Below are 52,711 nucleotides of genomic sequence, written 5' to 3' on the forward strand. Positions count from 1 at the left end.
GGCCCCCTGCCCACCCCCGAGGGGCAGCCGGGGGTGGGTGCCCTTCAGCTTCCCCCGTCGTCACACGCGTCCGGCCATGTCTCCCGGTCCCGGGCGACGCGCCGAGCCTGCTCTGCCCGAGCCATGGCTTGACCAGCCTTCCCCCGGGCCTTCGACAGCGCCCGCTCTGCCTCGTCCAAATCGCCACGCCGTTCCGTAAGGTCGGCCCGAAGTCGATTCAAGTCGGGGTGGGGTTTCTTCCGCCGTCCGGCGTACACCGCCCGATACTGTGCCTCGCCGTCCTCTTGCTCGGCAGCCCGTACTGCCAATTCGGCGTCCGCCCAGGATTTCGAAGCGGCTGCGTACGATGCCTCAGCCTCCGCCTCTGCCTTCTGGGCAGCGTCGATGAGCGGGGCGTGTTCCACTATGGCCGCCGCCTCCGCCTTGCTCACCGGGTCCGGCGAGGGACGGACGACAACCAGCTCGTTTCTGCCATGCGTTGGGCAGTACCACGCGATGACTGCGCCAGCATGGGCGCCCTTTCCTTCTATCGGCCAGCCATCGCCGCACGGGCCTGGCTTCGGGCACTGCGCGGCGCCGACGGGGGTGCCGGCCCTGGCCCTGCCCGCCTTATTCTGCTGGGGTGTGCGCATGTTCAGCCCCCTTCGCGTGCCGGACGATAGTCAACAGGTGGTCAGTTTCCTCGATGTCGCGCCTCAGTAGCACATTGCGGGCCAGCGCTGCCGCGTTTGGGTGGAGTTCGCTCAGGTCTTCGCTCAGCCCGAGTTCTTCACGGAGTTCGGCCTGCTTCAACTCGGTAGGGCTGGGTGTGGCGTTGATGTCGTCGCGGTGGCTCATATTCAGTAACCCATCCTTCGCAGTCGTACCCAACTCTCGTAAAGGCGGACGTCTTCTTCTGATTCCTCGGGGTGACTAATGTGTCGCAGCTCGTGGGGGACGACATTCCAGCAGTCGTCTTCCGTCAGGCTGGAGTTGAGTTCGATGACATCGGATGCCATCTTTGGGCGGCACCTGCCCAGCAACGGCCGTTCTGACCAGAAGTCGACGAACTCGTCCTTCACGGACGCCCCGGTGTCATCCTCAGCCGAAAACCAGTTGAGGCGGATCCGGTCTCGATCGAGACCCAATTCGGGTGCGTAGACCCCGACGGCGGCACGGGCAGCGTCGCGGACCGTCTGCGGCACGATCGATTCCCGGTCGTAGCTGTAGCCAACACCCACGGCCTTGACGTAGTTGGCATACAGGCGCTCCACTTCGCACCGAAGTGCCTCGCGGCGGCATTCGTCGTCCAGGCGTGCCTTCGACTCCATCAGAATGTCGCGGTAAAGGTCGTCCCGGATCCGCCGCAGTTCAGCGCGAGTGGCATCCGTGCTCTTTATGGCCAGCGTCCTCGTATTATCGTTCGCACCGCGAAGAACGGGACTAACTTCGTAGAGCCGCACCTTCTTTATAAACCTCACGCGCTGACCGTTGAACGCGCCGCGCTCACTGTCGACCACGTCGAAACCCCAACTCCAACGCGCCAAAGGCCCAAGCTGCTTAAGCGTCTCGTAAGTGTCTTTTCCGCCCGTTGTATCGAAGAAGGTCGCGGTGAACGTCGCCCGTCGGCCGTCGACGCTGACAACGCCCTTCCCGACGGGAAGTTGGTCTTCCCAGCTCTTGTGGTTAAAAGCCGACATCGGCACTTCAACGCCGTGCGGGATAGCCTCCGGCAGCACGACGTCGAGGTCACTGTCGACTTCGTTGAAGATGCTGAACGCCGCCACTACGCCCTTGCCGGTCGATTTAAGCTCGACGTCCGCCGGTTCGTACGATTTCCTCTCCATGCCGTTAACCCTCCTCCCTTACTTTAAGGATGCGGCCCTTGTCGAAAACCCATCGGCCGCCAATCTGAGTGCCGCCCAGTTGAACCGCCCTCCGCGTAACTGTGCGCGCCGACACCCCGAGGATTTCGGCGGCAGCCGATGCGCTTATCCATTGTCGCCCAGTGTCCGAGGTCGGCCGTGTTTCTGGCCGCGGGTGGACAAGTTCGTCGGCGATACGCCGTAGTTCCTGCCTTTGCGCCAGGTTCAGCCCTCGCGTAAATCGGGCGGGGTCGCTCGAGAGGGTAGCCATCACGGCGAAATGCACCAGGTTGGCCTCTCGCGAGCCTGGAAGAAGGGCCGTGACCATCACGTCGATCACCGCCCGCCTTTGGTCTCAGGGCGCCCAGAGCGAGCCTTGAAGCGCCAGTGGCGATCCTCGGCCAACTGGACAAAGCCGGGGAGCGACCGCGCTTCGACCAACTGGCCGGTGGCATCGTCGACAACCAGGGGATTCCCGTCTTCGGTCCAGCGGATGACGGGACGGAATTTGAGATCGCCGTCGATCTTGTAGACGGCGTCGTATACGGGCTGGGTCATGAACTGATCCTCTTCGGAGTCATGGAACTTTCCGTCAAACGCCGTTCCCGTTCCCGTCCCTAGAAAGGGGAACGGGGGAACGGAACGCGGCAGGGTTTGATCCCGTTCCTGGGAACGGTTCCCGAGCGGGAACGGGGAATCTTGAAAACCATCCGAGTTACCCCTGTCTCTCCTGGTCAAAGGGCTTATCGGTGGCGACGTACTGGACGTTCTTTCCGTTCCCGCGCCGTTCCAAGAAGCCTTTTTCGGCGAGCCAGTCCACACACCGGCCGATCATGGCCGCCCTTCCCCGTACCGCGTCCCGAATGTCGGTCTTACCGGACGACTCGGGGTGAGCCCCCACGTACTCCAGGACGGCCCGGCAAACCTTCTCGGGCGGTGCCTCATACCCCTTGTCACCGGACTCGACTTTCGAGGTGGGGAACAGGGCGATGTCGGGCCGGACGCGTCCTGTCGTCCAGTCGATGACGAGGTCCCCGCGCCACTGGGGACGCTTTCCAGGCGCGGCCTCGCGTCGCACACTGCCCGGCCGGTCTTTGTCGACGCTGAGTCGGAGAACACCGCGCTGGCCGGTGCCAACCTGATGAACTTGCTCGACCAGATACGACACACCCCCGATGGCGGCCCTCTTGTGCTGACTCCCCAGCGTCCGGGTTGCGTCGTGCGGTGTGTGGTCGATAGCCGCGACGCACCAGCCGTTATGAGTGAGCCACTTTGTGGTCTTCGCATGCCATCGCGCCACGTCCTTTTCGAGTCGCCCGTCGAGTCCTTCGAGAGACATGCCTTCGGTGACGCCGTCGAATACAGCCATTGAGCCGCCCAAACCGACGGACTTCATGAACTGCGCCTGTTCGATGGGCGTCATCGGGCCGTTCGGTCGGTGATAGCGGAACAGGTCGCCGGCCAGGACGTTTTGCTCGACGCCCATGAGGTTCTGCAAACGCGCGTACACGTCACCCTCATCGGACTCATAATCGACGTAGACGACACCGTGGCCTGCGATTAGCTCCTGGGCGACGACATGCAGAACGAACAACGACTTTCCCGACTCGCTCTCGCCGTGTACCTCGTTAAGACAGCCGAGATAGAAAACACCATGGTCGGGTTCGTCTCCGCATCGAGTGAACCGCCCTACTTCCGGGATGCGCAGACTGGACGCGGCCTCCAATGCCTTCAGCGGATCGATTCGGCCCCATGTACCGGTTACGCCGTTGCGTAGCGCTTCTTCCTGCTGGAACCGATCCTCGGCTTCCTTCTTGGCCTTGAGTTGTGCCAGGCGAAAGTTCGCTTCGGCATGGACGCTTCCCCGGAAGTCGTTGCACTGCGCTTCGAAACTGACCCGCTGACTTTCGGGGACCAGCCCCAAGACCGCCGCCCGCTTGAACTGGTCGGCGGCAAACAGGTCGTACGCCTCCACAAGGAGGCCGAGTTGGGCAGCGGGCAACTCCCGCGCGTCACCGGGCAGCGTCGGCGCCGTCTCGGTGTACAATCGTTCACTGGGTTCGAGGCCGCCCTTGTCGTCGGGGGCGGCCTCGGTGCTGTTCTGGTACATGATCGGCGTGCCCGGGGTTGCGGGTCCGGTGGCGTGGCCGGGCCCTCCTCTCTCGTCGGTTGGATCAACGGGTCATGTCTGTTGGGCGGTCCTTGTCCGCCGCTAGCGCGGCCAGCGCCTCGGCCAGCTGTTGCGCCTCGAACCACGGGCTCGGTGGTGGGGTTCCGTACGGCGCACGCTCTCGCCACCAGTCCCTCCGAGCCCGGCGCCAAGCGGCGTACGCGGCCAGGACCCCATCCCGAGTCGTCGGCTCGCGTCCGCCGAGCCACGCGGCGGGGTCGAAGGTGGCGAGACGGCGGCGAGTCATGCAGCTCCTTGCTCGTGTTCATCGAGCCAGCGCTCTACGTCGGCCCAGCGGTAGCGAATGTGTCGACCGACCTTGATCGACCTCGGGCCCCTGTGCAGATACCGCCACTGCGCCAGCGTTGTCGTCGGAACACCCAGGAACGTGCTGACCTCGTCTGGCGTGCCCAGTGGGTTGTTCGCCATGATGACGATCCTTTCGTGAAAATTTTGTTTACAGTCGCGAAGGTATGCGAGGCTTGACTGAGTCGTCAAGAAGGGTTGAGAATCGTCATCATGGCGACTAGATCCGTAGAGATTGGCCCGGCGGGCAGGCGCGTGGCCGAGAACCTCGCAACCCACAGGAAGCGCCTCGGCCTCGACCAGCGGGAGCTGGCCCGGCGGGTCACGGACGAGTTCGGGCGGCCTATGACCGCTTCGATCATCAGCAAGATCGAGAAGGGGGACCGCAGGGTCGACGTCGATGATCTGGTCGCTCTGGCGGCGGCGCTGGGCGTGTCTCCAGTGACGCTGATGCTTCCGGATAGGGATTCCGGCGAACCGGTTCTGATCACTTCAGAGCGCTCAGTCCCCTGGGAACAGGCATGGCGATGGGCGACCGGTGAGAGCCCGCTGCCAGGCAGTGACCTGTCTGCTCAGGCCTTCCTCGGAGCCAACCGGCCCTATGAGGAGTCGGTTTCCAGGGAAGCGAAGCGATTCGTTGCACTCCGCGTCCCGGAACGGCCGTACCGCCTCACCGTGAGGGGTTTCACGGATCGGCCGGACAGTGTTGATCTTCGGATTGGGGACATCCCGGTCCGGCTTGATGAGGGAGAGGAACCGCCATGGCCCAGGTAGTTGATCGCTGGCACATCTCTCGGCCGGACAAGGACGCCCGGCCGTGCAAGGAGCACAGTACGAAGACCAAGACGCTCGTGCCCAGCGCCGACCACGGCAAGGGCATGCGCTGGCAGGTGCGCTACCGCGATCCCAACCGGAAGCAGGTGAAGGAGAACTTCGCCACCAAGCCCCAGGCGGAGAGCAGGGCGGCCGAGATCGCCATGGACCTGGACAAGGGCCAGTACGTCCATCCCAGCGAGCTGCGGATCACCTTCCGCGAGTACGCCGAGCAATGGCGCAAGGCGCAGCCGCATCGGGCAACCACCGCGCGGGACGTCGAGGCCGTTCTGCGGTTGTACGTCTACCCGACGTTCGGTGACAGGCGGCTGACATCTATCCGGCAGAGTGAGCTGCAAGCGTGGCTGACCGGCTTGGTCAGGGTGAACGGCCTGGCTCCCCGTACCGCCAGGAAGGTCCAGCAGAAGGTCTCTGCCGTGTTCAACGCGGCCGTGCGCGACCGGCTGACACCGGTGTCACCCTGCGCCGGACTGAAGGCCGTGGAGGTCCCTCACGCCGAGGTCACCCCGCTCACCTCAGCGGAGGTCCACAAGCTCGCCGACGCCATGCCGGAGCGGTACCGGGTGCTGGTCATCCTCGCAGCCGGAAGCGGGCTGCGGGCGGGAGAGCTCTTCGGCCTCCAGGTCAAGCACATCGACTTCCTTCGTCGCACCGTTAAGGTCGAACAGCAGGTTCAGAGGGCGTATCCCGGCGTGGTCGTATGCCCGCCCAAAACGAAGCATTCGTATCGGACTGTGCCCGTGCCGCAGCGCGTGATCGACGCCCTGGCCGCTCACCTGAAGGCGTACCCGGCGGAGCAGGATGACTTCGTGTTCGCGGGCCCCGTCAACGCGGATCACTTCGCCGACACTGTTTGGCGTCCGGCGGTCAAGGCAGCCGGGCTCCCGAAGGGCACTCGGCTGCACGCTCTGAGGCACACCTACGCAAGCGTCCTGATCAAGCACGGTAAGGGGCCGAAGACCGTGGCCGCGAGGCTGGGCGACACGGTGGCCGTGGCGATGGCGATCTACGCGCACCTGTTCCCGGACGAGGATGAGGACACTCGCGAGGCGGTTGAGGAGTTCCTGCACGAGGCTGCCTAGTGTGCCCTCGATGTGCCCTCGGATCATGGCCGAACAGCTGAGCGCCTGGTAGCCCGGATGGCAGCGCCGCACAGGTGAGTTCGCCCACAACGGCCCTTGGCGGAGGAGCGACCGGACGTTTTGCGCCTTACGCTCGACGGACCGCACGACCCCCGTCGCCCCCCATCCGGATTTCCCGCCAGCGGAGGTTTCTGCTTCATGAAGCTCACCGTCGTCGGCTGCTCGGGGTCGTTCCCGTCCGCGGAATCGGCCTGTTCGAGCTACCTCGTCGAGGCCGACGGCTTCCGGCTGCTCCTCGACATGGGCAACGGCGCCCTTGGCGAGCTGCAGCGCCACTGCGGTCTCTACGACCTCGACGCGATCTTCCTGAGCCATCTGCACGCCGACCACTGCATCGACATGTGCGCCTACTTCGTCGCACGCTACTACCGGCACGACGGCGGCCGCTGCGCCCCGATCCCGGTCTACGGACCCGAGGGCACGGAGCACCGGCTGACCACGGCCTACGGCGACACCCCCTCGGCCTCCTCGATGAGCGAGGTCTTCGACTTCCATACCGTCAAGCCGTCCACCTTCGAGATCGGCCCGCTCACAGTGCACACGGAGCGCGTGGCCCACCCGGTGGAGGCGTACGGCATCCGCGTCGAGCACGGCGGGCGGTCCCTGACGTACTCCGGCGACACCGGCGTCACCCCCACGCTCGACGAACTCGCCCGCGACACCGATCTGTTCCTGTGCGAGGCGGCCTTCACGCACGGCAAGGAGAACATCCCCGACCTGCACCTCAACGGCCGCGAGGCGGGAGAGACGGCGGCCCGGGCGGGCGCCCGCCGCCTGGTCCTGACCCACATCCCCCCGTGGACCGACCCCCAGGCCAACCTGGCCGACGCGCGCGCGGTCTACGACGGTCCGGTGGAGCTGGCGGCGCCGAGGCAGACGTACGAGCTCTGAAGTCCCCGACGACATGACGAGGCCCCCCGGAGTGCTGTCCGGGGGGCCTCGTCGTTGTTGAGGGGGACTCATGCCTTCGTGAGGTCCTCGACCTCCTCCTCGGGCTCGCGGCCCGGGGTGGGGAGATTGAACTTGGCGATCGCGAAGCGGAAGACCGTGTAGTAGACCGCGGCGAAGACCAGGCCGATCGGGATCAGCAGCCAGGGCTTGGTGGAGATGCCCCAGTTGATGAAGACGTCGATGAAGCCGGCCGAGAAGCTGAAGCCCATGTGCATCCCCAGGGCCCAGGTCACGGCCATCGCGATCGCGGTGAGGACCGCGTGGATGGCATACAGCACCGGCGCGATGAACATGAACGTGAACTCGATCGGTTCGGTCACGCCCGTGAAGAACGAGGTCAGCGCCATCGACATCATCATGCCGAGCACGACCTTGCGGCGCTCGGGGCGGGCAGAGTGCGCGATCGCGAGGGCGGCGGCTGGCAGACCGAACATCATGATCGGGAAGAAGCCGGACATGAACAGACCCGCATCCGGGTCACCGGCGAAGAAGCGGGGCAGGTCGCCGTGGACGACGCTGCCGGCGGCGTCGGTGAAGTCGCCGATCTGGAACCAGGCCACCGAGTTCACGAACTGGTGCATGCCGATCGGGATGAGCGCGCGGTTGATGAGACCGAAGAGGGCCGCACCGAAGGAGCCCAGGCCGGTCATCCACTCGCCGAAGTCCGAGATGACGCCACCGATGGGCTCCCAGCCCAGGACGACCAGAACACCCAGGGCGGTACCGAGAGCGGCGGTGATGATCGGGACGAGCCGACGGCCGTTGAAGAAGCCAAGCCAGTCGACGAGCTTCGTGCGGTGGAAGCGCTGCCACAGTACGGCCGTCAGCAGCCCGAGGATGATGCCACCGAGCACACCCGGGTTCTGGAAGGTCGCGGCCTGGGCGGCCTCGTTGCCCTTCTGCCAGAAGCCGCCGCCGAGGCCGGTCGCCGTATAGGTTGCGCCCTCGTGGCCGTCCGTGATCGGGTACTGGTGGATCACGGCGTAGTAGGTCAGAAAGCCGACCACGGCGGCCAGCGCCGTCGAGCCGTCGGCCTTCTTCGCGAAGCCGATGGCCACGCCTATGCAGAACAGCAGGGGCAGGCCGAAGGAGCTGTCCAGCAGCGCGCCGCCCGCTCCGGCGAACACCTTCGCCACGTCGGCCGGGATGTGGAATCGCTCCTGCGAGTCCGCCTGGCCCAGCCGCAGCAGGATGCCCGCCGCCGGCAGTACGGCGATCGGAAGCTGCAGGCTGCGGCCGACCTTCTGCAGACCCTGGAACAGGCCGGATCCCCACTTCTTCGTGGGGGCCGCCGATGCGGTGGCGGTGCTCATAGACTTCCTCCATCGGGTGGTGGTCTACACCACTCAGTGGTGTAGACCTGTTGTAGCACGATGAAGGGCGCATAAGGAACCCGCGATTCCATTACCGGAACCGCGGGTTGCCCAACCGTTATTCGTGGCTGAAAGTCAGACCTTTGTGACGTCCTCCACCTCCTCCTCCGGCTCCCGGCCCGGCGTCTTCAGATCGAACTTGGTGATCGCGAACCGGAAGATCGCGTAATACACGGCTGCGAAGGCCAGACCGATCGGAATGATCGCCCACGGCCTGGTCGCCAGGTTCCAGTTGATGATGTAGTCGATGAGACCGGCGGAGAAGCTGAAGCCGTCGTGCACCCCGAGCGCCCAGGTCACCGCCATCGACACACCCGTCAGCACCGCGTGCACCGCGTACAGCAGCGGCGCGATGAACAAGAACGAGTACTCGATCGGCTCGGTGATGCCCGTGACGAACGACGTCAGCGCGACCGAGAGCATCAGACCGCCGACCTCCTTGCGGCGGTGCGGCTTCGCGCAGTGCGTGATGGCGAGCGCCGCGGCCGGCAGCGCGAACATCATGATCGGGAAGAAGCCCGAGGTGAACTGGCCCGCGTCCGGGTCGCCCGCCAGGAACATATTGATGTCGCCGTGCACCTCGGTGCCGTCCGGCTTGGTGTACGTGCCGAACTGGAACCAGATGGGCACGTTCAGGAACTGGTGCAGACCGATCACCAGCAGTGCCCGGTTGGCGATGCCGAAGATGCCCGCGCCCCAGGAGCCCGCGTCGCTCAGCCAGTCGCTGAAGTCCTCCAGAGCGTCACCGATCGGCGGCCAGACCCACAGACACAGCGCCGCGAAGAAGATCGCGACGAACGCCATCATGATCGGCACAAGACGGCGCCCGTTGAAGAAGCCGAGCCAGTCCACCAGCTTGGTGCGGTGGTAGCGGGCCCAGAAGAAGGCCGCCATCAGACCGATGACGATGCCGCCGAAGACCCCGGGGTTCTGGTACGTGAACGCCACCACCGTCCCGTCGACGGTCCCCTGGCAGCCGATGTTGGGGACGGCCTTCGTGCCGTCCGGGCAGTCCTCCGGGAACTGGAGCAGCACGTTGTAGTAGACGAGGAACCCGGCCACCGCCGCGAGCGCCGTCGAGCCGTCCGCCTTCTTCGCCATGCCGATCGCGACACCGACACAGAACAGCAGCGGCAGACCCAGCGAACCGTCCAGCAGCGCGCCACCCGCGCCGGCCATCACCTTGGAGACGTTGTCCCAGCCGAGCCCGTCGTCGCCGAACACATCGGGCTGGCCAAGCCGGTTGAGGATGCCCGCGGCAGGCAGTACGGCGATCGGGAGCTGAAGGCTGCGGCCCATCTTCTGAAGGCCCTGGAACGCCGACTGCCACCGCCGACGTGCTGGAGAGGGCTCGGAGGGGGCGTTCATCAGTTGGCGACCGCCTGTCGGGTGGTGTAGACCAGTTATCGACGATTGGGTTGCTGTGACGTCATCTTTCGGTACGTACGGCGCAATCGCTCGTAAAGTTGGGCCAACTGTGCGTGAGGAGACCGAAATGGCCACCAAGGCTGAGAAGATCGTTGCCGGGCTCGGCGGCATCGACAACATCGAAGAGGTCGAGGGCTGCATCACGCGCCTGCGCACCGAGGTCAGCGACGCCTCCCTCGTCGACGAGGCGGCCCTGAAGGCGGCCGGCGCCCATGGAGTCGTCAAGATGGGCACGGCGATCCAGGTCGTCATCGGCACCGACGCCGACCCGATCGCGGCGGAGATCGAAGACATGATGTGAGCCCCGGGCTCCCTCTGACCCCGGTTCACGCGAAGGGGCCCCTTCCCACCGGGGGAGGGGCCCCTTCCATATGTACGGCTAGGCTCAGCGGCATGTCTCGAATCGACGGCCGCACCCCCGAACAGCTCCGCCCCGTCACCCTCGAACGCGGCTGGAGCAAGCACGCCGAGGGCTCCGTCCTCGTCTCCTTCGGTGACACGAAGGTCTTCTGCACCGCCTCCGTCACCGAAGGCGTCCCCCGCTGGCGCAAGGGCAGCGGCGAGGGCTGGGTCACCGCGGAGTACTCCATGCTGCCCCGCGCCACCAACACCCGCGGCGACCGTGAGTCCGTCAAGGGCAAGATCGGCGGCCGTACGCACGAGATCAGCCGCCTCATCGGCCGCTCCCTGCGCGCGGTGATCGACTACAAGGCGCTCGGCGAGAACACGATCGTCCTCGACTGCGATGTACTCCAGGCCGACGGCGGCACCCGCACCGCGGCCATCACCGGCGCGTACGTCGCACTGGCCGACGCGATCTCCTGGGCCCAGGGCAAGAAGCTGATCAAGGCCGGCCGCCAGCCCCTCACGGGAACCGTGTCCGCGGTGTCGGTGGGCATCGTGGGCGGAGTCCCGCTGCTGGACCTCTGCTACGAGGAGGACGTGAAGGCCGAGACCGACATGAACGTCGTCTGCACCGGCGACGGCCGCTTCGTCGAGGTCCAGGGCACCGCCGAGGCGGAGCCCTTCGCCCGCGAGGAGCTCAACGCCCTGCTGGACCTCGCGGTTTCCGGCTGCACGGAATTGGCTGCCCTCCAGCGCAAGGCACTTGATACCGTCCTCGAAAAGTAAAGGACGCACCAAGCAGGGCGTCCGGCACGGGCAACCACGCCGACCGCCCCCGCGTCACTAGGGGTACGGGCGTACGGCACACCGTCGTACGCCCGGCCAGGCACGGGGGCCTGTGGAAGGCCTGAGCACGGGAGGGACACCAGCATGGGCGCGAGCCGACGCCGTCGGAGCCGTATCGCCATTGTCGCCGCAGTGGCGGCCGCAGGGCTGACCGCCGGACTGACCACCGGCTGTGACGCCGTCAGCAAGGCACTGGACTGCGTCCAGACCGCCGAAGCCGTCGCCGACAGCGTGACCGAACTCCAGCAGGCCGTGGAGAACGCCGCGAACGACCCGACGCAGATCGAGGAATCCCTCGACACGATCGACAAGAACCTCGACGAGGTCGGCGACAAGACCGACAACGCCGACGTCAACAAGGCGGTCGACGACCTCTCCACGGCGGTCGACAACGTCCGTACGGCCATCAACAACGGCGACGAGACGCCCGACCTCACTCCGGTCACCGACGCGGCCGGCGAACTCACAAAGGTCTGCACCCCCTGATACTGGGGGCATGACCCGCCTGATCCTCGCGACACGCAACGCCGGAAAGATCACCGAGCTGAAGGCCATCCTCGCCGACGCAGGTCTGCCCCACGACCTCGTCGGCGCGGACGCCTACCCCGACATCCCGGACGTCAAGGAAACCGGAGTGACGTTCGCGGAAAACGCCCTGCTCAAGGCCCACGCCCTGGCCCAGGCAACGGGCCTGCCCGCAGTAGCCGACGACTCGGGACTGTGCGTGGACGTCCTGAACGGCGCCCCCGGCATCTTCTCGGCCCGCTGGGCAGGAACCCACGGCGACGACAAGGCCAACCTGAACCTGCTACTGGCCCAGCTGTCGGACATCACGGACGAACACAGGGGCGCCCACTTCGCATGCGCGGCAGCCCTGGCCCTGCCGGACGGCCGAGAGCGAGTGGTCGAGGGCCAACTGAGGGGAGTCCTGCGCCACACCCCGGCCGGCACGAACGGCTTCGGCTACGACCCCATCCTCCAGCCGGACGGCGACACCCGAACCTGCGCCGAACTGACCCCGGAAGAGAAAAACGCGATCAGCCATCGCGGGAAGGCGTTCCGGGCGTTGGTGCCGGTGGTGCGGGAGTTGTTGGGCTGACAATTGACGAAGGTCCACCCGAAGTCGGATGGACCCTTCGAATCAAAGGTGTGCGGCCGGAGGGACTCGAACCCTCAAGGGATTTCTCCCACAGCATCCTAAGTGCTGCGCGTAGGCCAGTTCCGCCACGGCCGCCCGCGCGCTCATGCTACCCGGCTGGGCGGCTGCGTAGTCGAGCGCCTAGCGGGCTCTGCGACCGCCTCGGCACCAGGTGCTCGTGATCGCGTGGCAGTTGGGGCACAGCAACCGCAGGTTCTCCCGCCGGTCGTCGCTCCAATCCCCGTTGATGTGATCGACCTCCAGTGTCATGGGCTTGCCGAGCCACTCGGGGCCTGTTCCGCACTCGGTGCATTCCTCGGGCACCCCCACTTCCAAGAGCGCCCGGCGGAGCAGGTGGGTTCTGGTCCGACGGGTGCCGTCGTGCCGGACCAGGGTGTCCTTCGCCCGCCGGAGCGGCGTGGTGCCCGGCCCGCCGCGTTGATGCGCCTGCCCCAGGAAGTGAGAGGTGTCGAGACTGTCCTCGGTCACCCAGCAGTGGAGCCGGGCGCGCAGTCTGCTGTTGTAGGGCTCCATTCCCAGAGCGCGGAGTGTGCCCGCGATGGAGGTCGCTCCCTCGACCGCTCGGTGCAACTCGTCGGCGGCTGGTTTGGCAGGCAATGCCCTGGCTCGCTTCTCACGGGGCATGTGCGAGACGTCAATCCCGAAGTGGTCGAAGCGCCGGAAGAGATAGCGGCGCAGTTGGCCGTATGGCCGGGTGCCGAAGAAGGCGATGACTTCGTCGATGTCGGAACACTGCGAGGCGGCTTCGGCCAGCCGTTCCCGGGTGTACTGCACGCCGATGCTCATGAAGCCCGATCTTTGCCGCGTCCCCGGTAACCGTCCGTCGTCGAATGGCAGTTGGGGCACAGGAACCGCAGGTTTTCGATCCGGTTGTCCCGCCAGTTGCCGTCGATGTGGTCGACCTCCAGGGGGAGCGGGTGCCCTCGCCACACCGGTTCCGTGCCGCACATCGCACACCTCTCTGGCATGCCCGTGGTCGTCATCGCCCACCGGAGTCGATCGCTCGGAATGCGCCGAGCCTGGCCGCTCGGCTGCTCGACCAGCAGGACCTCCGGCGTTCGAGGCCGCCAGACCTTGCCTCGTTGGGTCGGCACCTGGAAGTGCGACGTGTCGATCCCGTATGCCTTGATCCGGCGGCTGATGTGCGTGTGGTGACCGCCGACCACGTCAAGCCCAAGGCGCCGCAGCACCTCGCACATGTTCGTCGACGCCGAAACCGCCTTCTGGAGGATATCTCGTGTCCACTTCACACCCTCCCGTTCGAAGTGCGAGACATCGACCCCCAGCTTCTTCATCCGTTCGAAGACGTACCGCCGTGTCGAACTCTTCGGATTCACCCCCAACCTCCCCAACGCCTCCGACAACGTCCGCGCCCCCCGAGCCGCCTCCTCCAGCCGCTCCTTGCTGTACGCACTGGCCCCCATCGCACCCCTCCGTTTCGGTCGCACGTTCATGCCCCGCACGGAGCAACGAAACGCTTATCGGACGGTCACGGCACGGCTGATATGGTCTGGACCACCAGGCAAGCCTTCCGGGCCCGGACAACCGGGCACCCCGGGAGGCTTTTTTCATGACCATCGGCGGGCAACTACCCAACCCGGACGGGACGTTTCGGAAGGAGCGGCTGGAGGCGGCTTTCACCGACGCCGCCGACTGGGCGCCGTATCTCTTCAGCAGGGGTGAGCATCCCGTCGGGTTCGCCTTCGTGCGGGCGACCCGCGGCCCCATCCGTGTGCTCAACAGCTTCTTCGTCGTGCGGGCAGCGCGACAGGCCGGAGTCGGGTTGTGGGCCGTGCGGGAGGTGGTGCGGAGGCACCCCGGGGAGTGGGAGGTCGCCTTTCAGGACGACAACCCGGGCGCCGTGCGGTTTTGGCGGCGGGCCGCTGAGGAGCTTGGCCCGGGGGCCTGGAGGGAGGAGCGCAGGCCGGTGCCCGACAGGCCCGACCTGGCTCCTGACGCCTGGATCTCGTTCAGATACCCAGATCCTTGATGATCTTGGCCACGTGGCCCGTCGCTCGGACGTTGTACAGGGCCCGTTCGACCTTGCCCTGTTCGTCGACGACGATCGTGGAGCGGATCACGCCCATGTAGGTCTTGCCGTAGTTCTTCTTCTCGCCGTAGGCGGCGTAGGACTCCGTGACCTTCTTTTCCGGGTCTGCCAGGAGCTTTACCTTCAGGGACTCCTTGTCGCGGAACTTCGCCAGCTTCTCCGGGGAGTCGGGGGAGATGCCGATGACGTCGTAGCCGGCGTCGGCCAGCACGTCCAAGTTGTCCGTGAAGTCGCAGGCCTGCTTCGTGCAGCCCGGAGTCAGGGCCGCCGGGTAGAAGTAGACGATCACCTTGCGGCCCTTGTGGTCCGACAAGGAGATCTCGTTGCCGTCGGCGTCGGGGAGGGTGAAGGCGGGGGCCACGTCCCCGGGCTGGAGTCGCTCGCTCATCTGGCTAGCGTAACCGGGGGTCCTGACAGTGCGGCGGCGCGGAGAGCTGACAGACTGTTCGGAACAGTATCAGCGGACTTCGGAGGCCGAACGGTGGCGGAAACGTCGGACACCAGAACCCCGGCGCAGATCGAGGCGGACATCAGGCGCCGCCGCGAAGTGCTGGCCGAGACACTCGACGAGATCGGGGCTCGGGTCCACCCGAAGACCATCGTCGGTGATGTGAAGGCCAAGGTCGTCTCCAATGTCGATCACACCCTGGGACGCGCCTATGTCCAGGTCAACCGGGCTGTGAGCGATGTCAAGGCGCAGTTCGTCGACGATGAGGGCGCGCCCCGTCTTGAGCGGGTCGTGCCGGTCGCGCTGCTCGTCGTCGGCGTCGTGGGGCTGTTCGCCGTCGGCACCTGGCGCCGTAAGCGCTGACCCGGCGGCGTACGGACGCGGCAAAGGCAGGTAGGTTCGAGGCGTGAGCGCCAAGAGAAACGACACCCCCCATCACGACAAGCTGCCCATCCGGATGCTGCACGACCGTGTTCTCGTGCGGCAGGACACCAGTGAGGGCGAGCGGCGTTCCGGTGGCGGGATCCTGATTCCGGCCACCGCGGCGGTCGGCCGTCGGCTGGCCTGGGCCGAGGTCGTCGCGGTGGGGCAGAACGTACGGACGGTGGAGCCGGGTGACCGGGTCCTGTTCGACCCGGAGGACCGGGCCGAGGTGGAGGTGCGGGGCATCGCCTATGTGCTGATGCGCGAGCGCGATCTGCACGCCGTGGCCGCCGACCGGTTCGAGGGCTCCGAGGACTCGACCGGCCTGTACCTCTGAAACAGCGGCTCAAAGGGGCTGGTGACCATCGTCACCGGCCCCTTTTGCCGTCGGTGCCGGACCAGCGGGCGGTGACTAGTCGCTTCTGCGGGCGGTGGACAGCGGGCCCGCCGTCGTGCCGCCGGTGGTGCCTCCCGTCGTGTCGCCGCCTCCCGTCGTGTCGCCGCCGGTGGTTCCGCCGTCGGCCGTCCCGCCCCCGGTCGTCGTCGTGTCGCCGCCAGTGGTGCCGTCCGTCGTCGTTCCGCCGTCGGTGGTGGTGCCGCCGTCCGTCGTGCCGCCGTCGGTCGTCGGAGTGCCACCGGTGGTCGGGTCACCGCCCGTGGTCGTGTCGCCGGTGGTGCCGCCCGTGGTCGGGGTCTCGCCGCCCGTGGTCGTGCCGTCGTCGTCCTGGCCGTCGGTGGTCGGGTCGGTCGACGGCTCGGTGGGCGGGGGCAGGACGACGTCGGCGCCCTCCTGGAGCCGGAGGTCGAAGTCGGTGACCGGCTTGCCCTGGAGGGCGTCCTCGGTGAACTGCGCCCAGATCTCCGCGGGCGCCCCGCCGCCGTTGATGCGCGGCAGGCCCATCACGTCGTACAGCGACTTGTGCTCGGCCGTGACCGGGTCCTGGCCCATCACGGCGACGACGGTGGCGAGCTCGGGGGTGTATCCGGCGAACCAGGCCGCCATGTCCTCCTCCGCGGTGCCGGTCTTTCCGGCGGCAGGCCGGCCCGCGGCCTGGGCGGCGGTGGCGGTGCCGGACTCGACGACGCTCTGCAGCACCGAGGTGGTGGTGTCGGCGGCCTCCCGGCTGACGGCCTGCGAGGTCTTGCGCTCGGGCAGGTCGATGACGTCGGCGCCGTCCTTGGTGATCCGCTCGATCATCGTGTACGTGCCGTGCTTGCCGTGGTTGGCGAGCGTGGCGTAGGCCTCGGCCATGTCGAGGACGCTGGCGGTGGCGGTGCCGAGCGCGATGGACGGGTACGGCTCCAGGTCCGGGGTGCCGGTCGGCAGGCCGAGGTCGATCGCCGTCTGCTCGACCTTCTCGGGGCCGACGTCCACGGCCATCTGCGCGTACACCGAGTTCACCGACTTGTCGGTGGCCTCGCGGACGGTGATGTCGCCGTAGGAGTACTGGTCCTCGTTCTCCGGGGCGTAGGTCTCGCCGGTCCAGCCCTCGACGGGGCGTTCGTTGGTGCCGTCGTAGATCGTGTTGGGGGTGATGGTGCGGCCGTCCTGGGTGGTGGAGGCGTTCTCGACGGCCGAGGTGAAGACGAACGGCTTGAAGGTGGAGCCGACCTGGAAGTCGCGGCGGGTGGCGTTGGGCGTGTACTGCTTGACGTAGTCGATGCCGTTGTACAGCGCGACGACCTTGCCGGTCTTCGGGTCGACGGAGGCGCCGCCCGCGCGGACGTAGGAGTCGACCTTGCGGGCCTTGGGGTCGAGCTTGTCCATCAGCTGGTCGTTCACGGCCTTGACGAAGGCGTCCTGCTTGGACTTCTCCAGGGTGGTGGTGATGCGGTAGCCGCCCGCTTCCAGCTCCTCCTCGCTGACGATCTTGTTGGCGATCAGATAGTCCTTGACGATCCGCACGATGTAGCCGCGCTGCCCGGACAGGTTGGTGGAGACCGTCGCCTCCTTCGGCATCGGGAACTTCAGGCCCGCCCGCTTCGACGGGCTGAGCCAGTCCTCCTTGACCATGCCGTCCAGGACGTAGCTCCAACGGGCCTGCGCCGCCGCCTTGTTCTCCGGGTGGGCGACGACGTCGTACTCGCTGGGCGCGTTGAGCAGGGCGGCGAGGTAGGCGCCCTGGGCGGCGGTGAGTTCGGCGGCGTCGATGCCGTAGTAGGCCTGGGCTGCGGCCTGGATGCCGTAGGCGTTGCGGCCGAAGTAGCTGGTGTTGAGGTAGCCCTCAAGGATCTGGTCCTTGGACTCCGTGCGGTCCAGCTTGATCGAGATGAAGAACTCCTTCACCTTGCGGGTGACGGTCTGCTCCTGCGCCAGGTAGTAGTTCTTCACATACTGCTGGGTGATCGTGGATCCGGACTGCTTGCCCTTGCCGGTGGCGGTGTTCCAGGCCGCGCGCAGCATCGCCTTGGGGTCGATCGCGGACTCGCTGTAGAAGTCCCGGTCCTCGGCGGCCAGTACGGCGTTGCGGGCGTCCTTCGAGATCTGCGCGAGGTCGACGTTCTCCCGGTTGACCTCACCGTCGCGGGCGAGCTGGGTGCCGTCGGCGTACAGGAAGACATTGCTCTGCTTGGTGGCGAGCGCGTTGGCCGGCGGGATCTTGACCATGGAGTAGCCGAGGAAGAACAGGCCGACCAGCAGCAGCACGCCGACGACGAAGGTGCCGAGCACCATCCGCCAGGTCGGGATCAGCCGGCGCCAGCCGGTGCGCTTCGGCCGCTTGGGCTTCTCGGTCGGCTGCTGTGCCTGCGGCTGCGGCTCGTCGCTCATCTAGTGCCAGGACTCCTGTTTCGCGTCGTACGTTCCCATACGACCTCGTACGCGTTCTGCGCCCCCTGTTGAAGACTCTCGCACCAAGCGTTCCGTTCCCGGATCACGGCACGCTTCGGCGGCGGAAAACGCGTGGCGTGCGTCACCGCCCGCGTACTAGGTTGCTGCGCTTCGGTGTGCGGCGGGCCGAGGAGGGCTGAGGCAGTGGGTTCCGGACGGTTGTACGCGGCCGTCGCGGCGGGGGGATTCCGACGGTACGCGACCTATCGGGCGGCCACCGCCGCCGGGGTGTTCACCAACACGGTCTTCGGGATCATCCTGGTGTACACCTACCTGGCGCTGTGGGACGAGCGACCACACCTCGGGGGGTACGACCAGACACAGGCCGTCACCTACGCCTGGCTCGGTCAGGCCCTGTACTCGACGCTGGCGATCCAGGGCGGCGGCGCGGAGAAGGACCTGATGGCCCGGATCCGCACGGGGGAGATCGCGGTCGATCTGTACCGGCCCGCCGACCTTCAACTGTGGTGGCTGGCCAGTGACTTGGGCCGTGCGGTGTTCCAGATGCTGGGCCGCGGGGTGATCCCTTTCACGTTCGGCGCGCTGTTCTTCTCGATGGCGCTCCCGCAGGACATCACCACCTGGGTGGCCTTCTTGGTCGCGGTGGCGCTGGCGATGATCGTCAGCTTCGGGATCCGTTACCTGGCCGCGCTGATGATGTTCTGGCTCATGGACGACCGGGGCGTCACCCAGACCATGATGATCCTGGGGATCTTCTGCTCCGGAATGACGCTGCCGCTGAACGCCTTCCCGGACCCGTTCGGGGACATCGTGCAGTCGCTGCCGTGGGCGGCGCAGCTCCAGATGCCGGCGAATGTGCTGATGGGGGAGGTCTCGCCCTGGCACGCGTACGCCTTCCAGGCCGGCTGGGCGGTCGTACTGCTGGCGGCGGGGCGGCTGCTGCAGTCGGCGGCGACGCGGCGGGTGGTGGTGCAGGGTGGCTGAGGCGACGAGGCTGGGGGAGGGCCTTCGGGCGTACCGGCTGATCGCCGGGATGTGGATCCGCTCGACGATGACCTACCGCACGTCCTTCGCGCTCACGGTGGTCGGCAACCTGCTGATCACGGGCATGGACTTCGCCGCGATCCTGCTGATGTTCTCGCAGGTCGACTCGCTGGGCGGCTGGACGCTGCCCGAGGTCGCCCTGCTGTACGGCCTGTCCGCGACGGCGTTCGGCTTCGCCGATCTGCTGCTCGGTTCGATGGATGTGCTGGGCGGCCGGATCCGCGACGGTTCCTTCGACACGCTGCTGGTGCGGCCGGCGCCGGTGCTCGCGCAGGTCGGCGCGGACCAGTTCGCGCTGCGCCGCCTGGGCCGGATCACGCAGGGTGTGCTGGTGCTGGGGTACGCGCTGGTGGCCGTGGACGTCGAGTGGACCGCGGCCAAGGTGCTGCTGGTCCCGGTGATGGTGGTGTGCGGGGCGGTGATCTTCGGGTCGCTGTTCGTGGCGGGGGCGGCCTTCCAGTTCGTGGCGCAGGACGCGGCCGAGGTGCAGAACGCGTTCACCTACGGCGGGGGCACGCTGCTGCAGTATCCGCCGACCGTGTTCGGGACGGATCTGGTGCGCGGGGTGACGTACGTTCTGCCGCTCGCCTTCGTCAACTGGGTGCCCGCTGCTTATGTGTTGGGGCGGCCGTATCCGCTGGACCTGCCGGAGTGGGCCGCGTTCGCGCCGCCGTTGGTGGCGGGCGGGTTCTGTGTGCTGGCGGGTCTTGCCTGGCGGGCGGGGCTTCGGGCGTATCGGAGTACGGGGAGCTGAGGGTTTCGTGTTCATCGAGGTGGACGGCGTCGAGAAGGTCTTCGACGTGCGCAGGAAGACCGGGTTCCTGAAACGGGAGCGGCGGCAGGTGCGGGCGGTCGACTCGATCTCCTTCACGGTGGCGCGGGGCGAGATGGTCGGGTACATCGGGCCGAACGGCGCGGGCAAGTCGACGACGATCAAGATGCTGACGGGGATTCTGACGCCGAGCGGAGGGCGGCTGCGGGTGGCGGGCATCGACCCCTCCCGCGAGCGGACCCGCCTGGCGCACCGCATCGGCGTGGTCTTCGGCCAGCGCACCACCCTGTGGTGGGACCTGCCGCTGATCGACTCCTACCGGCTGATGCACCGCATGTACCGGATCCCGGACGACCGTTACCGGGAGAACCTCGACCGGTGCGTGGAACTGCTGGAGCTTGGTGGGCTGTTGGAGGTCCCGGTACGGCAACTGTCGCTGGGGCAGCGGATGCGCGGGGACATCGCGGCGGCGCTGTTGCACGACCCCGAGGTGCTGTACCTGGACGAGCCGACGATCGGTCTGGACGTGATCTCGAAGGCGAAGGTACGGGAGTTCCTGCGGGAGCTGAACGGGGAACGCGGCACGACGGTGCTGCTGACGACGCACGACCTCCAGGACATCGAGCAGCTCTGCTCGCGCGTGATGGTCATCGACCACGGGCGCATGGTCTACGACGGTGCGCTCGCCGGGCTGCACGAGGCGGGCGGGAGCGAGCGGATCCTGGTGGTGGACCTGGAGCGGGAGCTGCCGCCGATCGAGGTGGGTTCCGCGGCTCGGGTGGTGAAGGTGGAGGGGCCGAGGCAGTGGCTGGCGTTTCCGGCGGGGGAGTCCGCGGCGGGGCTTGTCGCCCGGGTCGCGGCGGAGTATCCGCTGGTGGATCTGTCGGTGCGGGAGCCGGACATCGAGGCGGTGATCGCGCGGATGTACGCGGAGAAGGCGACCGCGTAGTGCGGGGCGGGCGGAACCTCGTAGGCTGATTGCATGACCGAACTCCCTGAGCTCCGGGCCTCCGACGCCGACCGTGAGCGAGTCGCCGAGATCCTGCGGGACGCGCTGGCGGAGGGGCGGCTCGACATGGAGGAGTTCGAGGAGCGGCTGGATGCGACGTACAAGGCGCGGACGTACGGGGAACTGACGCCGATCACGCGGGACCTGCCGGTTTCGCCTGTCGTGGACCTGATGAAAGGCCCTGTTCAGGACGGGAGTTGGGCGGGGCGGATCGTCGGCGGGGAGGGTTCGTCGACGTGGGGCGTGGCGGTGATGTCCGGGTTCGAGCGCAGGGGCCGCTGGACTGTGCCACGCCGATTCAATGCCTTCGCCTTCTGGGGCGGCGGGGAGCTGGATCTGCGGGAGGCGATCTTCGCGGAGCGCGAGGTCGTGATCAACTGCGTGGCGATCATGGGCGGGATGAATGTGATCGTGCCGCCCGGGGTCGAGGTCGTGGTGCGCGGGATCGGGATCATGGGGGGCTTCGACCATCGGGAGGAGGGCGTGCCGGGGGATCCCGGGGCCCCTCGGGTGGTCGTGACCGGGTTCGCCTTCTGGGGCGGGGTCGGAGTGGAGCGGAAGGTCACGAAGGCGGAACGGCAGCGGCTGAGGGAGGAACGCCGCCGCGAGAAGCTGGAACGGAAGGCTTCTCGGCGGGGAGTGGAGGGGCATGGGTTCCATGGGCGGGGGTCGTCGGACGACGCCGACTGACGGTGGGCGGGGCTGACTTTCAGCCCGCCCGGCGTAGGGGCGGCGGGGGCGGGAAAACGTCTGTTACAGCTCCGCCGGGGCCGAGCCCTTCAGGTCTTTCAGGTTGAAGGCTTCCGCCATGCGCTGGTAGCCGCGGTCGCTCGGGTGGAGGTGGTCGCCCGAGTCGTAGTCGGACCGGAGTTCGCGAGGGTCGTACGGGTCGCGGAGCGCCTCGTCGAAGTCCGCCACCGCGTCGAACACCTCGCCCGAACGGATCTCCGAGTTGATCTGCTGCCGCACCGATTCCCGCTCGTCCGTGTAGCCCCGGTGCCCCCCGAACGGCATCAGCGTCGCTCCGATCACCTTCAGCCCCCGCGCATGCGCCTGACGGACCAGCGTGCGCAGTCCGTCCAGGATGAGCCGGGGGTCGGCGGCCTGCGGGTTGCGGAGGATGTCGTTGACGCCGAGATCGATCACGACGACCTTGACGTTCGTACGGTCCAGCACGTCCCGCGTGAAGCGGTCCAGCCCGCTCGGGTTGTCCGCGGGACGGCCAAGGCCCCCGGTGAGGATCCGGTTTCCGCTGATCCCCTGGTTCACCACGCTGTAGCGGGGCAGGTTCTCCCCGGCCTCCACCGCCGCCCGCAGCCGCTGCGAAAGGACGTCCGTCCAGCGGCGGTTGGCGCCCGAGGAGGATGTGATCCCGTCGGTCAACGAGTCGCCGAGAACCACCACCGTGCCGTCGAAGTCACTGCTCAGCACGTCCAGCGCGGTGAGATAGCGCCAGTACCCCACCTCCTCGGCGTACGCCGTCGCGGTCACGTCCTCGGTCCGGTCGCCCTGGGCGACGTAGGAGATCTGGCGGGCGTGCGGGTGGTAGGTGACCGGCCCGGAGCGGGTCGGGGAGTACGTCGTGACCAGCACGTTCGCGTCCGCGGGCACGCTCACCCGCACCGCGTCGCTCATCACCTGCCCGCCCGGCGGGACGACGACCGTGGTGTTGCCGCCGAAGGTGAGCCGCCGCATGGACCGGGTCACCGCGGCCGCCGTGTCCGACCCCGCCGCGACGGCGACCGACGCGTGCGTGATCGTCAGCGGGGACTGGCCGTACAGATTGGACAGCGTGATGCGGGCGCTCGTACCGCCGACACTGGTGTGGACGACGTTGCGTACCGAGCGGCCCGCCATGCCGTCCGTCTCGGTGCCCGGCTCGGCGGCGGCCGGCGAGGCAGACCAGGCGCCGACCCAGGTGCCGGTGGAGACCGGTGCGGCGGGGTTGCGTGGGGTGTTCCCGCTGGTCAGCGAGTTCTCACGGCCGCTGCCGTCGTCGGCGGCGACTCCGACGTAGATCGCCGCGGACAGGCCCACGATCAGCGCGACAATGGCGGAAAGCAGGGCATAACCGTGACGCCTGGTCATGCGGTGCGGTCTCCTCGGACGACGGGAGCCCGAGGCTCCGATGTGATCACCTCATGATGCGTCATGAGGGCGGGAGGACTTGAACAGACCCCCCATTGGGCCGTGGAGTTCCCCAGTGTGCTCCCCCCACCGGACAGACGCCGGGAACTCTCGTTTCGTTCCAGGAGTCGGTCAGGTAGGGACAATGTGTACGGGGACCGTGAACGGGTGGAGCGGATGGAACGATCGAAAACGGGCGAAGCAGGGTCTTCGGATCTTTCGGGCGTAGAGGAGCATGCCCGGCGGGACGCGCCGGCCAATCCTGTCGGCGTCCCCGCCTCGGCCGTCCGTGCGATGACGACCTTCAGCGCCGCCGACCAGGAGAAGCAGCGCGGCGTCCGAAGGATGAAGCTCACCGCGACCGGGCTGTTGCTCTTCGTGGCGCTGGTGTACGTCCTCGCCAAATGGGCGCAGAACTCCGGGGCCGGCGCCGTGGCGGGCTATGTCGCCGCGGCCGCCGAGGCCGGCATGGTCGGCGCGCTGGCCGACTGGTTCGCGGTCACCGCGCTGTTCCGCCACCCCCTCGGCATCCCCATCCCGCACACCGCGATCATCCCCACCAAGAAGGACCAGCTCGGCGTCTCGCTCGGTGAGTTCGTCGGCGAGAACTTCCTCTCCGAGGACGTCGTACGGCAGCGGCTGCGCGCCGTGGGCATCGGCAGCCGGCTCGGCGCCTGGCTGGCCGAGCCGGAGCACGCCGACCGGGTGACGGCCGAGCTGTCGGCGGCGCTGAGAGGTGCGCTGACGGTCATGCGGGACTCGGACGTGCAGGCGGTGGTCGGCGAGGCGATCACCCGGCGGGCCGACGCGCAGGAGATCGGGCCCGGCATCGGCAAGATGCTGGAGAAGGTGGTCGCCGACGGCGGTCACAAGCGGGTCGTCGACCTCGTCGTCTCCCGGGCGCACGACTGGCTGGTCCTGCACGACGAGCAGGTCATGGACGCCGTCCAGGGCGGGGCGCCCGGCTGGACCCCGCGCTTCGTCGACAAGCGGGTCGGCGAGCGCGTCTACAAGGAGCTGCTGCGCTTCGTCACCGAGATGCGCGACATGCCCTCCCACCCGGCCCGCGGCGCCCTGGACCGCTTCCTCACCGACTTCGCCTCCGACCTGCAGTCCGACACCGAGACACGCGCGCGCGTGGAGCGGCTCAAGGGCGAGGTGCTCGGCCGTGGCGAGGTGCAGGACCTGATCGCGTCCGCCTGGACGGCCGTACGATCCATGATCGTCTCGGCGGCGGAGGATGAGCGCAGCGAGCTGCGGCTGCGGGTACGGGCCTCGCTGCTGTCGCTGGGCGCTCGGATGGCGATCGAGCCGAAGCTCCAGAGCAAGGTCGACACCTGGGTGGAGGGCGCGGCGGTCTACGTCGTCACGACCTACCGCAAGGAGATCACCTCCCTGATCACGGACACCGTGGCGAGCTGGGACGCCGAGCACACCACCCGGAAGATCGAGGCGCACATCGGCCGTGACCTGCAGTTCATCCGGATCAATGGCACGGTGGTGGGCTCGCTGGCCGGACTGTTGATCTATACGGTGTCGCGGGCGCTCGGAGCGTAGCGACTGTGTCCCAGGTCACAACCGCCCGTGTCACACGGCGCCGGGCCGTTCCGTCATAGGGGTGTAAGCACCCGACGACGGCAGAGGAGCTCGTCATGGAAGCCCGTCTGAACCTCTTCGAGAACCCGGTCCTGGCCAAGGTCTTCAGGCACATCAACTCCGCGGGCAAGGCGGTCGCGGACTCGGCGGTGCCCCACTTCACGCTGGAGCTGGTGAAGATCCGCGCCAGCCAGATCAACGGCTGCGGCTACTGCACCGACATGCACACCAAGGACGCCGTCGCGGCCGGGGAGACCCAGCAGCGCCTCCACCTGGTCGCCGCGTGGCGCGAGGCCAAGGTCTTCACCGAGGCGGAGCGCGCCGCGCTGGAACTGGCCGAGCAGGGCACCCGTATCGCCGACGCGGCCGGCGGCGTCCCGGACGAGGTGTGGGAGAACGCCGCCAAGCACTACGACGAGGAGCAGCTCGGGGCGCTGGTGGCGATCATCGCGCTGATCAACACGTACAACCGGGTCAATGTGATCCTTCAGCAGCCGGCGGGGGACTATGAGCCGGGCATGTTCGGGTGAATGGGGGTGGGGGGCGCTGACCCGCGGCGCCCCCTCGGGTCCGGTCCCCTACTCGGCGGACCCGCCCCGCACCCGGTCCCGTCGGCGCAGCAGGAGCAGCCCTCCGGCCAGGGCGCCGACGCCCGTCGCGGCGGCCCAGCCGATGATGTCGTCGGAGCCGGTGGCGGCGAGGTCGCCACCGGACGGGGACGCCGACGGCGACGCGGACTGCGAAGCGGACTGCGACGGTATGGCGCTGGAGCTCGCCTGCGGCCGTGCACCGGACTCCGTGGAGGGACTCGGTGACGGTGTCGTCGTGGCGGCCGCCTTGTCCCGTGTGAACGCGAGGGTGCCGAAACCGAGTTGGTCGTAGCCGCCGCTGTTGGGGCCGTAGTCCCCGCCGCCGCCCTCGGGGGCGGACTTGGCGGCGATCCGGGTGATGTAGGAGGCGTCCTGCCCGCGTCGCTTGGTGTAGTGGTTGGCGATCATCGCCCAGATGGGCCGGGTCATGGCCGGATCGACGGGGGCGGCCTCGGTGACGGTCTCACTCCCGGACCAGCCGTTGATCGCGCCCTTCTTACGGGTGCTGGGAGTGAACGGCACCTCGCCGCCCATCGCCCACTTGGCCACGTACTGAGCTCCCTTGAGGAAACGGCTGTCGTCATAGCCGTACAGGTCGATGCCCTGGTTCCAGGCCATCTCGCAGAAGGTGCCCATCAGCCCGACCCCGAGCAGCGCGTGCCCCTGATCGCGCCCGGCCTCCAGCCACTCGCCGAGGCCGTCCTCGTGGAGGACGGGAATGGCGTTCTGGATCGACCCGAGCCCCTCGCCGTGCTTGAAGTAGTCGACGGCGCGGGCGACTTGGGCCTTGTCGTCGCAGAAGATGCCGGTGGCCAGGACGCAGGCCATGGCGGTGAGATCCCAGTTGGTCCAGTAGTTGGAGACGACGGCGCCGTTGTGCCGGACCAGGAAGTCGTCGCTGACCGTGCCGAAGACGGTGCCCAGCATCTCCTGGAAGCGGCCGAGGTCGAAGTCCGTGTGGTCGCGGACGAGTTCGGCGGCGTTGGCGAACTGGTACCCGTACAGACCGGCGGCCAGGAACCGGTCGGCGCTGCCGTCCAGCCGGGTCAGCTTCCCGGACCAGGCGTTGAGGATGGCGACGGCGGTGTCCAGATGGGCCTCGTCACCGCTGACGTGTCCGCGCAGGGCGTTCTGGTAGGCGGCGTGGATGTCGTTGTAGAGGATCGTGTAGTTCTGCGGCGAGCCGGAGCCGCGATAGACGGTGGCCTGGGGGTTGGCCGTCCAGGTGGGCTGGGAGTGCCGGTTGGCGGTGAGCTTGGCGAACCCTTCCGTGTAGGGCGCGGCTCCGGCCTCGACCTTTGAGGCCATACGTGCCAGGTCGGCGCGGGTGTGGAGGAGCCCGGGGTGCGCGTAGGCGGAGGGGGCGGCGACGGCGGGGGCCGGGGCGAGGGCGGCTCCGGCGGTGGCGAGGCCGGCGGCCTTGAGCATGCTGCGGCGGCTGAAGTGTCGTGTCACGGGGGCGTACCTCGGCGTCTCGGGTGGGGGACGCAGAGGAGACGCGGGGAAGGGGAAGGCGATAACAGAAACTGCCGACACCCGGTCCTCCCGGACCGCCGACATTCTTGGGGACCCACGATGACCATCCGCCGAATCGTCCCGAACATCCAGGTCGAGCCGGGGCCGCAGAAGAAGGCGAGCAGCGACTTCTACGGCCTGCTCGGCTTCGAGGAGGTCATGGACATGGGCTGGGTGATGACGATGGCGTCACCCGCCAACCCCACGGCCCAGGTCAGCTTCCTGACCGAGGAACGCACGGCGCCGGTCGTCCCCGACCTGAGCGTGGAGGTCGAGGACGTCGACGAGGTGTACGCGCGCGTGCGGGCGTCCGGCGCGGAGATCGTCAGGGAGCTGCGGGACGAGGAGTGGGGCGTCAGGCGCTTCTTCGTCCGGGACCCGAACGGTCAGGTGGTGAATGTGCTGACGCACCGGGGGCGGTGACGGCGTCCCAGAGGCCGTCGAGCGTGCCGAGCCGCCGGGCCCCGCGCTGGATCGACGACAGGGTCATGGATCAACGGGGCCGGGCGTCGTGCCCTCAGCCGTTGCGGTCGGCCACCGCCCAGGACGCCAGCGCCACGGCCCCGGCCACACCGAACACGGCCGGCCAGGCGCCGACCTTCTTGGCGAGGGGGTGGGACCCGGCGAAGGCGGCGACGTACGCCGCCGTCAGCGCGCCCGCGGCCGGTCCGCCGGCCCGCTGCCGCCACTGCCGTGCCGCGGCCGCCCCGGCGGCGGCCAGCACGACACCGCCGAGCGGCCGCTTCTTCGTCCACCGGGCCACGCCGTACCCGCCGACGAGCCCACCCGCGGCGATCATCGCGCTCGGAATCTTCGCCATGTTGCCTGCCTCCTGCTGTTCCGCGCCTGCTGTCCTGTGCTTGCTGCTTCGCGCTGCTGTGACTGCTGTGACTCTGTGAACGAGGCTAATCGTCACGCTTGACGATCACTCGAAGGCCCCTGAAGGCAGGTGGTCGGCGGAGGGCCCGGTCATGGGCGACGCTGCACCTCACTGGGCCGAATGGAGCCGTACGACCGCACTGGCGCTGCTGATCCGGGGCGAGAACGGCTGGATGCCGGAGCCGGAGTCCCAGGCCATGGCGGCCGCCCACCGACGCACCGAACTGCGCACGATCCGGTCGGCGGCACACGACGTACACCTGGACCAGCCGGAGCGGCTGCACGCGGTAGTGAGGGAGTTCTTGGCCTCAACCGAACCTGAGGTTCCACGTTGACCGCGTAGAGGCGCTCAGAAAGAGGACATGAAGCTGGGTCAGCTGTCGGCCGGTACCCGTCGATATGAGGGCGGCCGGGGCGTGAGTACGCCCCGGCCGGCACCGGCTGTCGTCCGTCAGAGCTGACCGGAGGCCGCGATGGTGATCTTCGCCGACGTCGCGCCGCTGCGGGAGCCCAGGGACTCGATCTTCTTCACGAGCTGCATGCTGGTCTCGTCGGCGACCTCGCCGAAGACCACGTGCTTGCCGTCCAGCCAGTCCGTCACGACCGTCGTGATGAAGAACTGGGAGCCGTTGGTGTTCGGGCCGGCGTTGGCCATGGAGAGCAGGCCGGGGCGGGTGTGCTTGAGCTGGAAGTTCTCGTCGGCGAACTTCTCGCCGTAGATGCTCTTGCCGCCGGTGCCGTTGCCCGCGGTGAAGTCACCGCCCTGGAGCATGAAGTCCGGGATGACGCGGTGGAAGGAGGACCCGGCGTAACCGTAGCCCTTCTCGCCGGTGGCGAGGGCGCGGAAGTTCTCCGCGGTCTTCGGGACGACGTCGTCGAAGAGGTTGAAGTTGATGCGCCCGGCGGGCTCGTCGTTGATGGTGATGTCGAAGTAGACCTTGGTCGTCATACCCCCCATCCTGCACCCTCCGGCCCGGTGTCACTGTCGCAGGGGCTGATCGGGCGACGTCACGGCGTCCGATCAGGGGTCTTCGGAGTGCTCCAGGGGTCCGCCCGCCTCGCCAGTCTGCCCGCCCCGCGCCGCATCGAGGGCGGGAGGCCCTGGAGGATCGCGCGGGCCCTGCGGCGGAGGGCCGGGGATGTCGTCGTGCGGAGGAGCAGGCGGTGGTGGAGGGCCGTGCCGCCCGGTTGGCCGACCGCCAGGGCCAGTTGTGCCTCTCGGGGTGTTCTCGTCGGGATCAGCAGGCGGGGCGGGGTGCCCGCCTTCACCGTGGGCGTCCTTCCGAGGTCGTCCGGGACCACGCGTGCTCGGCGGCCCAGCCCCAGGAGCTGCGCGCTCGCCCACACCAGGTGGGTTCCGGGGGGTAGGGGCGCGCCGTCCGCCAGGGTCAGGGGGTCGATCCTCGTCGTGCCCGTGAGCAGGATGCGATGGCGGTCCCGGCCCGTGCGTTCCGTCCGTGGTGTCAGGTTCCCGTCCGGGAACCACCACTCGTTGCGGGTCGTGTCGTGGGTCAGGAGTTCGCCGTCGGCGTGCGCCAGGGGGTCCCGGACCTCCCAGTTCTCGGCGCCTTCGATGCCGTCGAGGAGGTCGGGGTCCAGGTAGAAGCGGCCCTGGCGTTCGTGCAGGGTGAGAGGTTCGCCGTCCGGGCGGAGCATCTCGATCGTCGTGGTGATGCGGAGCACGTTCCCGCTCCAGTGGATGTCCTCCACCGTCAGGCGGGGTCTGACCGCCTCCGTCCTTCGGGCCAGCTCGATCAGGGAGTCCAGCCGGCCCTCCTCCAGCAGCGTCCCCCTCAGTCGGGAGATCGCGGGGAGGCCCTCGCGTACGCCTGGTGGGAAGCTTTCGAGGGCCATACGGCGGACCGTGGTGAAGTAGCGGCCCAGGGCCCTGCCCGTACGCTGCAGGACTCTCGGTTCGGTCACCGGGCGCAGGAGTTCCACCCGGTAGGAACGGCGCAGGAGGTCGTCCTGGAGCGGGCCCGGGTCCGTGCCCTCCTTCACCGCGTCCACCACCTGTTGCAGGCAGGAGTAGTACGTCTCCGGGGTCGTGGCCGAGCCGCTGGTGTTGCCGCCGTCCTCGCGGCGGTTCCAGACGTAGCAGGGCGTGGAGAGGATCGAGACCGTCTTGGCGCGCACATAGGCGCGGGCCATGAAGAGCTGGTCCTCCAGGCGTACCCGGCCCTCGGGGAACTCGATGCCGTGGTCGAGGAGGAAGTCCCGGCGGAACATCTTGTGCGGGGTCAGGCTCTCGAAGAGCGGGGCGTCGGCGGCGGTGCAGTGGTCCACCGTACGTCTGAAGACTCTGCTGGGGCCCGCCATCGTGCCGACCACCCGGCCCAGGACGATGTCCGAGCCGTTGCGCGCCGCGATGCGATACAGGTTCTCCAAGGCCTCTGGCGTCAGCTCGTCGTCCTGGTCCACGAACTGGACGTACTCACCCCGGGCGTGGCGGACTCCGACGTTACGGGGTTTGCCGGGCCAGCCGGAGTTCTCCTGGTGGAACACCCGGACGTGCGGATGCCGGACCGCCAGTTGGTCCAGACGGGCTCCGGAGTCGTCGGTCGAGCCGTCGTCGACGTAGACGACCTCATAGGCGTCGCGGCCGATGCTCTGGTCGAGGAGGGAGGGGGCACAGCGGTCCAGGTAGTCACCGGCGTTGTGGACGGGGACTACGACGCTGACCTTGAGCATGGCTTCCCCCGGGGGTTCACCTATGGTTCATCTGTGGGCAGGTGACACGTTATGTCAGGTTCCGGGGTGGTGCGCGTTGTCGCGGCCGTGAAACGCACAAGGGTTACGGGGACAGCCGCCCCGGCCCTCGTAAGCCGAGACGACTCGGGGCGCCCGCGAGTACCTCATCGACGCCGTCTGGCGCTCCGACCGGCACAAACTGTTCAGCGGCTTACGTCCGGGGCCGACGTGGCTCCGTAGGCCAACCGCATTCCTCCAGTCATCAGAACGTCGTGGTTGGCAAAGAGCGAGGTGAGTTCGAAGCGTCGCCGGATCCGAGCTGTCCACACGGCGCGCCACAGGTCGGTGTACGCGTTGACCATCCGAGCGCGGTGTGCCTGGGTGAGGATCCAACGGGCTCGATCCTCATCACTGACACGTCCACCAAGACTGAGCGCAAGTCGCCACAACTCCTCTCCGTCGCTGTTCTCGTCGACCACGGCGACGACCCCGATGTCGCCAAAGCGCCGCTCGTCGCTGGACCGGGTGGTGTAGGCGATGGTGAGCTCTTCGAGCGGGAAGACGGTCACGCGGCTGATCCCGGTCGTCTCTGTGAGGGGCACGGCTCAGCAGCAGGGGCCGTCGCCGCAGCAGGTGGGGGTGTTGCAGTCTGCGGCTGTACCCCACATCTGCTCGTCGACCTCGAAGCCGCAGGCCCGGATCCTCCCCACGACATCGACCATCAACCCACGTGTCCGAACCTTCGAGTTGGGCTGGTGATGCAGGAAGTACCCGAAGTTTCTGTCACACCACTCGGCGTACCACCCGGTGTGCAGGATGAGCGTGTGCCAACCCGGATCGATCACCTTCGACGGGGCCATGGCGGCCCCCTCGCCTGTCGATCCCATGACGAAGACCAGGGCAAGTGCCTGATCGACGACCCGATCGGCGACGCAGCGCTCCAGTCCGTACTCCTCGGCACAGAACTCGGCCAGCATCTCGAACTCGGTGTCGGTGACGAGGGACCGTCCAGTGCGCGGCTCTGCAGTGATGGTGGTGGAGGTCATCGCACAACCACCGCCGTCCCACGGTCGAGCTGCCGACGGCCGCGGTCGACCAGATCCCGCACGGCCTGTGGCCTGCACAGGTCACCGTCGTAGCGTGGCGGGACGGCCCAGTACGTCCCTGGTGGCCGTCGCCGGTCGATACGCGGGATTCCCAGGTACGTGTCGCCGCACAAGCACGGCGCGATATCGCCGAATTCCCACACCAGGCCGGCGTGCCCCTGGATGAGCGCGTAGTACGTCGGACCGGTGGCACGGTGGTCGTGGATGACCGGGCCGCTGAGCTCTTCGGCCAATGCGGCGGGCACCTGTTCAGAGACCTCGCAGGCGAGGGCGGCATGCACGAGTTCGACAGACATCCGCACCGCGGCAAATCTGCTGCTCAGCGGCAGGAGTGCAACCCCGTGGTTCGACCACTCTGCCTCGGCCTGCTCGGGCACGGGGTGCGCACGGGCGAGCCAGTCGTTGATCAGTCTGTTGAGTACATGAGCCTGCATCTCCACTGACCTCCAAGTGCGTCAAGGGCTCCTGCGGCAGCGACTGGGCGGCGCCGAGATCTGCCGTCGTGGCAATGACGCTAGAGAGGCGATGCGTCTGGAACCGAGTTCCGTGCAGATTTGTGCAACAGGCCCCTCCTTCAGGTGACTTGGCAGAAAATCCCCTCTTGACGGACCCCTCTCGCCAACGGGACGGTGGTGCACACAACTGCACATCTCACGACGGAGGCTGCCATGCCGCTGCAGTTCATCGGGATCGACCCCAACACCGGCGATCACGAAAGCCCGACCATCTGGGTGGACCAGGAGAAGCAGGAACTCGTCCTCCAGGGGTGGAAGCCCGGCTCAGCCCTCGAAGCGGAGTGTGCTGCGTTCGAGTTGCCCGGCCACGCCAAGGGCATCCCGGAGAACGAGGCCGTGATCCGTATCCCCGCCAGGATGGTGCCCATGATCAGGGAGGCTTGCGATGCCGTCGAACGTGCCAACGGCGTTCAGTGATCTCCTGGCCGCGTGCACACGATCGGCCGTCCACCTGGAGATGCGGGACTCCTATGCGGTCGACTACGAGAAGGGCTCTTTCGCGGACTGGCGCGCCGGATACCGCCACGATCCCGACGACCGGACCTCGTGGTGGCGACAGTGGCTCGACCTCGTGCAGGAGACCGTGAACCGAGGCGTGGTCATTCGGCGGGCTCGCATCGTGTCGGAGCCTGTGACCGAGTACACCCGCTTCCTCTACGACGGGACTTTCACCAACATCGCCGCCGGCGAACAGGTCGGCTGGCTGCCCAGGCGCCGAGCGTCCGACATCGCACTGCCCGGCAACGACTTCTGGCTCTTCGACGGCCAAGTCATCCGCTGGAACCATTTCTCGGGGGACGGTGCGTCCCTTGGCGGGGAAGTCTGGGAGGATGCGCCCGACGCGGCCAAGCTCTGCGCTGATGCCTTCGAAGCGGTCTGGGCCAGAGCGATTCCTCACAGCCAGTACGAGATCCACTGACAGAACACCGGAAAGCCAGCTCATGCCCGTCTCCCCGTCCTCGTCCGCCCAGGCCGCCCGCGAAGTCGTCGCCCGCAGACTGCGCGAGCTCCGCAAGGGGGCCGGTCTGACGGTCACCGAGCTGGCCGACCGGTGCGGTTGGCACCATGCAAAGACCTCCCGCATCGAGAACGCACACACGGCGCCGTCCACGACAGACATCCGGGCCTGGGTCACGGCCTGCGGCGCCACGGAACTGGCCGACGATCTCGTCGCCCAGTCCCTCCATGCGGAATCGATGTACACAGAGTGGCGCCATCGGGTCCGGTCTGGTCTGAAGCAGTTGCAGGACAGTGCTGTCCACTTCTTCCGCGAGACCCGGCTGTTCCGCGTCTACTCGTCGTCGCTGGTCCCTGGCCTGCTTCAGACCGAGGGCTATGCCGCCGGTGTTCTGGGCATCAGCGCCCGCTTTCGTGAACTTCCCATCGACGACAGCGCAGAGGCTGCCAGAGCACGTGTCGACCGCTCTCGCGTGATTCATGAGCCGGGGCACCGGTTCGTGCTGGTCGTAGAAGAAGCCGCTCTGTACTACCGCGTCTGTGACGAGGACGCCATGGCCGCGCAGCTCGGCTATCTCCTTACAGCAGGGGCACTGCCCCAGGTGTCGCTGGGCGTCATCCCGTCTTCAACCCCCGATCGGTCCCAGTGGCCTCGGGAGACATTTCATGTCTACGACGACAAGCTCGTGTCGGTGGAACTCGTCTCTGCTCAGGTGAGGATCACCCAGCCTTCCGAGATCGCGCTCCACTTGAAGGCCTTCGAACAGTTGCGGAGCATGGCGGTCTACGGAGCAGAGGCACGAGCCTTGATCTTGAGAGCCATCGAGGCCCTGAGCTGACGCGCACGGTGCCCTCCGGATGTCGGCCAGGAGAGGTGGTCGTGTACTGACGTGATCTGTAGCAGTACTTCGAGACGCCAGCTGTGCACCGCCGAGAACAGATGCTGGCCGTGTGCGGCGTGCTCGGGCGCCGCGTGCGCCTTGGTTCGGGTCTGTCTCCCTGGGGCAGCAAGCGTTCGGCCGCCTCACCCGAGCAAGTGGTCCGCCTTGCCTGCCTTGATGCTGAGGATCATCATGCGCAGGGCCTCTCGACTGTCCGTGATGAATCGATCCTCCTGGCCATGCACTGCTATGTAAGCGTTGCCTCCTTCGTCGATCCCTATCCGGAAGCACGCATTCCCTTCCCCGCAGAAGGGCTCTTCCCACTGGATCTCGCGCATGACGCCCCTAGAGTTCGCGTGCGATGGTGGTGATCAAGTCCCTTGAGTCGTCAGGGGACAGGGTGAGTTCTTCCGTTCGATCCAACTGGGCACGATACTTGGCCAACTCTGCCTGACCGTGAAGGAAATCCGGGCCGTGAGAGTTGTCGATCTGCACTGTGTCCAAGCGTTCCACGGGCCCCTCCGCGTACAGCACGGTCTGGCCTGCACCGGGGAATGTTCCACGGACGAAGGGCACTGCCAAGATCGTCACGCTGGGCCGTTCGGACTGGTTCAGCAAGTGCTGGAGTTGCTCTTGAGCCACCCGGCGCCCTCCGAACTGCATTCGGAGCGCGGCTTCATGAACGATGGCGGTGAAGGGAGGAGGGGCATCACCGCGCAGAACCTCCTGGCGATGGCTACGATGGGCCGCCCGCATCGCCACCTCGTGTTCCGGTAGGGGTGGGAGGACGGCTCGAAAGACCGCCAACGCGTAGTCCGTCGTCTGCAACAGTCCCGGAATATGCACCGTGCACGCCACGCGCATGCGAGTTGCCCGTGCCTCCAACTCCGCGATGTCCAGCAGACCTTGAGGGAGAGATCCGCGGTACTGCTCCCACCAGCCCTGGTTGCCGGCCGAGGCCATGTCGACCAATGCATCCACGTACTTCTCATCGTGGCACTGGCACTGGTGAGCCAAGGTGCGTAGGCGTTCCTCACTGATGTTCCGAACGCCGGACTCCATGTTGGAGATCTTTCCTCGGTCGACGCCAAGGACGTTCGCTGCTCGCTCTGCCGACATCCCTGCGGCTACCCGCATGCTGCGCAACTCATGGCCCAGGCGCTTCTGGCGCTGACTGAGGAGTGCCTTCGGGGACATGCCGTTCCTTCCGTGTGCGTTCAGTCGCAGTCTGCCGTGTCTTCCAAGCCCGAACCACGATTGAGCTATTTTGCCGAAACGGATGGCAAATTTACCTCAGTGTCTCTACGTTGAGTACCGAGCTGCTCACGTGCAGCGAGCAGAAGTGCATCGCGCAGGCTTGTCCGGCTTCTCCTGCCCTGGGAGCGGCGGGCCTGCGTCAGGGCGACAAGCCACTGCTCGCTGGTGTTGACGAGTGGCATCGATCGACCGAGTCGAGGAGGACGCCCATGAACCACGACAACTGCGTACCCCGTAAGGAGTGGGAGGTTCCCTTTCGGGCCACTCCGAGAGAAGTCCCTGCTCTGCGTCGGATCACGCGTCTGCATCTCACGCACTGGGGACTGCTGGATGTGCTGGAGAACGCTCAACTCTGCGTCAGCGAGTTGGCCACCAACGTGGTCAAGCACGTGGGGTTAGGCGCTCCCGCCGTGCTTGCCGTCTGTATGAACGGCACGAAGCTCCATCTGGAGGTGCAGGACCCGTATGCGGACGCGGTCCCGATACTGGAATGTGCAGGAACTCAAGACGAGGGAGGCCGTGGTCTCGAACTCATTGACGCGATGTCGGAGAGATGGGGAGTGCGCCGTACGTCGACGGGGAAGGCAACGTGGTGCGAGCTGGCCACAGCGCTCACGTCCCCCCACGGACATGTTCAGGACCACCGTGTTTCGCGCGCTGACGAGTTGCTCTCCTCGTACGACGCCAACGCCGCCTGCTTCATGCGGGCGGGCGTGGCAACCCTCGACCAGGCGGCCAAATGCGCCGCGCGCCTGATTGTCGATCTCCTGTGCTGGACTCAGGCCCACGGACTCGATCCCGGTTCCTTGCTCGAAGAAGCGCAGGAGTCCTTCGAAGTAGCCTCAATCGGGCGCAACCGATGAACTCTGATGGGCACAGGAAGTCGGAGCCTGCTGGCGCGTTCAACATCGGCTGGCGCGACCCGGACTCGCTCCGGGTGCTGTGTGAGGTTGCCGAGGAGATAGGACTCTTGGACGGGGTGGAGGTAGTGCCACTCGCAATCGATCCCACAAGGAGCGGGTTTCTGCTGACGGTTGTCGTCGCGGAGGACATGGTTCTCGCCTCGCCACGGTTCGCTTGGAGCGAGTTGGAGCCTCCCGAGGGTGTGACCGGGATCGGTGCTGCTCATCACGTGTTGGGCTGTCTTGCCGAGATCGCGCGGCGCACCAGAGTCGGGCTGGCCACGATACACCTGGTTGCAGGTTGCCTCTGAACTCCAGCAGGTACGAGAGCTGCTTGACCGCGCCGACAGAGATTGATGGCGAGACCTCCAGCAAGTTCCTGGCGTGCTTCCGAACGCCATGCAGGCGGACTGCGGTCCGATCTTAGGCGGCCTTAAGCGGGTATGGGGCAATCCAGACAGCGGAAGGATCGAGGTGCGGTACCTGTCTCAAACTCAGAGAAGCCGCCGTTGTCGTTGCGGTACACGAGGCCAATCCCGTGTTCAGTGAGCAGGTCACGGAGATCCACATCGGGAAGGGCCGGTGCCAGCACCATCAGGTGCAGTGGCTGATTGTGTGGGATCTCATTCAAGTAGCGTCGTGCGCGTAGGAGCTGTGCCAGAGCTTGAGTGATCGACTCGCTCGCCGCGCTGCCCGTCGGCTCATACACCGTGTTGTTTGTTGGGTTGTATAGCTCGAACATGAGTCGAGAGCTTGAGTTCCGCATCGATAGGTCCAGTTGACCAATCGTTTCCCCACCTGCGGTCTCACGCTCCTCGAACGCATCCGACAGATCATCGCGGGCTGCTATCACATGGTCGACGTCAGTCTGCGGCTGCCGTTCGCGGCTCTGACGTCGAGCCGCTCGGGCGTGGCGGCCCGCGGTTCGACTGAACCACGACCGGGACTGAGGTGCACGTTCGAGAGTGTCGGATGCCTCCCGGATGTAGCGGCCTATGGGACGCAGGCGAAAGACTATGACGTCGCGTTCTTGACCTAGCTCGTCTTTGGCCTCGCGTATCTCGAATGGCCTGCGCTCGTCAAGCTTGAACATCCCGATGTATCTGTGCGTTCGTGTGTCGCTACCACGAACCTTCCCCACGGCAACGAACAGATGCAGCGTGCGACCCATCCTGGCGTGCTCCAGGATGGATAAATTGCCGCCTTCGAAGGCCTGGTTGCCCTTTTTGCCGGTTCCCGTGTAGGTGAAGACGGGACCCAGGTCATCATCCTCGGCTAGCCATCCGTCGCGGTATCCGTAGCGCTTGCCGACCTTGCTGTCGGAGAAAATGAGAACGTTGCGCTTTCCCACCGCGGGACAGATTCCGGCAAAGCCGCTGCCGCCAAGCACGGGGTGGATCTGCTTACGCGTCAGGATGTCGCCGGGCTGGAACCCGGAGGGGGCTGTCGTCATGTGTTGAGGCTAGTGGGTTCACTACTCGCGGGGTGTGGCGGGTGACGTAGGTCGCCGAAGAAGCCGTTGTGGCAGTGTCAGGCTCAGGCGAGGATGGTGCGATGGGTGAGGCGACGGGGACGATCATCGCAGCTGTTATCGCTTTCGCATCCGCAGTCATCGGGGCGGTGATTGCCGGTAGGTATGCCAGGGGTGGAGCGGAAGCCGGCGGACGTAAGGCAGTTGAGGCAGCTCTAGCGCAGGTGCACGGTCAGGCGGCAGCGGAACACTGGCAGTGGGTACGCAGTCAGCGGCATCAGTCCTTTGCTGCTCTCTTTGTGGCTTATGCCGTACTCGATGAAGTGCTCATCCGTATCGCCCCCGAGGTGCGAAGCAGCGGTGGGCTTGATGCTGCGGCAAGGCGTGAGTTGGGAGATGGCACGCTTGAAATGCAGGCGAAAACCAGCCAGTTGGCGCTCTGGGGGCCAGGCGAGGCAAACGAGCTGGCTTACGCGCTGACGGAGACGTCGATAGCGGCAGTGGCTTCCTTGCTGGCGGTAGCAGGTACGAATCCCGAGGGTATGAGCGCAGCTTGGTCCCGCTTTGCCCGAGCCAGAGAGGAGATGGCGCAAGCCCATGCGGCCTTCCTTCAGAGGGCTGGAGAAATCGTGCGTGATCCACGACAGCCGGTCAGTTAGAACTCCTAACGAAATGAGTGTTGGAGAACGGTAGGCTCGGTGGCCATGAGTCAGAGCGGTTCGCAAGCGGCGGCATTCTTCCGAGACGTCCGCCAAAGCAGAGTGGTCTGGCTTGTCCGGGATGACGACGGAAGCCCGACTCACCTCTCTGCGGACGGCACGCGAAGTCTTCCCTTCTGGTCGACCTCGCCGCGCGCCCAGAGGGCAGCAAAGATCTGGGGGCATGGGCTCCGCGTTGAGTCCATGCCCTTGGACACCTGGTGCGATCGTGTACTGCCCGATGCCGCCCGGGAAGGACTCGTGATCGGCATCAACTGGAGCGGGCCGCGCCTGGTCGGCTGGAGCTTCGCCCCCAACGAAGTTCTTAACCGGCTATCGGCGGCTCACACATTGACCTGAGTTGTCGGTGGGTGATCAGGCAGCAGGCGAGCTTGAGGAAGGCTTCGTGGATGTCGGCTCGTCTTTCCCAGCGGATGCGGAGCCGGCGGAAGCCATGTAGCCAGGCAATGGTTCGTTCGACCACCCACCGGTAGGTGCCCAGGCCGGTCCCGTGCGTGGTTCCGCGTCGGGCGATGGCGGGAACGATGCCGCGGGCGCGGACCTGGTCGCGGTAGACGTCGTGGTCGTAGCCGCGGTCGGCGAACAGGGAGTCGGGCCTGCGGCGGGGATGTCCGACCCTGCCGCGTGCCGGCGGGACGGCGTCGAGCAGCGGCAGGAGCTGAGTGACGTCGTTGCGGTTGCCGCCGGTCAGCAGGACGGCGAGCGGGGTGCCGTGGCCGTCGGTGATCACGTGGTGGCGGCGCCCCCATACCGGGCTGAACGCTCAACTCCCCCCATGGACACAGCCAGCAGGACCGAACCAGCTCATTGTGTTAGCCGCTGTTAGCGGGTGTACGTCGTCGGCTAGCCTGCGGTGATGGCCGAGTACGACCACACATCCGCGGGCAGGTCGTGGTGCAGTTGCCAGGTGATGGCCATTGGCTTGCTGCCCTGGTGACGGACGTAGGTTGCTGGGCCGAGCAGCATCCACGGTTGGGCCTTGCCGATATCGGTGTCCTTGTAGCGCCGCATGAACATCAGCACATGGCTTCCGTGCTGAGTGTGCTGTTGGTAGCGCAGTCCGGTGGGCGAGGTGTCCGCGGTTGTGCTCTGGGACTCCCAGTGGAAGACGGAGGGGCTCAGTGCATAGTCCTTGTATCGGACGGTGGGTGAAAAGTCCTTCTCGTTCTTTTCGAGAGTGATCAACAGCGCATCCGTCTGGTTCTGCTCGTCCCACAGAACACCCTGTGCAAAGGATCCAGGCATCTGACCCCCGAGCCGGGCGACCCCAAGTGCGGCAAGGATCTCCGAGCGGTTGTACGCGCTGTGGATTTTCAGGGGGATGTGTTCGTGTGGGCCTTCGAGCGGGATGGGGAAGTGGTCGGCCTGCCCCATCACATGCTTAAGCACCTGCCGTAGTTCGCTGCGGAGGGCTCGCTGCTCACGGAGTGATTCGAGTCCTTGCGCGTACGAACTGAACCCGCCAGCCTTATCCCAGAGGTTGAAGAACATCATCCGCGCGAAAGTTCTGTCCCTCGGATTCAAGGCCTCATACGTGGGAGCGTCATCGCGCAACAAGCGAGCGTACGCTTCAGCGCGTTCGAGGTCATCGACGTGCAGAAACGCATGCACCCGCTTCAGTAGATCCTCCTCGCCAGCTTGTTCAGGTAGGTCGGTCATGCTGGCTCGGCGCAGAACGGACGTCCATGAGTTGCTCGCCTTATACAACTCCCTGATCTCGCGGCGACTCTCCTTCAGATAGTCAGCGAGGAGGGGCGTATTGAAGGCCTTGACTTCCTTAGCGAGGGTCTGAACGTTCGCCTTGATCTGGGTGCGGATGTTCTCCAATACCAGGTCCTTGGACTTTCCTTCAAGGATGATTTGGCAGCCCGATGGCAGCAGCGGAAAATCGTGCTCGGCATGCTCAAGGAGCCGGTTGCGCGACAGGTTCGTCATCGCGCGGAACTGTTCCTCGAACCGGAACTCGGCACGATGCTGGCCGATGAAGTCGAGCACGGTGAGCACAGGTTTGTCCGGTGTGCGGCGGAGGCCGCGCCCGAGTTGCTGAAGGAAGACGGTGGCGCTGCTTGTCGGGCGCAGGAGGAGAAGCGTATCGACGTCGGGGATGTCCAAGCCCTCGTTGAAGAGGTCTACCGAGAAGATGACTTGGATCTCTCCAGCCTTGAGCTGGGCGAGCACCTGATCACGGACTTCGGGCTTCGACTCGCTATCCAGGGCCGCAGCCTTCAAGCCTGCCTTCTGAAAGCACTGTGCCATGAAGTGAGCATGCTTCCTGCTCACGCAGAAGCCGAGTGCGCGCATGCTCATCGGGTCGGAGACCTTGTCTCGCACCTGCTTGATGACGATGCGGGCCCGGGCATCGTCAGCGGAGAACAGCTCACCGAGCTGGCTCTGGTCGTACGTCCCCGAACGCCAATTGAGGCGCCTGAGGTCCGTGCCGTCGGGCAGGCCAAAGTAATGGAAGGGGCAGAGGAGGTCGTTGTCGAGAGCCTCCCACAGCCGCATCTCGGCGGCGATCCGTCCGTCAAAGAACTCATCCTGGACGTTCAGACCGTCCGCGCGCTCAGGAGTGGCGGTCAGACCGAGAAGCTGTTTCGGCTTGAAGTGGTTGAGGACGCGTCGGTACGTCGTAGCGGTGGCGTGATGGAATTCGTCCACGACGATGATGTCGAAATGTTCCGGGTCGAACTGGTCGAGCCGCTGGTCAGTGAGCGACTGGACGCTAGCGAAGACGTGCTTCCAGTCGCGCGGCAGCTCACCGCTGAAGAGGACTTCGCCGAAGGAGGCGTCATCGAGTACTTCACGGTATTTGCGTAGGGACTGCTTCAGGATCTCTTTGCGGTGTGCCACGAAGAGGAGACGCGGGTACTGCTTGCCCCCCAGCAGCTTATGCAGATTGCGGTAGTCAAGGGCGGCCATGACGGTCTTGCCCGTACCAGTCGCGGCAACGAGCAAGTTGTGCTGGTGACCGCGGACCTCACGCTCAACGCGCAGTCGCTCCAGCATGTCGGCCTGATGCGGATACGGCCGAACCTCAAGACCGGAGAGGCTGATCTTGGAGTCGTGGCCGGCGGTTGAACCACCTGCCACGCCTAGAGCCTCGTCCAACTTGCGCGCGTCGCGATCTGGGTCGTACGGCTCAAAAGCGATGTCGTTCCAGTACGCGTCGAAGGTGGCCTCGAACTTATTGAGCACCACCGGAGTGGCTACCGAGGACAGCCGTACGTTCCACTCCAGACCGTCGAGCAGCGCGGCCCTTGAGAGGTTGGAGCTACCGACGTAGGCCGTATCGAAGCCGCTTTTGCGGCGAAATAGCCAAGCTTTTGCATGTAGGCGTGTCGAGCGGGTCTCGTAGTTGACCTTCACTTGAGCGCCGAAGTCGCGAACGAGTCGGTCGAGCGCATGGCGGTCGGTCGCGCCGATATACGTGGTCGTGATGACGCGAATCGGGACTCCCCGCTCCTTGGCGGCGCGGAGAGAGTCCTCAAGCACGCGTAGCCCGTACCACTTGACGAAGGCACACAGCAGATCGATGTGGTCTGCGGTGGCGAGCTCAGCGCGCAGCTCACTACCGAGGCTTGGATCCTCGGAAGAGTTGGTGATGAGGGCGGTCTCCGAGAGCGGGGTGAGCGGGCGTATGGCGTAGACGCCAGGGGCTTCCTTCTCAGCCAGCGCAAGGAGCTGGCGAGGTCCATCGGCGATGAGCTCGACACCATCACTGGAAGCGAGCGACTCGATGATCTGGTTCGCTACGGCGACGCGCTGGTCAGGGGGTAGCTGGCTGAGTCGATGGCTCACAGCCCGTCCGATGTGCCGGGCGATTACATGGGGTGACGATTCCTCGCTGACCTCGTCATCGATGGCCTTCCAACCCGCTGCATTGAGCTGCTCCATCTGCTCCAGCATGCGTTGGGTGACGAGTTCCTCGTAAACACCCGCGACAGGCTGCGACAGATCCCCCGGCAAAGCCACGCCGTATCCCCAATCCCTCACATTGCAGTGGCTCTGTTGTAGCAGGCGACTCTGACAGTTCCCATCGGGCGGTTGTCGGACTCTGCTGCTTTCATGGAGCCGTGACCAGTAAGAGCGTCGTTGTTGAGCGGCGTATTGCGGCTGCTCAGGGTCCGGTGTGGGAAGCCCTCACCGACCTCCGGGGCATGGAGCGCGTTCTCAGTGGCGTCTCAAAGATCGAGGTTCTCTCGGACGGGGGCTTCGGTGTCGGTGCACGTTGGCGCGAGACCCGGCGCATGTTCGGGAAGGACGCCACCGAGGAGATGTGGGTGACCGCCTGCGAACCGCCCGAGCGGTATGTGGTCGAGGCTGAGTCGCGGGGCACCCACTACCTGTCGGAGTGGGTGCTGCGGGCCGACGGGCCGGTGACGACGACCGTCCGTATGACGTTCACCGCCGAGGCCCCGAGCGGTGGGGTCATGGGGATCCTCGCCAAGGTTCTCGGCGGCCTGGGCGCTCGCGCGGTCAGTAGGGCCATCGCGAAGGACCTCGACGACGTTGCCGCCGCCGTCGGGGGGCGGACGGGCTGAGCCCAGGTCACTCCGCCCCGTGGCACTCCCCGTAGCCCTGGCCCGAACTGCACCAACAAGCCGCCCCCCGCTGCGGAGGCCAAGCCACCGCCCTCCCCCGCGCCGCCAGCGTCGTCGCATACTGCGGCAACAGCGACGCATCCCCTGGCGACACCCCCTCCGACGCCGCGAAGGCCTCGTACGACGGGACCGTGCCCGTCACGATGCCCAGGTTCGGGGTGCCGGAGGAGGCCAGTTCTCGGAGCGAGGCCTCTATGGTCGACAAATGTGCCTCGTGGGACGGGTACTCCTCCGCCAGCGTCGGATACGCCTCCAGGAGTTCCGCCAGCTCCGCCGCCGGCCAGTGCAGGATCGCCACCGGGAACGGGCGGGACAGGGCCTCCCTGTATGCGCCCAGTTCCGCTCGGAGGCGGCTGATCTCCGCCTCCAGTTCCGCCGGGTTGTTCGAGCCCAGGGACCACACGCGCTTGGGGTCGTGGAGTTCGTCCAGGGAGACGCCTGAGGACGGGGAGGACTGGGAGATGTGCAGCGTGTCCGCCAGGGTGTCCCAGTCGTCGTGCTGCGCGCCGAGCATGCGGCGGACGCGGTGGCGGCCGTACAGGAGAGGGTGCGTCGCGTACGGGGGCTCCGGTACGTCCGTCAGGAGCAGGGCCGCCCCTTCCGTGAACGTCTCCTGCGCCGCCTCCAGCTCGTCGTGCGACTCCAGGGCCTCTGCCACGATCACCCAGGGGGCCGGGTCACGGGGGGCGGCTGCCCGGATTCCGTCGATGATCGCCCGGGCCTCCGCCTCGTGGCCGTACTCCCACAGGTTCGAGGCCTTCAGGGCCCGGACCAGGTGGGGGTTCTCCAGGGGACCCGCGGACGACAGCAGGCGGTCGTAGAGCGTGGACGCGGCGGGGCGGGCGCCGGAGAGTTCCAGGTGGGCCGCCGCCCGCAGCAGCAGGGCTTCGGCGTCCTCGGGGTACAGGCCGGCGGTCCGCTCCAGGCGTGCCGCTTCGGCGGTGTGGTCGACGTTCTCGGCAGGCGTGTCGGGGCGCATGGGGGACACCGTACTGCGGGGGCCCGGCGAAGGTGAGATATGCGCAGGCCAGGACCCCCGCGTACAGACCGGGTTTCCTAGATCGTCACCCCGTCCACTTGCAGCGTCTGCACGGCCCCCGGCGCGAACACCGCGCTCACCGACTTACCGGACACATACCGGTCCGCGTACGCCCGGTACATGTCGCCGCCCCCCGTCACCGTGTTCCAGCGCGGCACCAGGCCGCCCGAGCCGCCCGTCACCGTCGTGAAGCGGGAGAGATCGAAGGTGAAGGTCTGGGCCGACGTGGATGTGTTCACGGCCACCAGGACCAGGCGGCGCGCGCTCGCGTCGTACGCCGCTGCCGCGTAGCTCACTCCCGTGTCCAGGATCGTCATCCCGGGGCGGATATGGCGGCTGAACTGGGCCATCACGTAGTACTTCGGCTGTACGGTCGTCGGCTGGAGCGTGTTCGCGTCGTACGCGATCATCGCCCAGCCCGTCGACGGGTCCATGACCTGCCAGTAGCACCAGGCCGTCGGATGCAGCCAGCGGAAGTCGTAGCAGAGGTTACGGGCCATGCTCAGGCCCGTGCCGTCGCTGTCGCCCGTCTCCGAGTTCCACAGCTTCTTGCCCGACGTCGTCACCACGTCCGTGTAGAGGAGGTCCCTGCGGCCGCCCGTGCCCTGGTATCCGTGCACGTTCACCTGCGACACCAGCGCCTTCGTCGACGAACCGAAGGAGGCCCATGTCGAGCGGGCCGTGTCGTAGTTCGTCTCGTCCGAGGCCGAGATACGGACGCCCGTCAGGCCCCGCTTGTCCAACTCGCTTCTCATGTACGGCAGTACGGCCGCCTGCACCGCCGGGTCCAGGTGGCAGCCTTCCTGAGTACCGGAAGCGGTCCACCAGGTCGACGCCGGCTCGTTGAACGGGTCCACCGTCGCGAAGTTCACGCCCCAGTTCGTACGGGCGTACAGGGCCACCGCCGCCAGGTGGGAGGCGTGCTGGCGGTAGTTCCAGGTCTGGAGGTTGTTGCCGCCGTCCGCCGCGCCCGAGGGGTTGTGGTTGTAACACATCCACCACATGGGGGAGTTGGCGAACAGTTCGGTGATCGCGCCTCGCTGGGTCGCCTTCAGCAGCATCGCCCGCTGCGTCGCGTCCGCCGTCCAGTCCCAGGCCGAGGACGTCGGGTCCTCGTTGTTCCAGTCCTGCCAGTAGCCCTCGATCTGCTTGAACGCGGGGATGTTCGGCGACTTCACCATCGTCTCGCCGTTCACGCTGTTCCAACTGCACGCGCCCAGGTTGTAGCGGGCGATGTTCAGACCCAGGCCGGGGAGCGAAGTGCCCTTGTACGTCACCGACTTGGTGGTGAAGAACAGGTCGGCGAAGTCGTCCCGGGTGCCGAAGACGTTGCCCCACCAGGCCAGCGAGGTGCCCCAGCCCTCCCAAGTGCCGTACCGGGTGCCCGGGTTGACCGCGATCGTCGCGTCCGCATGTGCGGTGCCCGTCGCCAGGGCGCTGCCCAGGACCGCTCCGCCGGTCGCCGCCAGCAGAGTTCTGCGTCGGATCATGACTTCTCCGCTTCCTGATGGCCTGTATGGCCTGTCCCGTACATGCCATCAGGAAGCATCGGGCGTGCTTCCAGGCCTTGTCGAGGGTTGTGACAGCCCTTTCTCAAACCCGTGTACGAAGTCTCGAACACCCCCGAGGACTCTGGTGACTTCAACCGGTTCCGCCTATCGTGCGGGCCCGCGAGATGAAGGAGGCCTACGCATGCGGGGACCCCCCGTCGTCCGGCACAGCACCCGTCGCCGCCGCGCCCTTGGCCGCCGCGCCCTGTGGACCGGCGGCGAACTCCTCGTCACCGTCGGCCTCGTCCTCCTGCTCCTCGTCGTCCACCAGCTCTGGTGGACCAACCGGGAGGCCAAGGCGGAGGCCCGGCGGGGGGTGGCGGCGCTGGAGCGGGAGTGGGACAGCGGCCGAAGCGGCCAGTACAGCCCATCCCCGAGCGCCGCGCCCCAGGCGTCCCCGAGTGCCGAGCCCCAGGCATCCCCGGAAGCGCCCCCACCCCACCTCACCCCCGACTGGTCCCACGCCTACGCCATCCTCACCGTCCCCGCCCTCGACCTCCGCGTCCCCGTCGCCGAAGGCATCAGCAAGAGCGGCGTCCTCAACAAGGGCTACGTCGGCCACTACCCCGGCACCCAACAGCCCGGCCGCCCCGGCAACTTCGCCCTCGCGGGGCACCGCAACACCCACGGCGAGCCCTTCCGACGGCTCGACCGGCTCGGTGACGGCGACGAGATCGTCGTAGAGACGAAGGCCGCGGTGTACACGTACGCCGTCGACGAGACCCTCGCGCAGACCTCCGCGCACGACACCGGGGTCATACGGGCCGTGCCGCGCAGCCTCGTTCATCCCGGCCGCGGTTACCGCGACCCCGGGTACTACATCACCCTGACCACCTGTACGCCCGAATTCACGTCCAAGTACCGTTTGGTGGTGTGGGGGACGCTCCTGTCCATGCGGGCGCGTTGAGGTATAACCAAGGGACGAGCCGAAGGAGGGGGAGCCGATGGTCAGGCGTCATGTCGCTGTGCTGCTCGTCCTGCTCCTGAACCTCGTTCTCCTCGACTCCGGCAGTCTCTCCGCCGCCGTCGCGCTCGCCGCCGCCGGATCGGTGCTCGCCGCCTGCGCGCTGCTCGCCGCGCGCTGCGCGCCCGCCGTGCCGCCCACCCGGGTACGTACGGCCATCAGGGACCGGAACCGTCGTACGGCCTTCCTCCCGCAACGCGATCCCGACGCCAGGGGACGCACCCGCCCCCGAGCCCCCGGACTCGTCCTCTCGACGGCCGTCGCGTAGGGGCACGCACCACCGGCACCCCGCGCGGGTCGTCATGCCGATCACCTGTATCCCGGCACGACGAGACCCCCGGAGGGCTCACCCATGTCCGTTTTCGCCCGCCTTGTCGAGCAGCTCGCCGAGTTGCTCCAGCCGCTCTTCCACGGCTCCGCGGCCGCCGCCGCGATCATCCTGTTCACCGCGCTCGTACGGCTGCTCGTGCATCCGCTGTCCCGGGCCTCCGCCCGCGGTCAGAAGGCCCGCGCCGAGCTCCAGCCGAAGATCGCCGAGCTGCGCCGCAAGCACGGGAAGAACCCCGAGAAGCTCCAGCGGGCCGTGCTGGAGCTGCACACCGAGCACAAGGTGTCGCCGCTGGCCGGCTGTCTGCCGAGCCTGGTCCAGGCGCCGGCGTTCTTCCTGCTCTTCCACCTGTTCTCCAGCGAGGAGATCGGCGGCCGGCCCAACGAACTGCTCGGCCACGCGCTCTTCACCGCACCCCTCGGCGACCGCTGGAGCGACGCGTTGAGCGCGGGAGGGGCGGCCGGGCTCGTGTACGTCGGGCTGTTCGCGCTCGTCGCCGCCGTCGCCTTCTTCAACTACCGCCGGTCGAAGGTGGCCCTGGCGGACAGCGCGCCCTTGGACACCCCCGGCGCCGGCGCGATCACCAAGGTCATGCCGTTCGTCTCCTTCTTCACGCTGGTCACCGTGGCCGTCGTACCGCTCGCCGCCGCGCTGTACGTCGTCACCAGCTCGACCTGGAGCGCGGTCGAGCGGGCCGTGCTGTACCGCTGACCTACGGTCCAGTACGTGAACCGGGTATTGCGGACCGGTCGGGGACCTTGGAGGATCGACCAGTCCTCCGATGGCTGCACACATCGGCGGGCGCCCCGCGATCGAGGGAGATTGTGATCATGAAGCTGCTGCGAGTCGGTACGGCGGGAGCGGAGACGCCCGCGCTGCTCGACGCCGAGGGGGTTCTGCGGGACCTGTCGGGCGTCGTGCCGGACATCGACGGAGCGCTGCTCGCCGACGACGAGGCGCTCGCGCGGATCCGTGCCATGGCCGGTGAGCTGCCGGTGCTGGACCCGGCCGGGCTGCGGATCGGGCCGCCGCTCGGGCGGATCGGGAAGATCGTGTGCATCGGGCTGAACTATCACGACCACGCCCGTGAGACGGGGGCCGAGCCGCCCGCCGAGCCGGTGATCTTCTTCAAGGCCGCGGACACGGTCGTGGGGCCGAACGACACGGTGCTCGTGCCACGGGGCTCGGTGAAGACCGACTGGGAGGTCGAGCTGGCGGTCGTCATCGGGCGTACGGCTCGCTACGTCGAGTCCGCCGAGGCGGCGCTCGGGCATGTCGCCGGGTACGCCGTCGCGCACGACGTGTCCGAGCGGGAGTTCCAGATCGAGCGGGGCGGGACCTGGGACAAGGGGAAGAACTGCGAGACGTTCAATCCGCTCGGGCCCTGGCTGGTGACGGCCGACGAGGTTCCGGACCCGCAGAATCTCTCGCTGAAGCTCTGGGTCAACGGCGAGCTGAAGCAGAACGGCACGACCGCCGAGCAGATCTTCCCGGTGGCCGAAGTCGTGCGGTACGTCAGCCAGTTCATGACGCTGTACCCCGGGGATGTGATCAACACGGGTACGCCGGCGGGGGTGGCTCTGGGGGCGCCGGAGCCGAAGCCTTTCCTGAGGGCTGGGGATGTCGTAGAACTGGAGATCGAAGGGTTGGGCAGGCAGCGTCAAGAGCTGAAAGGTGCGTAGCCTGAAGTGAGGAAGGAGGACCCTATGACCATTTCGCAGACCGAAGTGACGCTTGAAGAATTCGAGGCGTTCGATGCTGTGGCACCGGAAGGCCTCCACGTCGAGCTGATCAACGGGAGGGTCCTCGTGACTCCGGCTCCGGACGGTGACCATGACGAGAACGTCATGGCCATCGGCGATCAGGTGCGGGCATACGATCCTGAGCTGCGCATGTACCAGGAGCGCGGGCTGGTCGTACCTGCGTACCGGGCAGGCCGCGCCCGCGTCGACGGCGCGGTCGCTCCGGTCGGCTACTTCCGAGGTCAGCCCTCCTGGGCAGATCCTGTCGGAGTTCTCCTGGTCGTCGAGGTGACGTCGGGCAGCCAGAAGGACGCCGACATCGACCGCGTCGACAAGCGTGACGCCTACGCCCAGGCCGCGCTGCCGGTCTATCTGCTGGTCGACCGGCACCGTGGCGAGGTGGTCGTGCACTGGGATCCCGAGGGCGGCCGCTATCAGCACTCGGAGAAGGCGGTCTTCGGAGCGAAGCTCCGGCTGCCCGATCCCTTCGGCTTCGACTTGGACACGTCCGACCTGGCGTGACAGCTACAGGCCCAGGAACTCCTCCAGCGCCTCCACCACGAACCGGTGGTCCTCAAGCTGGGGCAGTCCGGACACCGTCACCGCGCCGATGACGCCGACCCCCTCCACCGTGAGGGGGAAGGAGCCGCCGTGGGCCGCGTACACGTCCGGGTCCAGGCGGGAGGCGTCCTCGAAGGTCGTGCCCTTGGCCCGGGAGCGGGCGCCGACCAGGTAGGACGAGGAGTGGTAGCGCTCCACCACCCGGCGCTTGCGGGCGATCCACGCGTCGTTGTCCGGGGTGGCGCCCGGCAGTGCGGCGTGGAAGAGCTGCTGGCCGGCGCGGTGGATGTCGACGGCGACCGGGGCCTGGCGCTCACGGGCCATCTCGACCAGGAGCGTGCCGAGGCGCCAGGCGTCGTCGGCGGTGAACTCCCGGAAGACCAGGCGGCGTTCCTGGGCCTGGAGTTCCTCGATGGTCGGGGTGATCTCCGGGGTGAACTTCGGGGTGATTCCGTTGTTGTGCGTCACAGCGCCACCGCCACTCCGTCACGGGCCGAACGGCGGGCCGCCTCCAGTACGTCGAGGGCGGCGGCCGCCTCCACAGCGGTCACCGGGTTGGTGCCGCCCTCGGAAAGGGCCCTGGCCACGGCCGCATAGTACGCGGGGTAGCAGCCCGGAAGGGTCGGTTCGGGTCGGCCCCCGCCGGTCAGCGGGGACTCCCCGGAGCCGACCCGGCCCCACAGCGACTCGGGCTCGGTGCCCCAGTCGGCGCCGGGGAGTTCACCCTCGCGCAGGGCCGCTTCCTGGGGGTCGAGGCCGTACTTGACGTAGCCCGCCTTGGAGCCGAGCACCCGGAAGCGGGGGCCGAGTTGGGCGGTGGTGGCGGAGACGTAGAGATGGGAGCGGACGCCGTTCGTGTGCGTGATCGCGATGAACGTGTCGTCGTCGGTCTCGGCGCCCGGGCGGCGGACGTCCGACTCGGCGTAGACGGAGGCGGCGGGGCCGAAGAGCACCAGCGCCTGGTCGACGACATGGCTGCCGAGGTCGTAGAGCAGACCTCCGATCTCTGCCGGGTCGCCGGACTCGCGCCAGCCGCCCTTGAGTTGGGGGCGCCAGCGCTCGAAGCGGGACTCGAAGCGGTAGACGTCGCCCAGCTCGCCCTCGGCGATGAGCTTGCGGAGGGTGCGGAAGTCGTTGTCCCAGCGGCGGTTCTGGAAGACGGACAGCAGCAGTCCGCGCTCCTCGGCCAGCGCCGCGAGCTCCCGGGCCTCGGCGGCCGTACCCGCGACCGGCTTGTCCACGACGACCGGGAGGCCGGCCTTGAGGGCGGCGGTGGCGAGCGGGACATGCGTCTTGTTCGGGGACGCGATGACGATCAGGTCGAGCTCGTCGGCGCGGGCGAACAGCTCGTCGGGGGTCGCGGCGATACGGACGTCCGGGTGCCCGGCGCGGGCCTGCTCCTGCCGCTCCGGGTTGGCGGTGACGACCGTGTCGAGGGTGAGGCCCTCGGTGGCGGCGATCAGCGGGGCGTGGAAGACGGAGCCGGCGAGGCCGTAGCCGATCAGGCCGGTGCGGAGGGGTGTGCCAGTCATGGCTCCTACTTTCGCAACGCTGTTGCCAAAGTGCAAGCGGTGGGGAGAATGGGGACGTGAGCAGTGCAAAGGGAATCAGCGGTGGAATCAGTGGGGCGGCCTCGGGCGTGAATCTGCCGGTGCTGCGCAGCCACAACACCGCGCTCGTGCTGGATCTGCTGCGGACCGCCGGGCCCGACGGGATCAGCCGACTCGAAGTGGCCGACCGGATCGGGCTGACCCCGCAGGCCGTCAGCAAGATCACCGCACGGCTGCGGGCGGAGGGGCTGGCGGCGGAGGCGGGCCGCCGGGCCTCTACCGGCGGCAAGCCGCGGACCGTACTGCGACTGGTTCCTGAGGCCGGGCATGCGGTGGGCGTGCATCTGGACCGGGACGCGCTGCGGGCGGTGCTGGTGGATCTGACCGGGGCGGTGGTGGCGGAACGGGGCGCCTCGCTGGACCTCGGGGCAGGGAAAGCGGCGGTCGTCGACGGTGTGGTGCGGGAGGTTTCGGCGCTGGTGGAGGGGCGCGGGACCCTGCTGGGCGTCGGGGTCGGTCTGCCGGGGCCGCTGGACCACGCCCTAGGGGTCCTGCACCGCGTCACCGGATTCCCCGAGTGGGACGGCTTCCCGCTGCGGGAGGAGTTGGAGCGGGCGCTGGGGGTGTCGGTCGTGGTGGACAAGGACACCAACGCCGCCGCGCTGGGCCTCGCGGTCGGCGGGCAGGGCGAGTCCTTCGCGTATCTGCACTTCGGGGCGGGGCTGGGCGGCGCTCTGGTACTCGGGGGCGTGGTGCACCGGGGTGCCCGCACCGGCGCGGGGGAGTTCGGGCACCAGGTCGTCCAACTCGACGGTCCGGTGTGCGAGTGCGGCAACCGGGGCTGCGTGGAGGCGCTGTGCCTGGCGGCGGTGGGACGCGGGGACTACGAGGAGGCGGCCCGGGTCCTCGGCACGGGCGCCGCGAACCTGGTCGCGCTGCTGGACATCGACGTGGTGCTGCTGGGCGGTCGTACGGTCGCGGCCCGTCCGGAGTGTTTCGTACGAGGGGCTGCGGCCGTACTTGAGGAGCGCGGCCGGAGAGTGGGCGAGGATGCCGTGCCGGTGCGCGTCGCTCCGGGCGGTGGGCGGGAAGTCGCGGAGGGGGCGGCACAGTTGCTGCTGGCGCCGTTGTTCGGGCGGGGCGAGGGGTGACGGTCGACTGCGGTGGCCGTACTCGTGCCCAGCTGACCCGGCCGGACGCCGAGGCGGGCTTCACCCAGGTCGCCTGGGAGTCCACCGGGTACCGTCGGCCCGTGTTCACCGTACGGCGGTAGGAGGGCAGGGCCGATCGGGCGGAAACTCCGTGCGCCCGGGAGCGGCGTACCCGCGTCGGCCGGTTCGTCCGGCATGGTCATGTGTTCATGCGACTGTTTCTGTCTGGGGCCCTGTTACTCCCCCTCGCCCTGCTCTCCGCCCCCGGGGTCGCGCATGCCGCCGAGCCGGAGAGCAGTTGTGCCGCGTCCGACGGGCGCTCCTTTCCGCTCACCACCCGGATCCATGGCGGTCCCAGCTCCTATGAGGCCGGGGGCGGGTACGGCACCTGGTATCTGGAGCTCACCAACAAGACCGGTGCGACCTGCGAGAACGTTCACCCCGTCGTCGTGCTCGTCGATGAGCGGCGGGTGCTCGGGGCCTCGCAGCCCCGGCTGGAGTTCTACACCGGCGGCCAGACCCACCCCGTCCGGTTCGAGACCACCGACCAGGACGAACTCGTCGGCGCCTTCGACGGGTTCCCCGGGTTCACCGTCGGGCCTGGCAAGACCGTCACCGTGAAGGTGCGGCTCGCCGTCACCTCCGATGCCGTGCCCAATCGCGTCACCGCCAACGCCGCCGTCGTACAGCGCCACGAAGACGACGGCGACTGGGTCGGGCAGTCCAACGACTATCGCTTCGGCATCGACTCCGAGCCCTCCGGCACCACCACCGCGGACCCCGAGCGATCCCCCGCCCCCCGCCTCCCCCTCGCCGAGGAGCTCGCCCGCACCGGCACCCCCGTCGTCGCCGTCGTCGCCACCCTCGCCACGCTGTTCACCGGGGGCGGCGCGCTGCTGCTCCTGCGGAGGCGCCGCTGAGCCGGCGTCGTCGCGTGTCCGGTCAGACGAGGTCGACCAGGTTCGCGATCGAATCGACCACCTTGGTCGGCCGGAACGGGAACCGGTCCATGTCTGCTTCGGCCGTGAGTCCCGTCAGCACGAGGAAGGTCCTCATGCCGGCCTCCAGGCCGGCCAGCACATCG

63 protein-coding genes, 1 tRNA gene and 1 pseudogene (1 of these 65 cut by a window edge) are annotated in these 52,711 nt (G+C 67.4%); 34 read left to right on the forward strand and 31 right to left on the reverse strand.

The window, feature by feature from the left end:
* Window positions 1-609: 609 nt before the first annotated feature.
* From H4N64_RS25750 to H4N64_RS25775, 6 genes are all read right to left on the reverse strand, one after another.
* The gene (locus H4N64_RS25750; RefSeq protein WP_186284794.1) at window positions 610-837 is read right to left on the reverse strand and encodes a hypothetical protein; all 228 of its coding nucleotides are present in this window, start codon (window positions 835-837) and stop codon (window positions 610-612) included.
* 2 nt (window positions 838-839) lie between these two features.
* Window positions 840-1,826: an HK97 family phage prohead protease gene (locus H4N64_RS25755; RefSeq protein WP_186284795.1), complete on the reverse strand. Its 987-nt coding sequence runs from the start codon at window positions 1,824-1,826 to the stop codon at window positions 840-842.
* A 354-nt stretch (window positions 1,827-2,180) separates the two neighbouring features.
* Window positions 2,181-2,402: a hypothetical protein gene (locus tag H4N64_RS25760; protein WP_186284796.1), complete on the reverse strand. Its 222-nt coding sequence runs from the start codon at window positions 2,400-2,402 to the stop codon at window positions 2,181-2,183.
* Between the two features lie 157 nt (window positions 2,403-2,559).
* A complete protein-coding gene (locus H4N64_RS25765) occupies window positions 2,560-3,954 on the reverse strand; it encodes a P-loop NTPase family protein (RefSeq protein ID WP_186284797.1) in 1,395 nt (464 codons plus the stop codon).
* A 64-nt stretch (window positions 3,955-4,018) separates the two neighbouring features.
* Complete coding sequence (locus tag H4N64_RS25770) at window positions 4,019-4,261, reverse strand: hypothetical protein (protein ID WP_186284798.1); 243 nt, start codon at window positions 4,259-4,261, stop codon at window positions 4,019-4,021.
* Complete coding sequence (locus H4N64_RS25775; protein ID WP_186284799.1) at window positions 4,258-4,443, reverse strand: helix-turn-helix transcriptional regulator; 186 nt, start codon at window positions 4,441-4,443, stop codon at window positions 4,258-4,260. Before H4N64_RS25775 ends, H4N64_RS25770 begins: the two co-directional genes overlap by 4 nt.
* 132 nt (window positions 4,444-4,575) lie before the next feature.
* On the opposite strand from H4N64_RS25775, the gene H4N64_RS25780 reads away from it, so the two are divergent.
* From H4N64_RS25780 to H4N64_RS25790, 3 genes are all read left to right on the forward strand, one after another.
* Window positions 4,576-5,094: a helix-turn-helix domain-containing protein gene (locus H4N64_RS25780; protein WP_336246804.1), complete on the forward strand. Its 519-nt coding sequence runs from the start codon at window positions 4,576-4,578 to the stop codon at window positions 5,092-5,094.
* Window positions 5,082-6,236 carry a tyrosine-type recombinase/integrase gene (locus tag H4N64_RS25785; RefSeq protein WP_186284801.1) on the forward strand — a complete coding sequence of 385 codons (1,155 nt, stop codon included), beginning with the start codon at window positions 5,082-5,084 and terminating at the stop codon, window positions 6,234-6,236. Before H4N64_RS25780 ends, H4N64_RS25785 begins: the two co-directional genes overlap by 13 nt.
* A gap of 198 nt (window positions 6,237-6,434) precedes the next feature.
* On the forward strand, window positions 6,435-7,187 hold the full coding sequence (locus H4N64_RS25790) for an MBL fold metallo-hydrolase (RefSeq protein ID WP_186284802.1): 753 nt from the start codon (window positions 6,435-6,437) through the stop codon (window positions 7,185-7,187).
* 68 nt (window positions 7,188-7,255) lie between these two features.
* Here the strand turns inward: H4N64_RS25790 and H4N64_RS25795 are convergent, their stop codons facing one another.
* Window positions 7,256-8,560 (reverse strand): PTS transporter subunit EIIC, encoded by a 1,305-nt coding sequence (locus tag H4N64_RS25795; protein ID WP_186284803.1) that lies wholly within the window; start codon window positions 8,558-8,560, stop codon window positions 7,256-7,258.
* Between the two features lie 135 nt (window positions 8,561-8,695).
* Window positions 8,696-9,988, reverse strand: a complete 1,293-nt coding sequence (locus H4N64_RS25800; protein WP_186284804.1) for a PTS transporter subunit EIIC — start codon at window positions 9,986-9,988, stop codon at window positions 8,696-8,698.
* A 127-nt stretch (window positions 9,989-10,115) separates the two neighbouring features.
* Here H4N64_RS25800 and H4N64_RS25805 point away from each other — a divergent pair, with 127 nt between their 5' ends.
* The 4 genes from H4N64_RS25805 to rdgB all read left to right on the forward strand — a co-directional run bounded on the left by H4N64_RS25805 (window position 10,116) and on the right by rdgB (window position 12,338).
* Window positions 10,116-10,349, forward strand: coding sequence for a PTS sugar transporter subunit IIB (locus H4N64_RS25805; RefSeq protein ID WP_186284805.1), 234 nt, complete (start codon window positions 10,116-10,118; stop codon window positions 10,347-10,349).
* A 92-nt stretch (window positions 10,350-10,441) separates the two neighbouring features.
* Window positions 10,442-11,179 (forward strand): ribonuclease PH, encoded by a 738-nt coding sequence (rph, locus tag H4N64_RS25810; RefSeq protein WP_186284806.1) that lies wholly within the window; start codon window positions 10,442-10,444, stop codon window positions 11,177-11,179.
* A 144-nt stretch (window positions 11,180-11,323) separates the two neighbouring features.
* Window positions 11,324-11,725 carry a hypothetical protein gene (locus tag H4N64_RS25815; protein WP_186284807.1) on the forward strand — a complete coding sequence of 134 codons (402 nt, stop codon included), beginning with the start codon at window positions 11,324-11,326 and terminating at the stop codon, window positions 11,723-11,725.
* 10 nt (window positions 11,726-11,735) lie between these two features.
* The gene (gene rdgB / locus H4N64_RS25820; protein ID WP_186284808.1) at window positions 11,736-12,338 is read left to right on the forward strand and encodes an RdgB/HAM1 family non-canonical purine NTP pyrophosphatase; all 603 of its coding nucleotides are present in this window, start codon (window positions 11,736-11,738) and stop codon (window positions 12,336-12,338) included.
* Window positions 12,339-12,389: 51 nt separating this feature from the next.
* Here rdgB and H4N64_RS25825 read toward each other — a convergent pair.
* The 3 genes from H4N64_RS25825 to H4N64_RS25835 all read right to left on the reverse strand — a co-directional run bounded on the left by H4N64_RS25825 (window position 12,390) and on the right by H4N64_RS25835 (window position 13,822).
* A tRNA-Leu gene (locus H4N64_RS25825) sits at window positions 12,390-12,473 on the reverse strand.
* A 45-nt stretch (window positions 12,474-12,518) separates the two neighbouring features.
* Complete coding sequence (locus tag H4N64_RS25830) at window positions 12,519-13,184, reverse strand: HNH endonuclease signature motif containing protein (protein WP_186284809.1); 666 nt, start codon at window positions 13,182-13,184, stop codon at window positions 12,519-12,521.
* A complete protein-coding gene (locus H4N64_RS25835; RefSeq protein WP_186284810.1) occupies window positions 13,181-13,822 on the reverse strand; it encodes an HNH endonuclease signature motif containing protein in 642 nt (213 codons plus the stop codon). The genes H4N64_RS25830 and H4N64_RS25835 overlap by 4 nt, the downstream gene beginning before the upstream one ends.
* Window positions 13,823-13,968: 146 nt before the next feature.
* On the opposite strand from H4N64_RS25835, the gene H4N64_RS25840 reads away from it, so the two are divergent.
* Window positions 13,969-14,388 (forward strand): GNAT family N-acetyltransferase, encoded by a 420-nt coding sequence (locus tag H4N64_RS25840; RefSeq protein WP_186284811.1) that lies wholly within the window; start codon window positions 13,969-13,971, stop codon window positions 14,386-14,388.
* Here the strand turns inward: H4N64_RS25840 and bcp are convergent.
* Complete coding sequence (gene bcp / locus H4N64_RS25845) at window positions 14,369-14,836, reverse strand: thioredoxin-dependent thiol peroxidase (protein ID WP_186284812.1); 468 nt, start codon at window positions 14,834-14,836, stop codon at window positions 14,369-14,371. The two genes, H4N64_RS25840 and bcp, sit on opposite strands and share 20 nt — an antisense overlap.
* 93 nt (window positions 14,837-14,929) lie before the next feature.
* On the opposite strand from bcp, the gene H4N64_RS25850 reads away from it, so the two are divergent.
* Together H4N64_RS25850 and H4N64_RS25855 are read left to right on the forward strand one after the other, a co-directional pair.
* Window positions 14,930-15,259 carry a DUF3618 domain-containing protein gene (locus tag H4N64_RS25850; protein ID WP_186284813.1) on the forward strand — a complete coding sequence of 110 codons (330 nt, stop codon included), beginning with the start codon at window positions 14,930-14,932 and terminating at the stop codon, window positions 15,257-15,259.
* 43 nt (window positions 15,260-15,302) lie between these two features.
* The gene (locus H4N64_RS25855; protein WP_186284814.1) at window positions 15,303-15,656 is read left to right on the forward strand and encodes a co-chaperone GroES; all 354 of its coding nucleotides are present in this window, start codon (window positions 15,303-15,305) and stop codon (window positions 15,654-15,656) included.
* Window positions 15,657-15,731: 75 nt separating this feature from the next.
* Here H4N64_RS25855 and H4N64_RS25860 read toward each other — a convergent pair whose 3' ends face one another.
* Entirely contained in the window at window positions 15,732-18,089 is a 2,358-nt protein-coding gene (locus H4N64_RS25860) for a transglycosylase domain-containing protein (RefSeq protein WP_186284815.1), read from the reverse strand.
* 204 nt (window positions 18,090-18,293) lie between these two features.
* On the opposite strand from H4N64_RS25860, the gene H4N64_RS25865 reads away from it, so the two are divergent.
* The 4 genes from H4N64_RS25865 to H4N64_RS25880 are packed head-to-tail and all read left to right on the forward strand — an operon-like array spanning window position 18,294 to window position 21,625.
* Complete coding sequence (locus H4N64_RS25865; protein WP_186284816.1) at window positions 18,294-19,094, forward strand: ABC-2 family transporter protein; 801 nt, start codon at window positions 18,294-18,296, stop codon at window positions 19,092-19,094.
* On the forward strand, window positions 19,087-19,908 hold the full coding sequence (locus H4N64_RS25870) for an ABC-2 family transporter protein (RefSeq protein ID WP_186284817.1): 822 nt from the start codon (window positions 19,087-19,089) through the stop codon (window positions 19,906-19,908). The genes H4N64_RS25865 and H4N64_RS25870 overlap by 8 nt, the downstream gene beginning before the upstream one ends.
* The gene (locus tag H4N64_RS25875) at window positions 19,862-20,875 is read left to right on the forward strand and encodes an ABC transporter ATP-binding protein (RefSeq protein ID WP_222109415.1); all 1,014 of its coding nucleotides are present in this window, start codon (window positions 19,862-19,864) and stop codon (window positions 20,873-20,875) included. The genes H4N64_RS25870 and H4N64_RS25875 overlap by 47 nt, the downstream gene beginning before the upstream one ends.
* 33 nt (window positions 20,876-20,908) lie before the next feature.
* Window positions 20,909-21,625 (forward strand): DUF1707 SHOCT-like domain-containing protein, encoded by a 717-nt coding sequence (locus tag H4N64_RS25880; protein ID WP_186284819.1) that lies wholly within the window; start codon window positions 20,909-20,911, stop codon window positions 21,623-21,625.
* A 63-nt stretch (window positions 21,626-21,688) separates the two neighbouring features.
* On the opposite strand, the gene H4N64_RS25885 is transcribed toward H4N64_RS25880, so the two are convergent.
* Window positions 21,689-23,023, reverse strand: coding sequence for an SGNH/GDSL hydrolase family protein (locus H4N64_RS25885; RefSeq protein WP_186284820.1), 1,335 nt, complete (start codon window positions 23,021-23,023; stop codon window positions 21,689-21,691).
* A gap of 186 nt (window positions 23,024-23,209) precedes the next feature.
* Here H4N64_RS25885 and H4N64_RS25890 point away from each other — a divergent pair, with 186 nt between their 5' ends.
* Both H4N64_RS25890 and H4N64_RS25895 read left to right on the forward strand, forming a co-directional pair.
* Window positions 23,210-24,619, forward strand: a complete 1,410-nt coding sequence (locus H4N64_RS25890; protein WP_186284821.1) for a DUF445 family protein — start codon at window positions 23,210-23,212, stop codon at window positions 24,617-24,619.
* Window positions 24,620-24,714: 95 nt separating this feature from the next.
* Complete coding sequence (locus H4N64_RS25895; protein ID WP_186284822.1) at window positions 24,715-25,188, forward strand: carboxymuconolactone decarboxylase family protein; 474 nt, start codon at window positions 24,715-24,717, stop codon at window positions 25,186-25,188.
* A 48-nt stretch (window positions 25,189-25,236) separates the two neighbouring features.
* On the opposite strand, the gene H4N64_RS25900 is transcribed toward H4N64_RS25895, so the two are convergent.
* A complete protein-coding gene (locus H4N64_RS25900) occupies window positions 25,237-26,676 on the reverse strand; it encodes an alginate lyase family protein (RefSeq protein ID WP_186284894.1) in 1,440 nt (479 codons plus the stop codon).
* A 147-nt stretch (window positions 26,677-26,823) separates the two neighbouring features.
* On the opposite strand from H4N64_RS25900, the gene H4N64_RS25905 reads away from it, so the two are divergent.
* On the forward strand, window positions 26,824-27,186 hold the full coding sequence (locus H4N64_RS25905) for a VOC family protein (RefSeq protein WP_186284823.1): 363 nt from the start codon (window positions 26,824-26,826) through the stop codon (window positions 27,184-27,186).
* Window positions 27,187-27,280: 94 nt separating this feature from the next.
* On the opposite strand, the gene H4N64_RS25910 is transcribed toward H4N64_RS25905, so the two are convergent.
* Complete coding sequence (locus tag H4N64_RS25910) at window positions 27,281-27,583, reverse strand: hypothetical protein (RefSeq protein WP_186284824.1); 303 nt, start codon at window positions 27,581-27,583, stop codon at window positions 27,281-27,283.
* A gap of 151 nt (window positions 27,584-27,734) precedes the next feature.
* Here H4N64_RS25910 and H4N64_RS25915 point away from each other — a divergent pair, with 151 nt between their 5' ends.
* Window positions 27,735-27,977, forward strand: a complete 243-nt coding sequence (locus tag H4N64_RS25915) for an alpha/beta fold hydrolase (protein WP_186284825.1) — start codon at window positions 27,735-27,737, stop codon at window positions 27,975-27,977.
* Window positions 27,978-28,093: 116 nt separating this feature from the next.
* Here the strand turns inward: H4N64_RS25915 and H4N64_RS25920 are convergent, their stop codons facing one another.
* The 5 genes from H4N64_RS25920 to H4N64_RS25940 all read right to left on the reverse strand — a co-directional run bounded on the left by H4N64_RS25920 (window position 28,094) and on the right by H4N64_RS25940 (window position 31,873).
* Window positions 28,094-28,591, reverse strand: coding sequence for a peptidylprolyl isomerase (locus H4N64_RS25920; protein WP_186284826.1), 498 nt, complete (start codon window positions 28,589-28,591; stop codon window positions 28,094-28,096).
* Window positions 28,592-28,650: 59 nt separating this feature from the next.
* Complete coding sequence (locus H4N64_RS25925) at window positions 28,651-30,333, reverse strand: glycosyltransferase family 2 protein (RefSeq protein ID WP_186284827.1); 1,683 nt, start codon at window positions 30,331-30,333, stop codon at window positions 28,651-28,653.
* Between the two features lie 203 nt (window positions 30,334-30,536).
* Window positions 30,537-30,902 carry a hypothetical protein gene (locus H4N64_RS25930; RefSeq protein WP_222109417.1) on the reverse strand — a complete coding sequence of 122 codons (366 nt, stop codon included), beginning with the start codon at window positions 30,900-30,902 and terminating at the stop codon, window positions 30,537-30,539.
* A 36-nt stretch (window positions 30,903-30,938) separates the two neighbouring features.
* Window positions 30,939-31,379 carry a glycine-rich domain-containing protein gene (locus H4N64_RS25935; RefSeq protein WP_186284829.1) on the reverse strand — a complete coding sequence of 147 codons (441 nt, stop codon included), beginning with the start codon at window positions 31,377-31,379 and terminating at the stop codon, window positions 30,939-30,941.
* Complete coding sequence (locus H4N64_RS25940) at window positions 31,376-31,873, reverse strand: hypothetical protein (protein ID WP_186284830.1); 498 nt, start codon at window positions 31,871-31,873, stop codon at window positions 31,376-31,378. The genes H4N64_RS25935 and H4N64_RS25940 overlap by 4 nt, the downstream gene beginning before the upstream one ends.
* 234 nt (window positions 31,874-32,107) lie before the next feature.
* Between H4N64_RS25940 and H4N64_RS25945 the strand changes: the two genes are divergently transcribed.
* Genes H4N64_RS25945 through H4N64_RS25955 form a run of 3 tightly spaced genes read left to right on the forward strand, consistent with a single transcriptional unit; the run spans window position 32,108 to window position 33,750 of the window.
* The gene (locus H4N64_RS25945) at window positions 32,108-32,371 is read left to right on the forward strand and encodes a hypothetical protein (protein WP_186284831.1); all 264 of its coding nucleotides are present in this window, start codon (window positions 32,108-32,110) and stop codon (window positions 32,369-32,371) included.
* Window positions 32,340-32,873 (forward strand): DUF6879 family protein, encoded by a 534-nt coding sequence (locus H4N64_RS25950; RefSeq protein ID WP_186284832.1) that lies wholly within the window; start codon window positions 32,340-32,342, stop codon window positions 32,871-32,873. Before H4N64_RS25945 ends, H4N64_RS25950 begins: the two co-directional genes overlap by 32 nt.
* A gap of 22 nt (window positions 32,874-32,895) precedes the next feature.
* On the forward strand, window positions 32,896-33,750 hold the full coding sequence (locus H4N64_RS25955) for a helix-turn-helix domain-containing protein (protein WP_186284833.1): 855 nt from the start codon (window positions 32,896-32,898) through the stop codon (window positions 33,748-33,750).
* Window positions 33,751-33,935: 185 nt separating this feature from the next.
* Here H4N64_RS25955 and H4N64_RS25960 read toward each other — a convergent pair whose 3' ends face one another.
* Entirely contained in the window at window positions 33,936-34,130 is a 195-nt protein-coding gene (locus H4N64_RS25960; RefSeq protein ID WP_186284834.1) for a hypothetical protein, read from the reverse strand.
* A gap of 7 nt (window positions 34,131-34,137) precedes the next feature.
* Window positions 34,138-34,989, reverse strand: coding sequence for a helix-turn-helix domain-containing protein (locus H4N64_RS25965; protein WP_186284835.1), 852 nt, complete (start codon window positions 34,987-34,989; stop codon window positions 34,138-34,140).
* A 269-nt stretch (window positions 34,990-35,258) separates the two neighbouring features.
* Between H4N64_RS25965 and H4N64_RS25970 the strand changes: the two genes are divergently transcribed.
* Together H4N64_RS25970 and H4N64_RS25975 are read left to right on the forward strand one after the other, a co-directional pair.
* A complete protein-coding gene (locus H4N64_RS25970; protein ID WP_186284836.1) occupies window positions 35,259-35,912 on the forward strand; it encodes an ATP-binding protein in 654 nt (217 codons plus the stop codon).
* Window positions 35,909-36,262 (forward strand): hypothetical protein, encoded by a 354-nt coding sequence (locus H4N64_RS25975; RefSeq protein WP_186284837.1) that lies wholly within the window; start codon window positions 35,909-35,911, stop codon window positions 36,260-36,262. Before H4N64_RS25970 ends, H4N64_RS25975 begins: the two co-directional genes overlap by 4 nt.
* A gap of 122 nt (window positions 36,263-36,384) precedes the next feature.
* Here H4N64_RS25975 and H4N64_RS25980 read toward each other — a convergent pair whose 3' ends face one another.
* The gene (locus H4N64_RS25980) at window positions 36,385-37,404 is read right to left on the reverse strand and encodes an SRA domain-containing endonuclease (RefSeq protein WP_186284838.1); all 1,020 of its coding nucleotides are present in this window, start codon (window positions 37,402-37,404) and stop codon (window positions 36,385-36,387) included.
* A 101-nt stretch (window positions 37,405-37,505) separates the two neighbouring features.
* On the opposite strand from H4N64_RS25980, the gene H4N64_RS25985 reads away from it, so the two are divergent.
* Entirely contained in the window at window positions 37,506-38,081 is a 576-nt protein-coding gene (locus H4N64_RS25985) for a hypothetical protein (protein ID WP_186284839.1), read from the forward strand.
* Between the two features lie 45 nt (window positions 38,082-38,126).
* On the forward strand, window positions 38,127-38,480 hold the full coding sequence (locus H4N64_RS25990) for a DUF2750 domain-containing protein (RefSeq protein WP_186284840.1): 354 nt from the start codon (window positions 38,127-38,129) through the stop codon (window positions 38,478-38,480).
* Here H4N64_RS25990 and H4N64_RS25995 read toward each other — a convergent pair.
* Both H4N64_RS25995 and H4N64_RS26000 read right to left on the reverse strand, forming a co-directional pair.
* Window positions 38,446-38,886: pseudogene (locus H4N64_RS25995) on the reverse strand (IS5 family transposase); the annotation flags it as partial. The gene H4N64_RS25990 and the pseudogene H4N64_RS25995 sit on opposite strands and share 35 nt — an antisense overlap.
* 98 nt (window positions 38,887-38,984) lie before the next feature.
* Window positions 38,985-42,047 carry a DEAD/DEAH box helicase gene (locus H4N64_RS26000; RefSeq protein ID WP_260859985.1) on the reverse strand — a complete coding sequence of 1,021 codons (3,063 nt, stop codon included), beginning with the start codon at window positions 42,045-42,047 and terminating at the stop codon, window positions 38,985-38,987.
* Between the two features lie 167 nt (window positions 42,048-42,214).
* On the opposite strand from H4N64_RS26000, the gene H4N64_RS26005 reads away from it, so the two are divergent.
* A complete protein-coding gene (locus tag H4N64_RS26005) occupies window positions 42,215-42,682 on the forward strand; it encodes an SRPBCC family protein (protein WP_186284841.1) in 468 nt (155 codons plus the stop codon).
* A gap of 7 nt (window positions 42,683-42,689) precedes the next feature.
* On the opposite strand, the gene H4N64_RS26010 is transcribed toward H4N64_RS26005, so the two are convergent.
* Entirely contained in the window at window positions 42,690-43,721 is a 1,032-nt protein-coding gene (locus H4N64_RS26010; protein ID WP_186284842.1) for an SEC-C domain-containing protein, read from the reverse strand.
* 77 nt (window positions 43,722-43,798) lie between these two features.
* Window positions 43,799-45,271: a glycoside hydrolase gene (locus H4N64_RS26015; protein WP_186284843.1), complete on the reverse strand. Its 1,473-nt coding sequence runs from the start codon at window positions 45,269-45,271 to the stop codon at window positions 43,799-43,801.
* 202 nt (window positions 45,272-45,473) lie between these two features.
* Here H4N64_RS26015 and H4N64_RS26020 point away from each other — a divergent pair, with 202 nt between their 5' ends.
* The 5 genes from H4N64_RS26020 (at window position 45,474) to H4N64_RS26040 (ending at window position 48,887) form a co-directional block, all read left to right on the forward strand.
* Window positions 45,474-46,238 (forward strand): class E sortase, encoded by a 765-nt coding sequence (locus H4N64_RS26020; protein ID WP_186284844.1) that lies wholly within the window; start codon window positions 45,474-45,476, stop codon window positions 46,236-46,238.
* Between the two features lie 37 nt (window positions 46,239-46,275).
* Window positions 46,276-46,563, forward strand: a complete 288-nt coding sequence (locus H4N64_RS26025; protein WP_186284845.1) for a DUF6412 domain-containing protein — start codon at window positions 46,276-46,278, stop codon at window positions 46,561-46,563.
* Between the two features lie 84 nt (window positions 46,564-46,647).
* Complete coding sequence (locus H4N64_RS26030) at window positions 46,648-47,334, forward strand: YidC/Oxa1 family membrane protein insertase (RefSeq protein WP_186284846.1); 687 nt, start codon at window positions 46,648-46,650, stop codon at window positions 47,332-47,334.
* Between the two features lie 119 nt (window positions 47,335-47,453).
* Window positions 47,454-48,305, forward strand: a complete 852-nt coding sequence (locus tag H4N64_RS26035; RefSeq protein WP_186284847.1) for a fumarylacetoacetate hydrolase family protein — start codon at window positions 47,454-47,456, stop codon at window positions 48,303-48,305.
* Window positions 48,306-48,329: 24 nt separating this feature from the next.
* A complete protein-coding gene (locus tag H4N64_RS26040; RefSeq protein ID WP_186284848.1) occupies window positions 48,330-48,887 on the forward strand; it encodes a Uma2 family endonuclease in 558 nt (185 codons plus the stop codon).
* A gap of 3 nt (window positions 48,888-48,890) precedes the next feature.
* On the opposite strand, the gene H4N64_RS26045 is transcribed toward H4N64_RS26040, so the two are convergent.
* Window positions 48,891-49,394, reverse strand: a complete 504-nt coding sequence (locus H4N64_RS26045; RefSeq protein WP_186284849.1) for a heme-degrading domain-containing protein — start codon at window positions 49,392-49,394, stop codon at window positions 48,891-48,893.
* Window positions 49,391-50,458, reverse strand: coding sequence for a Gfo/Idh/MocA family oxidoreductase (locus tag H4N64_RS26050; protein ID WP_186284850.1), 1,068 nt, complete (start codon window positions 50,456-50,458; stop codon window positions 49,391-49,393). Before H4N64_RS26050 ends, H4N64_RS26045 begins: the two co-directional genes overlap by 4 nt.
* Window positions 50,459-50,514: 56 nt before the next feature.
* On the opposite strand from H4N64_RS26050, the gene H4N64_RS26055 reads away from it, so the two are divergent.
* The 3 genes from H4N64_RS26055 to H4N64_RS26060 all read left to right on the forward strand — a co-directional run bounded on the left by H4N64_RS26055 (window position 50,515) and on the right by H4N64_RS26060 (window position 52,547).
* Complete coding sequence (locus tag H4N64_RS26055) at window positions 50,515-51,627, forward strand: ROK family transcriptional regulator (RefSeq protein ID WP_336246805.1); 1,113 nt, start codon at window positions 50,515-50,517, stop codon at window positions 51,625-51,627.
* The gene (locus tag H4N64_RS45530) at window positions 51,624-51,749 is read left to right on the forward strand and encodes a hypothetical protein (protein ID WP_260859983.1); all 126 of its coding nucleotides are present in this window, start codon (window positions 51,624-51,626) and stop codon (window positions 51,747-51,749) included. The genes H4N64_RS26055 and H4N64_RS45530 overlap by 4 nt, the downstream gene beginning before the upstream one ends.
* 87 nt (window positions 51,750-51,836) lie before the next feature.
* A complete protein-coding gene (locus H4N64_RS26060) occupies window positions 51,837-52,547 on the forward strand; it encodes a hypothetical protein (protein ID WP_186284851.1) in 711 nt (236 codons plus the stop codon).
* A 22-nt stretch (window positions 52,548-52,569) separates the two neighbouring features.
* Here H4N64_RS26060 and H4N64_RS26065 read toward each other — a convergent pair whose 3' ends face one another.
* Window positions 52,570-52,711, reverse strand: partial view of an HAD-IIA family hydrolase gene (locus tag H4N64_RS26065; protein ID WP_186284852.1) — the 3' portion only. It continues 638 nt past the right edge of the window; 142 of the gene's 780 nt are visible here — the last part of the coding sequence; its start codon lies beyond the right edge, outside the window; the stop codon is at window positions 52,570-52,572.

This window comes from Streptomyces cupreus (assembly GCF_014257025.1).
Taxonomy (GTDB): domain Bacteria; phylum Actinomycetota; class Actinomycetes; order Streptomycetales; family Streptomycetaceae; genus Streptomyces; species Streptomyces cupreus.

Coding starts and splice junctions, on each gene's coding strand:
- H4N64_RS25750 (WP_186284794.1), bottom strand. CDS start 837: ATGAGCCACCGCGACGACATCAACGCCACACCCAGCCCTACCGAGTTG.
- H4N64_RS25755 (WP_186284795.1), bottom strand. CDS start 1,826: ATGGAGAGGAAATCGTACGAACCGGCGGACGTCGAGCTTAAATCGACC.
- H4N64_RS25760 (WP_186284796.1), bottom strand. CDS start 2,402: ATGACCCAGCCCGTATACGACGCCGTCTACAAGATCGACGGCGATCTC.
- H4N64_RS25765 (WP_186284797.1), bottom strand. CDS start 3,954: ATGTACCAGAACAGCACCGAGGCCGCCCCCGACGACAAGGGCGGCCTC.
- H4N64_RS25770 (WP_186284798.1), bottom strand. CDS start 4,261: ATGACTCGCCGCCGTCTCGCCACCTTCGACCCCGCCGCGTGGCTCGGC.
- H4N64_RS25775 (WP_186284799.1), bottom strand. CDS start 4,443: ATGGCGAACAACCCACTGGGCACGCCAGACGAGGTCAGCACGTTCCTG.
- H4N64_RS25785 (WP_186284801.1), top strand. CDS start 5,082: ATGGCCCAGGTAGTTGATCGCTGGCACATCTCTCGGCCGGACAAGGAC.
- H4N64_RS25790 (WP_186284802.1), top strand. CDS start 6,435: ATGAAGCTCACCGTCGTCGGCTGCTCGGGGTCGTTCCCGTCCGCGGAA.
- H4N64_RS25795 (WP_186284803.1), bottom strand. CDS start 8,560: ATGAGCACCGCCACCGCATCGGCGGCCCCCACGAAGAAGTGGGGATCC.
- H4N64_RS25800 (WP_186284804.1), bottom strand. CDS start 9,988: ATGAACGCCCCCTCCGAGCCCTCTCCAGCACGTCGGCGGTGGCAGTCG.
- H4N64_RS25805 (WP_186284805.1), top strand. CDS start 10,116: ATGGCCACCAAGGCTGAGAAGATCGTTGCCGGGCTCGGCGGCATCGAC.
- rph (WP_186284806.1), top strand. CDS start 10,442: ATGTCTCGAATCGACGGCCGCACCCCCGAACAGCTCCGCCCCGTCACC.
- H4N64_RS25815 (WP_186284807.1), top strand. CDS start 11,324: ATGGGCGCGAGCCGACGCCGTCGGAGCCGTATCGCCATTGTCGCCGCA.
- rdgB (WP_186284808.1), top strand. CDS start 11,736: ATGACCCGCCTGATCCTCGCGACACGCAACGCCGGAAAGATCACCGAG.
- H4N64_RS25830 (WP_186284809.1), bottom strand. CDS start 13,184: ATGAGCATCGGCGTGCAGTACACCCGGGAACGGCTGGCCGAAGCCGCC.
- H4N64_RS25835 (WP_186284810.1), bottom strand. CDS start 13,822: ATGGGGGCCAGTGCGTACAGCAAGGAGCGGCTGGAGGAGGCGGCTCGG.
- H4N64_RS25840 (WP_186284811.1), top strand. CDS start 13,969: ATGACCATCGGCGGGCAACTACCCAACCCGGACGGGACGTTTCGGAAG.
- bcp (WP_186284812.1), bottom strand. CDS start 14,836: ATGAGCGAGCGACTCCAGCCCGGGGACGTGGCCCCCGCCTTCACCCTC.
- H4N64_RS25860 (WP_186284815.1), bottom strand. CDS start 18,089: ATGAGCGACGAGCCGCAGCCGCAGGCACAGCAGCCGACCGAGAAGCCC.
- H4N64_RS25880 (WP_186284819.1), top strand. CDS start 20,909: ATGACCGAACTCCCTGAGCTCCGGGCCTCCGACGCCGACCGTGAGCGA.
- H4N64_RS25885 (WP_186284820.1), bottom strand. CDS start 23,023: ATGACCAGGCGTCACGGTTATGCCCTGCTTTCCGCCATTGTCGCGCTG.
- H4N64_RS25895 (WP_186284822.1), top strand. CDS start 24,715: ATGGAAGCCCGTCTGAACCTCTTCGAGAACCCGGTCCTGGCCAAGGTC.
- H4N64_RS25900 (WP_186284894.1), bottom strand. CDS start 26,676: ATGCTCAAGGCCGCCGGCCTCGCCACCGCCGGAGCCGCCCTCGCCCCG.
- H4N64_RS25905 (WP_186284823.1), top strand. CDS start 26,824: ATGACCATCCGCCGAATCGTCCCGAACATCCAGGTCGAGCCGGGGCCG.
- H4N64_RS25910 (WP_186284824.1), bottom strand. CDS start 27,583: ATGGCGAAGATTCCGAGCGCGATGATCGCCGCGGGTGGGCTCGTCGGC.
- H4N64_RS25915 (WP_186284825.1), top strand. CDS start 27,735: ATGGGCGACGCTGCACCTCACTGGGCCGAATGGAGCCGTACGACCGCA.
- H4N64_RS25920 (WP_186284826.1), bottom strand. CDS start 28,591: ATGACGACCAAGGTCTACTTCGACATCACCATCAACGACGAGCCCGCC.
- H4N64_RS25925 (WP_186284827.1), bottom strand. CDS start 30,333: ATGCTCAAGGTCAGCGTCGTAGTCCCCGTCCACAACGCCGGTGACTAC.
- H4N64_RS25935 (WP_186284829.1), bottom strand. CDS start 31,379: ATGACCTCCACCACCATCACTGCAGAGCCGCGCACTGGACGGTCCCTC.
- H4N64_RS25940 (WP_186284830.1), bottom strand. CDS start 31,873: ATGCAGGCTCATGTACTCAACAGACTGATCAACGACTGGCTCGCCCGT.
- H4N64_RS25945 (WP_186284831.1), top strand. CDS start 32,108: ATGCCGCTGCAGTTCATCGGGATCGACCCCAACACCGGCGATCACGAA.
- H4N64_RS25950 (WP_186284832.1), top strand. CDS start 32,340: ATGCCGTCGAACGTGCCAACGGCGTTCAGTGATCTCCTGGCCGCGTGC.
- H4N64_RS25955 (WP_186284833.1), top strand. CDS start 32,896: ATGCCCGTCTCCCCGTCCTCGTCCGCCCAGGCCGCCCGCGAAGTCGTC.
- H4N64_RS25960 (WP_186284834.1), bottom strand. CDS start 34,130: ATGCGCGAGATCCAGTGGGAAGAGCCCTTCTGCGGGGAAGGGAATGCG.
- H4N64_RS25965 (WP_186284835.1), bottom strand. CDS start 34,989: ATGTCCCCGAAGGCACTCCTCAGTCAGCGCCAGAAGCGCCTGGGCCAT.
- H4N64_RS25970 (WP_186284836.1), top strand. CDS start 35,259: ATGAACCACGACAACTGCGTACCCCGTAAGGAGTGGGAGGTTCCCTTT.
- H4N64_RS25975 (WP_186284837.1), top strand. CDS start 35,909: ATGAACTCTGATGGGCACAGGAAGTCGGAGCCTGCTGGCGCGTTCAAC.
- H4N64_RS25980 (WP_186284838.1), bottom strand. CDS start 37,404: ATGACGACAGCCCCCTCCGGGTTCCAGCCCGGCGACATCCTGACGCGT.
- H4N64_RS25985 (WP_186284839.1), top strand. CDS start 37,506: ATGGGTGAGGCGACGGGGACGATCATCGCAGCTGTTATCGCTTTCGCA.
- H4N64_RS25990 (WP_186284840.1), top strand. CDS start 38,127: ATGAGTCAGAGCGGTTCGCAAGCGGCGGCATTCTTCCGAGACGTCCGC.
- H4N64_RS26000 (WP_260859985.1), bottom strand. CDS start 42,047: ATGCTGGAGCAGATGGAGCAGCTCAATGCAGCGGGTTGGAAGGCCATC.
- H4N64_RS26010 (WP_186284842.1), bottom strand. CDS start 43,721: ATGCGCCCCGACACGCCTGCCGAGAACGTCGACCACACCGCCGAAGCG.
- H4N64_RS26015 (WP_186284843.1), bottom strand. CDS start 45,271: ATGATCCGACGCAGAACTCTGCTGGCGGCGACCGGCGGAGCGGTCCTG.
- H4N64_RS26020 (WP_186284844.1), top strand. CDS start 45,474: ATGCGGGGACCCCCCGTCGTCCGGCACAGCACCCGTCGCCGCCGCGCC.
- H4N64_RS26025 (WP_186284845.1), top strand. CDS start 46,276: ATGGTCAGGCGTCATGTCGCTGTGCTGCTCGTCCTGCTCCTGAACCTC.
- H4N64_RS26030 (WP_186284846.1), top strand. CDS start 46,648: ATGTCCGTTTTCGCCCGCCTTGTCGAGCAGCTCGCCGAGTTGCTCCAG.
- H4N64_RS26035 (WP_186284847.1), top strand. CDS start 47,454: ATGAAGCTGCTGCGAGTCGGTACGGCGGGAGCGGAGACGCCCGCGCTG.
- H4N64_RS26040 (WP_186284848.1), top strand. CDS start 48,330: ATGACCATTTCGCAGACCGAAGTGACGCTTGAAGAATTCGAGGCGTTC.
- H4N64_RS26050 (WP_186284850.1), bottom strand. CDS start 50,458: ATGACTGGCACACCCCTCCGCACCGGCCTGATCGGCTACGGCCTCGCC.
- H4N64_RS26060 (WP_186284851.1), top strand. CDS start 51,837: ATGCGACTGTTTCTGTCTGGGGCCCTGTTACTCCCCCTCGCCCTGCTC.